Raw genomic sequence first — 56,680 nt, 5'->3', positions numbered from 1 at the left:
ATCCGATAAGGGGGCGCTGACCGGAGGCGTTTGACACGCTATGGTCCCTCACGGTTCTGCACCCTTCATCCCCGGAAGGAACGACCGTGACGGTTACGGAAGAGACGGCTCCCGCTTCGCACTACGACCGCATTGGCGGTGCCAGTTCGGTCAAGGCGGCGGTTGAGCTGTTCTACGACAAGGTGCTCGCGGACCCGGAGTTGGCGGGTTACTTCACTGATGTGGAGATGGCGGGTCAGCGGCGGCACCTGGCGTTGATGTTGACCGTGGTGCTGGGTGGCCCGAACGAGTACACGGGTCGTGGGTTGGCTGAGGCGCACCAGCCGTTGAACATCACTGTGGAGCACTACGCGAAGGTGGGCGAGCACCTGACGGCGACGCTGACCGAGTTGGGGGTGCCGGCGGACATCCTCGCTGACGTGCAGACAGTGCTGGGGCAGGTGCAGGGCCAGGTGGTGGCTGCCGGAAACAGGTCGGGCGTCTGAGCGTGGACGCGGCTCGCCTCAAGCAGAGCTGGTCGGTGGTCGCCGGTCACGGCGACCAGGTGCCGCTCTATTTCTATTCGACGTTGTTCCTCGCTCATCCTGAGACGCGGCAGATGTTCCCCACGAACATGGCCGGTCAGCGGGATCGCCTGGTGACCGCGTTGGGCCACATCGTGTCCAACGTGGACCAGGTGGATCGGCTGGTGGGTTTCCTGCAGGATCTCGGCGCGGATCACCGCAAGTTCGCGGTGCGCGCGGAGCACTATCCGGCGGTCGGTGAGGCGCTGGTGGCGACGTTGCAGCATTTCCTCGCCGAGCAGTGGACCGAGGAGTTGGCAGCGGACTGGACGGCCGCGTACGGGTTGGTCGCCCAGGTGATGATGGAGGCCGCGCAGGCCGCTGAGGCGGTCAATCCGCCGTGGTGGGTGGCGGAGATCGTGGCGCATGAGCGGCGGGCGTTCGACGTGGCGGTGTTGACGGTGCGCCCGCAGTACCTGTTGCCGTTCACCCCGGGTCAGTCGATCGGGGTGTCGCACCCGTCGGTGCGGTCGTGGCGGTACTACTCGCCGGCGAACGCTCCGCGGGCGGACGGCACCCTGGAGTTGCATGTGCGGGCCGCGCCGGGGGGCGCGGTGTCGTCGCGGCTGGTGTACGGGTCGGCGGTGGGGGATCGGATCCACCTGGCGGCGCCGGTGGGGGACCGGTTGGGGTTGTGGTCGGCGGGCTCCAGTGACCTGTTGCTGCTGGTGGCGGGTACGGGCTGGGCGCCGGTGAAGGCGTTGGTGGAGCAGGTCGCCGCGGAGGGTTCCCGCCGCCGAGTTGATCTGTACGTGGGGGCCCGGTCGCGTAGCGAGTTCTACGACAGCGACGCGATCGACAAGTTGGCGTCGTCGTATCCGTGGTTGACGGTGACGTACGTGGTGGGTACCGACGTGCACCGGCCGGGGGAGTTCGTGCAGGCGGTGGATCGGGCGCTGGCCGACGGTGACTGGCGTTCCCGGCACGTGTTCGTGTGTGGGTCGGACGAGATGGTGTCGCACGCGGTGCAAACGTTGGCGCAGGCGGGTTACCACGCGGGTCAGGTGCACCACGAGGGCCTGGGTGCGCAGTGGTACGGCCCGGCGTGGCGGACGGCTGCGGGTGACACTTCGGAAGGTGGGCACAGGTGAGCGCGAGGAGTGAGCTTGCGAGCCCCGCAGTCGTGAACGAAAGGGCGGGTGCGGTGAGCGCGAGGAGTGAGCTTGCGAGCCCCGCAGTCGCGAACGAAAGGGCGGGTGCGGTGAGCGCGAGGAGTGAGCTTGCGAGCCCCGCAGTCGCGAACGGAGGTCTGCACAGGTGAGCGCGACGCCGATCAGCCGGTATGACGGGGTGCAGGTTTCCGGTGGTGTGCAGGTGCGGATGACCGCCGATCGGGTTCGGCGGTGGGAGTTCGGTGCCGCGTCGTTCGCCCGGCGGGGTTATGACAATGCTGACGTGGACCGGTTCCGGGTGCAGGTCGCTGACGAGTTGGATCTGTTGGCGACGCAGATCGCGACGTTGCGGGCGGAGAACGAGCGGCTGAACGACCGGGTGGAGTTGCACCGGCACGGGGTGATTCCGAGTACGGGGGCGGCGGCGAAGGTTCCGGCGGCGCGGGAGGTGAATCTGCTGTCGGCGGCGCAGCGGGAGGCGGAGCAGATCATCGCGCAGGCGCATGACTATGCGCGTCGGGTCGCCGAGTACGCCCGGGTGCAGTACGAGAGTTACCTGCAGGCGGCGGAGGCGGAGGCGAAGCAGGAGGCGGAGCGGGCGGTGGCGGAGTACCGCAGCGCGGCCGGGCCGAGCTTCGACGACACGGTGGCGACCCGGGAGGCGTTGCGGATTTTCGGCGAGATGATGGTGTCGCACATGCAGGCGGCGGCGCGGCATCTTGATGACGGCAGTGAGCAGTTGGCGCGCACGATGGATCGGATCGCGGCGGAGACGCCGGGGGCGCCGTTCGTGGGTGGTGTGGTGGGGCAGTCGGCGTTGCCGCGGCACCAGCAGCGCTGATCGTGGAGCGTGCTCGGCGCGTTGGCGGCGGTGGCATAGTCGGAGGGGTCAGGCGGGGCTGATCGGTGGCCGCGCCCGGGAGAGAGGCTCCTTCGTGTCTGTATCACCGTCTCCGGCCGGCGGGTCGGTGGACCCGCTGGCCGCGTTGGAGGCTTCGGCGTGGGCTCTGGCGGCCGCGGTCGGCACCATGAGTGACGCCCTGTCGGCCCCGCTCGCCGAGGTCGTGGCGGCGTCGCCGCACCGCAGCGCGGTGCTGGAGGCCGCTGGTCTGCTGTCCTGGGATGGTGGGGTGCCGGTTGCGCACCCGTCGTTGGTGCCCGCCGATGGGCCGACGGGGAGCAGCGCGGTGCAGGCCCGGTTGAGTTCGCTGCGGCAGGCCGTCGCCGCGGCGGCGCAGGAGCCTTCCGGGCCGCGCGGGGCGGGTTGGGCGGAGTTGGACGACGAGGTGTTGCTGCACCAGGGTCGGGCGTCGGCGGCGACCGGCCGGGCGTTGGCGACCCGGGTGGTGCCCGAGTTGCCGGGGTTGGCGGAGCGCTTGGGCTCGGCGGACGGCCGGGTGCTGGACGTGGGCACCGGGGTGGCGGGGTTGGCGGTCGCGCTGGCTCGCGCGTTGCCTCGGGCGTCGGTGGTGGGTATCGACGTGCTGCAGCGGGCGTTGGACCTGGCCCGGGGTGAGTTGGCCGAGGCAGGCGAGGTCGCGGATCGGATCAGTCTGCGCCGTCAGGACGTGGCGGAGGTGACGGAGCCGGGCGGGTACGACCTGGTGTGGTTGCCGGCGCCGTTCCTGCCCGAGCAGACGTTGACGGTGGCGTTGCCCCGGCTGGTGCAGGCGTTGCGGCCTGGTGGTTGGCTGGTGGCGGGCACCAACCCGCCGGCGGGGGATCCGTTGCGGGCGGCCGTCGACCGGTGGAACGCGGTCCGCAACGGTGGTAACGCGTTCGACGCGGACCGGATGGCGCAGGTGCTGGCGGCGACGGGCTTGGCCGATGTTCGCCGTTTCCCGACCGTCCCCGGCGGGCCGGTGCTGGTCGCCGCGCACCGCCCGGGCGGCTGACGCCGACCGGCTGCGGGGCTGGCGGTCAGCTGAGCGGTTGTTCGGGGTGCGAGGCGGCCGCGCCGGGCACCGGGTCTTCCGCGTGCCCCGCCGCGAGGGCGAAACCCGCTGTCGGTTGCCGGGGCGGGGTGGTACAAAGCCGCGGTGGAAGAGACTCTGAAGTTCGCCGATCTGTTGCGGTTGATGGACGAACGGTCGGCTGCTTTCCGGGCGGCGGTCGCCGCGGCGCCCAGCCTCGACGTGCGGGTGCCGACGTGTCCTGAGTGGACGGTGTTCGACCTGGTGCGACACCTGGGCGAGGGACGCCGCCGGTGGGCCGCCATCGTGGCCGCGGGGCCCGCCGACGCCCCACCGGACATCGCCGCGCCGGCGCCGCCCCGCGAGCGCGAGGCCCTGCTGGCCTGGTTCGCCGCGGCGACGGCGCAGTTGCTGTCGGCGTTGCGGGAGGCCGGCCCGGATCGTGGTTGCTGGACGTGGTGGGGTGATTCGCAGTCGCCGCAGACCGCCGGCGCTGTTGCCCGCCACCAGCTTCAGCAGGTCGCCGTGCACACCTATGACGCCCAGGTCGCTGTGGGCGCGCCGGAGCCGTTGCCGGACGAGGTGGCCCTCGACGGTGTCGACGAGTTCCTGACCACCTGCGTCGCGACGACGATCGCGTGGCCGCACGAGCCCGCTGTCATCGACTACCACGCCACCGAGGGCCGTTCCTGGCGGCTGTGGTTCTCCGCCGACGGCGCACGGACCGCCCGGCTCTCGGCGCCGCTCGCCGCCGAGGACCCGGGGGTGGCGTATGTTTCCGCCCGGGGTACGGCCAATGAGCTGGTCATGTTCTTCTACGGCCGCATTCAGATGGACCTGCTGCAGCTCGAGGGCGACCGCCGCGTCCTGGACCAGCTGATCGCCTGGGAGCCGCAGGAGTAGGACGCGGCGCGGGCCGGCGTAGTCGGTCAGGTGGCGGCGGCGCGGACGGCGTCGGCGATCGGGGTGGGCCCGTCGACGAGTTCCAGTGTCGCGCCGGCGGTGCGTGGTTCGTCGAGCAGCGCGGCGAGGACGTGGGCGACGTCGGTGCGGCTGATCGCGCCACCCCCGGCGTGTGGGGTGAGGGTGACCCGTCCGGTGGGTGGGTCGTCGGTGAGCCGGCCGGGTCGCAGCACCGTCCAGGCCAGGTCGCGGCCGCGCAGGTCGTCCTCGGCGGCGCGTTTGGCGCGCAGGTACGCCGCCCACACGTCGTCGGTGCCGGGGGCGGGTGGCTTGTCCACGCCCATGGAGGAGACGAGCAGGTAGCGGTGGACGCCGGCGCGGGTGGCGGCGTCGGCGAGCAGCGCGGCGGCGGCCCGGTCGACGGTGTCCTTACGGGCGGCGCCGCTGCCGGGCCCGGCACCGGCGGCGAAGATCACCGCGTCGGCGCCGTCGAGGTGCGCGGCGAGCTGCGTGATGTCGGTGTGTTCCAGGTCGTTGACCACGGGGGTGGCGCCGGCGGCGCGCAGTGTCGCGGCCTGCTCGGGGTTGCGGATGAGGCCGACGGCGGTGTCGCCGCGCCCGACGAGGTGACGTTGCAGCAGCAGGGCGATCTTGCCGTGGCCTCCGGCGATGACGACGCGCATGCGCCCAACCTACCGGCCGCATCGGCTTGACCTTGACCTTCGGGTAACCCTGAGCCTGGTCGTGCCGGTCGCCGTGACCGGCACGAGGAGGATGTTCACGTGGGGCTGATGACCATCGGGGCGTTCGCTCGGGCGGCGAGGCTGACGCCGAAGGCGTTGCGCCTGTACGACCAGGTGGGGTTGCTGGTTCCGGCGGCGGTGGATCCGGAGTCCGGCTACCGGTTCTACGACCCGGCTCAGCTGCCGGTGGCGCGGCTGGTCGCCCAGTTGCGTCGGCTCGGGATGCCGCTGGCGACGATCCGGGTGGTGTGTGCCCTGGAGCCCGCGGCGGCCGCTGAGGCGATCAGCGCGTACTGGCGGCGGGTCAGCGCCGACACCGCGGCTCGCGCCCGGCTCGCCACCCTCCTCGTGGATCACCTTTCTGAAGGGGGTACCACGATGTCCGACCCGAATGGCACGGTTGCCGTACGCTGCGCGGCCGGTTGTGACACCGGCCTGGTGCGCGACAGCAACGAGGACGTCGCGTACGCCGGCGGACGGTTGCTGGCCGTGGCCGACGGTATGCGGGGGCCGGGCGGTGCGGCTGCCAGCGCGGCCGCCGTCGACGCCCTGAAGCCGTTGGAGTTCGCCGACCTGCCGTCCGCCGAGGTGTTGACGGTGCTGGCCGGGGCGGTCGCCGACGCCGACCGCGCTGTGCGCGGGTTGGCGTCCGACGCCGACCAGCCGGTCACCACGCTGACCGGGCTGCTGCTGCGCGGTTCCCGGCTGGCGTTGGTGCACGTCGGCGACACCCGGGCCTACCTGTTGCGTGACGGTGAGCTGTCGCTGCTCACGCAGGACCACACCTGGGTGCAGGCCCAGGTGGATCAGGGCCGGCTCGACCGGGAGCAGGCCGCGTCGCATCCGCAGCGGGCGGTGCTGGTGCGCGCCCTCGGTGGCGGTCGGCAGGTCGAGGCTGATCTCGCGGTGCGCACCGTGCAGGCCGGTGACCGGTACCTGCTGTGCTCCGACGGGTTGTCGGCGGTCGTCGACCGGGCCGAGCTGCGTTCGGCGTTGACCGGGGCCGGCGATCCGGATGCCACGGTGCGTGCGCTGACGGCGCTGGCGCGGGCCGAGGGGGCACCGGACAACATCGCCTGCGTGGTGGCCGACATCGTGGCGGTGTAGACGTCCCGGTGCCCGCGCCGGGTGGGGTTGCCCACCCGGCGCGGGGTTCGCCGGTGGCGCACGGGTTGAGGCAGCATGGAGAGGTGACGGAGAGCCTCGACGTGTTGACCTCGCTGGTGGCCGGCGGTGGGGTGGTGGTCCTCAGCGGCGCCGGCCTGTCCACCGAGTCGGGGATCCCGGACTACCGGGGGCCCAGCGGGGTGGCGCGGCGGCACACCCCGATGACCTTCCAGGCGTTCACCGGGGATCCGCTCGCCCGGCGGCGCTACTGGGCGCGTAGCCACCTGGGGTGGCGGTTGATCGCGGGCGCGGCGCCCAACGCCGGGCATCAGGCGGTGGCGCAGCTGCAACGCGCCGGTCTGGTCGACACCGTGATCACCCAGAACGTCGACGGTCTGCACGGTGCGGCCGGCAGCCCGTCGGTGATCGAGTTGCATGGTCGGCTCGACGAGGTGACCTGCCTGGACTGCGGCAACCTGACCTCGCGGGAGGAACTGGACCGGCGGCTGCGGGAGGCCAACCCGGATTTCGTGGCCCGCGTCGCCGGGGTCAACCCGGACGGTGATGTTGATCTCCCCGATGAGCAGGTGGCGGCGTTCCGGCCGGTGGACTGCGGGATCTGCGGCACCGGGATGGTGAAGCCGGACGTGGTGTTCTTCGGTGAGACGGTGCCGCCGCAGCGGGTGGCGCGGTGTTTCGCGGCCGTGGAGCAGGCCCGTTCGTTGCTGGTTCTCGGGTCGTCGTTGACGGTGATGTCGGGGCGCCGTTTCGTGATTCGGGCGGCGAAACGGGGCATCCCGGTCGCGATCGTCAACCAGGGGTCCACGCGAGGTGACGACCACGCCACCGTGTGCGTCGACGCGCCGCTGGGTGTGGTGTTGCCGCAGTTGGCCGCGCGGGTCGCCGCTGGAGTGCCGCTCAAGGTGTGATCGTGGGTCACTGGGCGCGGTGCCCGGCCCGGGGGTAGGACATCTGCGGGAAACACCGGCGCTGGTAGCGTTGACCACGCCGGTAACACCCACGTGGGAGAGACCGCCCGACAGCACGCAGGGCGGCGCCGAAGGGGCAAATCCTCCCCGGAACCTCTCAGGCAAAAGGACCTCGTGGGCAGGCACTGTGGAGTGCCCCTGTGGGTGCGACAGAGGGGGAGGCCGACACGTCGACCTCGCCCCGGGAGTGCCCCCATGACCGTAGAGCAGTTCGCCACCCGTCACATCGGTCCCGGCCCCGACGACGAGCGTCGGATGTTGGAGGTCGTCGGGCACGACTCGATCGACGAGCTGATGGACGCCGCGATCCCCGAGGTGATCCGCTGGCACGGCACCCTCGACCTGCCCGACCCGGCCACCGAGGCCGAGACGATCGCCGAGTTGCGGGCCCTCGCGGCGCGCAACACCATCGCCGTCTCCATGATCGGGTTGGGGTATCACGGCACGCACACCCCGGCGGTGATCCGCCGCAACGTCCTCGAGGACCCGGCCTGGTACACGGCGTACACCCCGTACCAGCCGGAGATCAGTCAGGGCCGCCTGGAGGCGCTGCTGAACTTCCAGACCATGGTCACCGACCTGACCGGGCTGGCCACCGCGAACGCCTCCATGCTCGACGAGGGCACCGCGGCGGCGGAGGCGATGACCCTCGCCCGCCGCGCGTCCAAGAGCAAGAGCCCGGTGTACGTGGTCGACGCCGACGCGTTGCCGCAGACCATCGCGGTGATCACCAGTCGGGCCGAGCCGCTCGGCATCGAGGTGCGGGTCCTCGACGTCGAGCGCGACGAGTTGCCGGCGGAGTTCTTCGGCCTGCACCTGCAGTACCCGGGGGCGTCCGGTGCGGTCCGCGACCACCAGGGTCTGGTCGAGGCGGCGCACGCCGTCGGCGCCCTGGTCACCGTCGCGGCGGACCTGCTGGCGTTGACTCTGCTGCGGGCGCCGGGGCAGATCGGCGCGGACATCGCCGCCGGCACCACCCAGCGCTTCGGCGTACCCATGGGCTTCGGTGGGCCGCACGCCGGTTACCTGGCGGTGCGCTCGGGCCTGGAGCGGATGCTGCCCGGACGCCTGGTCGGGGTGTCGCGCGACGCGGACGGCAACCCGGCGTACCGGTTGGCGTTGCAGACCCGTGAGCAGCACATCCGGCGGGAGAAGGCGACCAGCAACATCTGCACCGCGCAGGTGCTGCTCGCGGTGATGGCCGGCATGTACGCCGTCTACCACGGCCCGGACGGGCTGCGGGACATCGCGACGCGTACCCATCGGATGGCGGCGCGGCTCGCGGCCGGGTTGCGCGCCGGCGGCGTGGACGTCGCGGACGTCGCGTTCTTCGACACCGTCACCGCCCGGGTGCCGGGCCGGGCCGCCGAGGTCGTCGCGGCGGCCGCCGAGCGGGGGGTGAACCTGCGGCTGGTCGACGCCGACCAGGTGGGGATGTCCTGCGACGAGACGACCACCGACGCGCACCTTCAGGCGGTGTGGGCGGCGTTCGGGGTGGCCGCGTTCGACGGGGCCGTCGACACGGCAGTCCCGGCCGACCTGACGCGCACCACCGACTTCCTCACCCACCCGGTGTTCCGCAGCCACCACTCGGAGACGGCGATGCTGCGCTACCTGCGACGGCTGTCGGACTTCGACTACGCCCTGGACCGGGGCATGATCCCGCTCGGCTCGTGCACGATGAAGCTGAACGCGACCACCGAGATGGAGCCGATCAGCTGGGCGGAGTTCGCCAACATCCACCCGTTCGCGCCGGACGCGCAGACCGCCGGGTACCGGGAGATGATCGGCCAGTTGGAGTCGTGGCTGGCCGAGGTGACCGGCTACGACGCGGTCAGTGTGCAGCCCAACGCCGGTTCGCAGGGTGAGCTGGCCGGGTTGCTGGCGATCCGCTCGTACCACGCGTCGCGGGGGGAGACCCACCGCGACGTGTGCCTGATCCCCTCGTCGGCGCACGGCACGAACGCCGCGTCGGCGGTGATGGCCGGCATGCGGGTCGTCGTGGTGGCCTGCGACGACAACGGCAACGTCGACCTGGTCGACCTGGACGCGAAGATCGACAAGCACCGCGACGCGCTCGCCGCGATCATGGTGACGTACCCGTCGACGCACGGCGTGTACGAGACCGGCATCGCGTCGCTGTGCGCGAAGGTCCACGACGCCGGCGGGCAGGTGTACGTCGACGGGGCGAACCTCAACGCCCTGGTCGGTTTCGCCAAGCCCGGCACGTTCGGGGCGGACGTGTCGCACCTGAACCTGCACAAGACGTTCTGCATCCCGCACGGCGGCGGTGGCCCCGGCGTGGGCCCGGTGGCGGTCCGCGCGCACCTGGCGCCGTTCCTGCCCGGTGACCCGCTCGGCGCGCACGCCGACGCCACCCCGGCGATCTCGGCGGCGAAGTACGGGTCGGCGGGCATCCTGCCGATCCCGTGGGCGTACCTGCGGATGATGGGCGCCGAGGGGCTGACCCGGGCCACCGGTGTGGCGGTCCTCGCGGCGAACTACGTGGCGGCGCGGCTGCGCGGGCACTTCCCGGTGCTGTACGCCGGCAACAAGGGCCTGGTGGCGCACGAGTGCATCCTCGACCTGCGGCCGTTGACGAAGGCGACCGGGGTGAGCGTCGACGACGTGGCGAAGCGGTTGATCGACTACGGCTTCCACGCGCCCACGATGTCGTTCCCGGTGGCGGGGACGCTGATGGTGGAGCCGACCGAGAGCGAGGACCTGGCCGAGCTGGACCGGTTCTGCGACGCGATGATCGCGATCCGCGCGGAGATCGAGCAGGTGGCGTCGGGGCAGTGGCCGGCGGGGGACAACCCCCTGGCGAACGCGCCGCACACCGCGGCGATGGTCAGCGGTGACGAGTGGTCGCACGCGTACCCGCGGTCGGTGGGCGCGTACCCGGCCGGGGTGGACCGGGCCGGGAAGTACTGGCCGCCGGTGCGGCGCATCGACGGCGCGTACGGCGACCGGAACCTGGTCTGCTCGTGCCCGTCGCCGGAGGCGTTCGAAGACTGACAGCGCCCGCGGGCGCTCAAGGTTTGACAGCGCCGCCGGGCGTCGAAGGGCCGATGACGGCGCGCCGGGGCGGGCGGGTACGGCCTGCCCCGGCAGTCGCTGCGACCTGGGCGGGGACGTCCCTTACCGGGGGACTAGCCTGGGTCGACGGCGGCTATTCGGTGACGCTGAGTGGTCGGTCAGGCCACGAGGGCGTGGCGGGCGGGGCCGCGGTGCGGTGCGATGCTGCTCCCGTCGGGGAGCAGCTCGCCGGTGTCGTCGAAGACGATGACACCGTTGCAGAGCAGGCTCCAGCCCTGCTCACGGAAGCAGGCGAGGACCCGCGCGGCTTCCCGGTCGGTGGCTTCAGCGGAAGGGCAGGTCGGTTGGTGCTGGCACATCGGGTTCTCCGGACTGTGGGGGCACTGTGTCATGGTTCACATGACCAGTGACGCACAGTACCAAGCGAAAGTGTCCAGCATCGACCAGGTGTCCGCCTGGTGCGCGGGAAATCCACTGAACGGATGAGGAAGGTTGGACCGTACGGCGTGGAAACGCTCCCATACGTGTGCGACGCGGACCTCGGTCCGGCGACGTACGTCGATGTGCCGGCCGCGCCGGCCGGATGCCGGGGCGCGCTCACCGAACGCGCCCGCCTGCACTGGTCCCGCGCCGACGGCGGCGACCCGGCGGCCCTGGCCGAGGAGTTCCTCGCCGCGCACGGCCTGCCCCTGCACGACCTGACCCGACCCGTCACCGACCGCCACGGCGACGGGGTCTGCGGCGCGGCGCTGTACCTGTCCGCCGCCGCCGGGGCGCTCCTGACCGGCGCGCCCACCGGGGCGCCCGAACCCGCGCCGACCCTGCCCGACCTCGTTGTGGTCGTCTACCAGCACGGCCGCGTCCGGATCACGCCGCCCGGCCCGCCGAGGCGGTGGTGGCTCGGCGAGTGGACCGAGAGTTGGACCCCCCGCGAGCACGCCGCCGCCGTCGACGCGGTCCGCGCCGCCATCGGCCGTGGCGACGTCTACCAGAGCAACATCGTCGGCCACGCCGCCGCCCCCTACACCGGCGACCCGCTGCCCGCCCTGCGCCGCCTCGGCGCGCTCCCCGGCGCCCGCTACGGCGGTGTGCTCACCGGCGACGGCTGGGCCATCGGCTGCGCCTCCCCGGAAACCCTCGTCGAGGTCACCGACGGGCAGGTGATCACCCGACCGATCAAGGGCACCCGCCCGGCCACCGCCGCCGGGCGCGCCGAACTGCTCGCCAGCGCCAAGGAACGCGCCGAACACATCATGATCGTCGACCTGGAACGCAACGACCTGGCGCGCATCGCCCGTACCGGCAGCGTCACCGTCGACGACCTGTTCGCCGTCCGCCGCTGGTGCGACCTGTGGCAGGCCGAATCGACCGTCCGCGCCACCGTCGCCGACGGCCTCGGCCTGGCCGACCTGCTGCGCGCCACCTGCCCCGGCGGCTCGGTCACCGGCGCGCCGAAACTCGCCGCCCTGACCCAGATCAGCGCCCTCGAACCTGTCGGCCGCGGCGCCAGCATGGGCGCGCTCGGCTGGGTCGCGCCCGGTCGTGTCGACCTGGGTCTGACCATCCGCACCGCCGCCGCCGACGGCCAACGGCTGCACACCTGGGCCGGCGGCGGCATCACCTGGGACAGCGACCCGTACGCCGAGGTCGCCGAGGCCGCCGCGAAGACCACCCCGATCCGCGCCACCCTGGCCGGGCGCTGACGGCGCGCCCGGACGGCGATACGCTGACCCGCATGACCATGCGGCCCATCCGGATCATCGGCGACCCTGTCCTGCGCACCGGATGTGAACCGGTCACCACCTTCGACGCGGAGCTGCGTGCCCTCGTCACCGACCTGATGGACACCCTGCTCGGCGCCCCCGGCCGCGCCGGCGTCGCGGCACCACAGATCGGCGTCAGCGCCCAGGTGTTCGTCTACGACGCCGACGGGCACCGTGGCCACCTCATCAACCCGACCCTGGAGCTGTCCGACGAGCTCCAGGACGACGAGGAGGGCTGCCTGTCCATCCCCGGCCTGTACTTCCCGACCGTGCGGGCCATGCACGCCACCGCCCACGGTGTCGACCAGCACGGCGAGCCGTTGACCATCGCCGGCAGCGGGTTCCTGGCCCGCGCCCTGCAACACGAAACCGACCACCTGGGCGGGCGGCTCTACGTCGACACCCTGCGCGGCGACACCCGACGCAGGGCGCTGCGCGAGATCCGCGCCGGGCGGTTCGACTCACCCAGCCGGCGCGGCTAGGCCACCCACTGGTCGTGGCCCAGCTTCGCGATCAACGCGGCCACCACCACCACCAGCACCACCCGCACGAACCCGGAGCCGCGGCGCAACGCCATGCGCGCCCCGAGCACCGCGCCGGCGATGTTGCACACCGCCATGCCCGCGCCCAGCAGCCACCACACGTGCCCGGTCACCGCGAACACCACGAGCGCGCCCAGGTTCGTGCCCGCGTTGACGACCTTCGCCATCGCCGAGCCGTGCACGAAATCCGAGCCCAGCAGGGCGGTGAAAGCCAACACCAGGAACGTGCCGGTGCCCGGGCCGATCAACCCGTCGTACAGGGCGATGCCCACCCCGGCCACCGCGATCGCCGCCGCCACCCTCGCCGGGGTGCGCCGGTGCGGCGCCGGTAGCACCCCCAGCCGGGGTCGCAGCAGCACGAACGCCGCCACCGCCACCAGCACGACCAACACCACCGGCCGGTACGCCGCCGCCGGCACCGCCCCGGCGAGCACGGCGCCCACGCCGGAGCTGAGCACCGCCAACCCCGCCGCCGGCCCCACCACCCGCCAGTCGAGCGTGGTCCGCCGGGCGTACGTCGTCGCCGCCGTGGCCGTACCGAAGATCGCGGCCAACTTGTTCGTGCCCAGCGCGGTGGCCACCGGCAACCCCGGGGCGGCCACCAGCAACGCCGGCAGCAGCAACAACCCGCCGCCGCCGACCACGGCATCGACCCACCCGGCCAGCGCCGCGGCGGCCAGCAGGGTACTCAGCGATACGGCGTCCACGGGCGGCAATTCTTCCCACAGGGGACGGCCAGACCGGGCCTGACGTGGTCAGACTCACGTCAACGACCTCGCGTACGCCGCAGAAACACCCCCAACGCCCCGACCGCCACGAACACCAGCACCGAACACAGCAACACCTTCACCACCCGGCAACCATGCCACGGGCACGTAGGGTGCAGGAGTGCGCCTGGCCACCTTCAACGTGCTGCACGGACGGTCCCTCACCGACGGGCTCGTCGACTCCGACCGACTCGCCGCCGCCATCGGCGCCCTCGACGCCGACGTGCTCGCCCTGCAGGAGGTCGACCGCGACCAGCACCGCAGCGGCAACCTCGACCTCATCGCCATCGCCGCCCGCGCCCTCGACGCACCCCACCACCGCTTCGCCGCCGCCGTCGTCGGCACCCCCGGCGAACAGTTCCGCCCGCTGCGCCACGACGACGACGGGCACGGTGAACCCTGCTACGGCATCGGCCTGATCAGCCGACATCCCGTGCGCAGCTGGCAGGTCACCCGGCTCAAACCGGCGCCGGTGCGCTCACCGGTCTACGTGCCCGGCCCCCGCGGCGGCCTCATCCTCCTGCACGACGAACCCCGCGTGGTCCTCGCCGCCGTCCTGGACACCCCCCACGGCGCCCTCACCGTCGCCGCGACCCACCTGTCGTTCGTGCCCGGCTGGAACGCCCGCCAACTGCGCCAGACCGTGCGCGCCCTGCGCGCGCTACCGGCCCCCCGCGTCCTGCTCGGCGACCTCAACCTGCCCGCCGGGGCGGCCCGGCTCATTTCCGGCTGGCACCCCCTGGGCCGACGTCCCACCTACCCCTCCGGGCAGCCCCGGGTCCAACTCGACCACATCCTCGCCGACCGGCACGCCCTCGACCAGCTGCCGCCGGTACGCGCGGTCACCACCCCGCTGTCCACCATCTCCGACCACCGGCCGCTCCTGGTCGACCTGGGCTGACCCCACGGCTGTCACCCGTCGTCATCCCCGCCGGGTGGTCACACCGCCGCTGACGTAGCCGGCGACGGCGCGTCCGAGGTGGTCGATCGCGTCACGGGTGCCGACGGCGACCAGGGTGTCGCCGTAGCGCAGGTCCCGCCGGGCGTCGGGCCTGAGGTCGGGGTGGCCGTCGCGCAGGACCGCCACCACGACGGCGTCGGTGCGCAGACTGCCCAGCGGGCGACCGTCGTAGTCGCTGCCGGCGGGAACCGGCACCCGGGCCACCGTGACGGCGTCCACGTCCGCGCCGCCGTCGGGCACCAGGTCGATGACCGCTGTCGCCGCGAGCAGGTTGGCCAGGTGGTGGGCCGCCACCGGCGACAGCGTCGCCGCGGCACGGACGTCGGTCGGGTCGTCGCGGTCGTACAGGGCGATGTCACGGGCGCCGTTGGGGTGGCAGATCACGCCGAGTCGGGTGCCATCGCCGGTGACGAACGAGTACGAGACGCCGACGCCGGGGAGGGCGATTCGTTCGATTTCCATGACGGACTCCTCCTTGATGGTTCCGCACGCCGGTCGGGGTCGCCGTACTCGCCGTGCCAGTGGGCCAGCCGCCCGGCGCGGCTGACCGCCCGCAGTCGGCGTTCGGTGGCCTCACGCACCGTCGGGGTGGTGAGGACGAGCAGATCGTCGCCGGTGCGCAGCCGGGTGTCCGTCGCGGGAACGAACGCGACGCCGTCGCGCACCACCAGGGGGGCCACCGCGGGCGTGGGCAGCCGCAGCTCGTCCAGGTACGTGCCGTGCAGTTTCGAACCCGCGGTGATGGTGACGTTGATGAGGTCGGCGTCGATGTTGTCCAGCGGGGCGATCTCGACCTGCAGGTCCGGGCCGACGCGGTGGGGGGCCAGCCCGAGGCGTTGCGCGAGCCACGGCAGCGACGGCGCCTGGATCGCGGTGAACACCACGACGAGCACGAAGACGATGTTGAACACGACCATGGCACCGGGGGTGCCGGCCACCACCGGCACCGTGGCCAGCACGATCGGCACGGCGCCGCGCAGCCCCGCCCAGGACAGGAACACCTGCTCGCGCAGCGGGATGCGGAACGGCAACAGGGTCAGCAGCACCGAGACGGGCCGGGCGATGAGCAGCAGGGCGGCGCCGACCACCAGCGCCGGCACGATCGCCGCCGGCAGGTCGGACGGCGACACCAGCAGACCCAGCATGACGAACAGGCCGATCTGCGCGATCCAGCCGAGCCCTTCGGCCAGCGACTCGGTGGCGCGCCGGTGCGGCAGGCCGGCGTTGCCGAGCACCAGACCCGCCAGGTACGCGGCGATGAAGCCGCTGGCCTGCAGCAGGCCGGAGCCGGCGAACGCGAGCACCCCGCACGCGAACGTGGCGATCGGGTACAGCCCCGAGGTGGGCAGGGTGAGCCGGCGCAGCAGCCACACCGCCGCCATCCCCACCCCGACGCCGGCGAGCGCGCCGACCACCAGTTGGTAGCTCATCTGGGCGAGCATCCCGCCCGGGGACAGGGTGCTCAGACTCGTCGCGCTGAACGCCAGCACCAGGATGAACGTGGGCGCGTCGTTGAGCCCCGACTCCGCCTCCAGCAGGTTGCTCAGCCGACGGGGCAGCGGCACGGCGCGCAGCACCGAGAAGACGGCGGCCGCGTCGGTGGACGAGACGATCGCGCCGAGCAGCAGCGACAGCTGCCATCCCAGGCCGAGCAGGTAGTGCGCCGCCGCGGCGGTGACGGCGACGCTGATGAACACCGCAAGGGTGGCGAGCGCGGTCGCCGGGCGCAACACCCGCCGCACGTCGCTGACCCGGGTGGTCAGGCCGCCCTCGACGAGGATCACCGCGAGGGCGGCCAACCCGAGCGCCTGCGCCAACGCGGCGTCGTCGAACGGCAGCCCGAGCCCACCCTCGCCGAGCAGCAGCCCGACACCCAGGTACGCCAGCAGCACCGGCATCCCGGCCTTCGCGGCGATCTTCGCGGCGCCCACGCTGACCAGCGCCACCAGCGTCCCGGCTGCCAGCAGCAGATACAGCGACGGCAGCGTCACGGAGCGCCGCCCAGGACGAAGTAGCGCAGCCACACGTACACGCCGGCGAGCACGACGGTGACGACGGTCAGCAGCAGACCGTCGCGGGTGAACCGCCAGAACGAGATCGGCTCCCCGGCTCGCTGCGCCAGACCGACCATCACCACGTTCGAGGCGGCGGCGACCACTGTGGCGTTGCTGCCGAGCCCCGCGCCGAGCGCGAGCGACCACCACAGCATGCCGGCCTGTTCCATGCCGCCGTTCGCCGCGACGAGCTGCTCGATGATCGGGCTGATGGCGGTCACCGACGGGATGTTGTCCACCAACGCCGACATGAGCGCCCCGCCGCCGATCAGGGTCAACGACGCGCCGAGCAGGTTGTCGCCGACCGCGTCGGTGGCGAAGGTGCCGACCACCTGGATCACGCCGGTGTCGACCAGGGCCCCGACCATGATGAACAGGCCGGCGAAGAACGCCAGGGTGGGCCACTCCACGTCCCGGACGACGCTGGCCGTCTCCAGCCGTGACACCCCCAGCAGAACGACACCGCCGGTCAGCGCGATCACCGCCGGTTCCAGATGCAGGACGGTGTGCAGACCGAACCCGGCGAGGACGAAGGCGAGAACGATGCCGCTGTACACCAGCAGGCGCGGTTCGCGGATCGCGTCGCGTTCCCGCATCGCCAGCACCGGCCCGACCCGCTCCGGGTGGTACGTCAACGCCGACCGGAAGATCACCCGGCAGAACAGCAACAGAACACCCAGCAGCACGATGACCAACGGCGTCAGGTGCACCAGGAACGCGTTGAACGACAGCCCGGCCCGCGCCGCGATGATGATGTTCGGCGGATCACCGATCAGCGTCGCCGTGCCGCCGATGTTCGCCGCGAACACCTCCGCCAGCAGGAACGGCACCACCGGCACACCCAGCTGCCGACACACGGAGATGGTCACCGGGGCAACGAGCAGGACCGTGGTGACATTGTCCAGCAGCGCCGACGCGGCAGCCGTGATCAACACCAGGATGACCATGAGCCGGTACGGTCGCCCACGGGCCCGCTTCGCCGCCCAGATCGCCAGATACTCGAACACGCCGGTACGACCGAGCACCGACACGATGATCATCATGCCGATGAGCAGGAAAATAACCCGCCAGTCGATGCCCGTGTCGGTGGAGAAGAACGCCTCCTGCGTACCGGTCAACCCGACCGCGAGCATCAACACCGCGCCGCCCACCGACGCGGCCACCCGATCCACCCGGTCCGTCGCGATCAACGCGTACACGACAGTGAACACCGCCACCGCCAACCAGCCCGCCGTGGTCATCCACCGCCCCCCTCCCCACGGACCCCGAAGGCCCGCCCGCCGTCTGTCCCTTTACCGTTGCCAACCGGGGGCACTGCTGACATCGGGGCCAACACTCATTCCAGGGCGGTCAGCAGGGGACAACATGGGAGCCAGCCCCCATGGACACCCACTCGACGCCCACGAGATCCTGAGGTACCGGAGCGTCGACCCACCCGGGGGCAGCCGCGCCCGCGACGATGGAAGGGCGGAGACGACAGGGGGAGGTTCGACGCGGTGTCGCTGTTCTGGCGGATCTTCCTGATCAACGCCGCGGTCCTCACCGCGGCGACCGTCCTGGTCCTGCTGGGCCCCGTGACGGTGTCGACCCCGTTCGTCCTCACCGAGGCACTCATCCTCAGCGGCGGCCTGGTCGTCATGCTCGTCGCGAACGCGCTGCTGCTGCGCGTCGGCCTGGCACCCCTGCAACGCCTCACCCGGGCGATGACCACCATCGACCTGCTGCGCCCCGGCCCCCGCCCCGCGGTCACCGGACACGCCGGCATCGCCGCCCTGATCAGCACGTTCAACGCCATGCTCGACCGACTCGAAGCCGACCGCGCCGCCAGCAACGCCCGCGCGCTGTCCGCCCAGGAGAACGAGCGGCGGCGCATCGCCCAGGAACTGCACGACGAGATCGGCCAGACACTCACCGCCGTCCTGCTGCAGATCAGCCGCGTCGCCGACAACGCCCCACCCGAGCTACGACCCGAACTGCACCAGGTGCAGGAAACCACCCGCGACAGCCTCGACGAGATCCGCCGCATCGCCCGCCGCCTGCGACCCGGCGTCCTGGAAGAACTCGGACTGATCGCCGCCCTGCGCTCCCTGTTCGCGGAGATCTCCCACCACAGCGGCCTGCAGATCCGCCGAGACTTCGCACCCGATCTACCCGTACTCACCGAGGAAGTCGAATTGGTGCTCTACCGCGTGGCCCAGGAAGGCCTCACCAACGTCGCCCGGCACGCCAACGCCAGCCGCGTCGACATCACCCTCATCCCACACGGCAACGGGGTGCGGCTACGCATCCGCGACGACGGACGCGGCATCGCCGGCCAACCGGAAGGCGCCGGCATCCGCGGCATGCGCGAACGGGCGCTGCTCGTCGGCGCCCACCTCAGCATCGGCCCCGGCCCCGCCGGCGGCACCGAGGTCACCCTCGACGTACCCGACCCAGCAGGCCTGGCATGAGCGCGCCCATCCGCATCCTGCTCGCCGACGACCACGCACTGGTACGCCGCGGCGTACGCCTCATCCTCGACGGCGAACCCGACCTGACCGTCGTCGCCGAGGCCAGCGACGGCGCCGAAGCCCTCGAACAAGCCCGACTGCACCAACCGGACCTGGCCATCCTCGACATCGCCATGCCCCGGCTCACCGGCCTGCAGGCCACCCGTGAACTCGTCAGACAGCAACCGGGCCTGCGGGTACTGATCCTGACCATGTACGACAACGAACAGTTCTTCTTCGAAGGCCTCCGAGCCGGCGCCAACGGATACGTCCTCAAATCCGTCGCCGACCGCGACCTCGTCGAGGCGTGCCGGGCCGCCATGCGCGACGAACCGTTCCTCTACCCCGGCGCCGTCACCGCCCTGATCCGCAACTACCTCGACCGCGTCCGCAACGGCGAACCCGTACCCGAACGCGCCATCACCGGCCGCGAGGAGGAGATCCTCAAACTCGTCGCCGAAGGGCACTCCTCGAAGGAGATCGCCGAACTGCTGTTCATCAGCATCAAGACCGTCGAGCGGCACCGCAGCAACCTGCTGCAGAAACTGGGCCTCCGCGACCGGCTCGACCTCACCCGATACGCCATCCGCGCGGGCCTCATCGAACCCTGACCACCACCGACACCCGCCAGCGGCGGCCACCGGGGGAGCGGCCCGCCCAGCCGCAAGATTCCCTCAAGATCATTGCATAGACGATCTCCGACGACCATGCTGATCGAATCGCGCCACGATCAACTAGTCGGAGGCCACATGCGACACCAGCGACCCCTAGCGATCGCCGTAGCCACACTCCTCACCCTCACCCTCACCACCGCACCCACCCCCGCCAACGCCCAGAGCGCGGCAGCACCCAACCAGGTCACCAACCTCACCATCCGCCAAGCCGACGGGTACGCCACCCTCGCCTGGCAACCCGTCGACGGGGCAACCGACTACCAGATCGAACGCACCGCCGTCGACGCCACCGGCACCCCCACCGGCGCACCCACCATCGTCGGCATCTGGCGCCCCAACCGCCAGATCAACCAACAGGCACCCACCTTCGCCGACGCCGGATTCAACCCCGGCGACACCTTCCAGTGGCGGGTACGCGCCCGCGCCGGCACCACCGAACAGCCCTACTCCGACCCGGTCGTCGCCACCACCACCGCACCCTGGGGCAACCCCGACACCCCCGGCGAGCAACTGCGCACCCAGTGGGAAACCGCCCACGCCGCCCAGTACACCAGCGACACCGACGAGTACGCCTACACCGCCGCCATCGACGCCCTCAGCGACCGCGTCCGCGTCGTCGAACTCGGCCGCACCGTCCAGAACCGACCGATCAACATGCTGGTCATCGGTTACCCCACCCCCGCGACCACCCCAGAGGCCGTCGCCGCCACCGCACCCGTGGCCATCAACTGCAACGTGCACGGCAACGAACCGGGCGACCGCGAAGCCTGCCTCATCATGGCCCGGCAACTCGCCTTCAGCACCGACCCCCGCATCACCGACCTGCTCAGCCACACCACCGTCCTGATCGTCCCCACCATCAACGGCGACGGCCGCGCCAACAACACCCGCGGCAACTCCACCGGCCAGGACCTCAACCGCGACTACTCACTGATCCGCCAGCCGGAAACCGCCGCGTACATCAAGATGGTCCGCGACTACCGACCCGTCGCCGGCTACGACGGCCACGAGTTCGGCAACTCCCGCGCCGGCGACCTGCCGATGCTGCCACCCCGACACCAGAACGTCGCCCAACCCATCTTCGACCAGTCCCAGGACATGATCGAAGGCCACATGTACACCAAGGGCGCCGAAGCCGGCTGGTGGGCCTGCCCCTACGGCTGCGAAGGCGGCGGCAACGTCGGCCTCAGCGAGGAAACCATCCTGCGCAACACCCTCGGCCTCAAGAACGTCGCCAACTCCCTGCTGGAACTGCGCAGCTCCGGCGGACAGACCCGACCCGACGAGGGCAACACCGCCAACAACCGACGCCGCAAGACCTACTCGGCCCTGTGGACCTTCCACCAGTTCCTGGACTACCACCGCGCCGACCGCAACGACATCCTCACCTCCCGCGCCGAGTCCATCGAAATCCAGGCCGCCAACACCGGCCGCCTCGTCTTCCGCGGCTCCCGACCCATCCCCGCCCACCCCGCCCCGCACCCCGGCGACAGCCCGCCGCCGCTCGACGCCCCCCGCGCCGACCTCATCCTCGACAACGCCCCCTGCGCCTACAAGCTCACCGACGAGCAGTACAACGGCGCACGCACCGACGGACCAGGCGGCGTCGGCACCACCGTCGCCCAGCGCATCGCCGCACACGGCTGGCAGGTCATCAAGACCAACGACGGCTACTACGTCCCCCTCAACCAGCCCGAACGCGGCCTCATCCCGCTGCTGCTCGACACCCAGGGCGTCGAGAAGCTGACCGACGGCGAACGCGTCTACCCCACCCTCACCGGCCGACGCAACGGACCACTGACCGTCACCGGCTTCACCTGCGCCGCCGACGCCACCATCAACGGCCCCGTCACCGTCCAGCCCGGCGCGGCACTCGTCGCGACCGCAACGACAATCAGCGGACCCGTCAGCGCCAACCGCGCCGCCGGCGTCGTCCTCGCCGACAGCACCGTCAACGGCCCGCTGCAGATCACCACCACCAACGCGATCTCCATCATCGACGTCACCATCGCCGGCCCGGCCAGCCTGACCGGCAACACCACCGGCACCACCGCGGCACTGCTCGCCGGCAACACCATCCGCGGCCCGCTCAACTGCACCGCGAACAGCACCGCCCCGACCAACCTCGGCGTCGCCAACACCGTGCACGGCCCGCGCACCAACCAGTGCGCGGCACTGTGACCATCAGCTAGCCGAGCCGGCGTGCCGGCGGTGCGAGGCCACCACGCCCCGCACCGCCGGCACACCCCACCCCCCAACCCCGACCCGTGGAGCCCGCCGTGTCGAACCCGTCCCGCGCTCTGCACCTGGTTGCCGTGGTCCTGCTGCTGACCCCGGTCGCCTGCACCACCACAACGGACCCGAAGCCACCGCGCGACACCACCAGCGCCACCCAGGTCACCGGGCCGCTCTGCGCCGCCCTGCCCACCGGCACCGACCCCGGCAACCCGAGCTTCCTCGCCGACCAACCCGTCGACCAGGCACTGCGGTGGATCCCCACCCTCACCACGTTCGAAGCGGCCCTGCGCACCAGCGGCGCCCTCACCGACCTGCCCACCGGCACCGACGTCACCATCCTCGCCCCCTCCGACGACGCCTTCGCCGCCATGTTCTCCGAGGACAACTGGGACGACCTGATGACCCGCCACACCGACCAGCTCCGCACCCTGCTCAAGGCACACCTGATCACCGGAACCCACACCATCGACGACCTGGTGACCGCCGGCACCACCACCACCCTCGACGGCACCACCGTCACCGTCGCCCGCACCGGACCCACCGCCCGCCTCGCCGACCGGGCCGACGCCGTGTGCGCCGACTACCGGGCCACCAACGCCCGCATCCACATCATCAACGCGGTCCTCGGCGCACTGCCCAAAACCGCCGGCGACACCGACGAGCGGGCCCACTGACCGCGCTCACCGCTCCTCCCGCACCGGCACCAGCGCGGCCAACGCCCGGTTGGTGCGGTTGGCCCGCACCGCGTCGCGCTGCTGAACGGCCGTCACCTCGATGTACGTCTGCGACGACGCCAACGACGCGTGCCCCAGCAACCGCATGATCTCCGCCGCGCTCGCCCCGTCCTCGGCCAACCGGGTCGCGAAGGTGTGCCGCAACGCGTGCAACCGCGCTCCCCGCGGCACCCGGTCACCGACGCCCGCCCGCCGAAAACACGACTCCACCAGATACTGCAGCCCACCCCGGCGCAGCGGCTCACCACGCCGATCCACCAACAACGCCGAGTCCGGCCGCACCGACCGCGAACCGAAGCGCCGCACCCGACTGTCCAGGTAGTCCCGCAGCACCCGGTCCAGGTCCGCCTCGATCGGCACCACCCGGGGCCGCCCACCCTTGCCGAGCACCTCGATGCGCCGCTCACCAGGCCGACCCGCCAGCGAGCCGACCCGCAACGCCAGCAGCTCCGACAGGCGCAGCCCCGCGCACAGCGCCACCGCCAGCACCGCCACGTCCCGCTCCGGCCACGGGTCACGCTGCCGGCCGTCGTCGCGGGCGACCGCCGCGAGCAGCACCTCGGGGGTGTCCGCGCCGCGCAGCGGCTTCGGCTGGGGGAGGAGCGCCCGGGGCCGTCCGACCGCCGGCATCGGGTTGCCCGCCACCACCCCGTCGGCGACCAGGAAGGTGAAGAAACTGTTCCAGGTGGACCAGGCCCGGTGCACCGACGCGGGCGCCCGGGGAGCGGCGAAGCGGGCGAAGGCCGCCCGCATGACGCGGGGGGAGAGGTCGGTGATCAACAGCTCGTCGAGGGGGAGGGGAGTGGCGTCACCGTCGGCGACCAGGGCGGCCACCGCGTACAGGTCCCGACGATAGGCAGCCAGGGTGTGGGGGGAGGGCTTGCCGGTGGCGCGAGCGGTCAGGAACTCCTCGATCAGCACTCCGAGCGATTCGTCCTTTTTGTCATGCATAAGGGATATTATGCAGCATTTTCGCGTTCCCGGGAAGTGGCGGCGGACGACCGCCGGGCGAGGGGGAGCCGACCCACCCAGGGCAGGTGCCGACGCTGTAGAACCCTCGACAGCAGCCGACCGGCGTTACCCACCGCCGGCCGCTGCGGGCGAAACCGAGTGAAGTCGATCGAGGAGCCCGTATCCTGCGCGGCATGACGTCGCCCGTCACCACCTGCCCGCGCTGTGGTCGGCCCGGTACGGCCACCGCCTACCGGGAGCCGGGCGGCCTGATCTGCCCCGAAGGGCACCAGTGGCGGGCCGCCGGACGACCCGGGTGGGCTCGCTACGCGTCGCCGGGCCTCATCAGGCAGCCCGGCGCGGACGCATCGACCGTGACGCCACTCAAAGAGGTCGACAAGGACGGGCGCCGCTGGCGGATCGGCACCGCCGGCGACGTCGCCTGGTTCGCCGGGCAGACCACGCAGGGCCTCTCGATCACCGCCGCGATCCCGCCGGTGTTCGACGCGTACGCCACGTTCCATCCGCCCGACGGCGTCGGTTTCGCCGCCCACGAACGTGCCGTGGTGGACGAGTTGGTCGCGTGCACCCCGGACCAACCCTGGTGGCTGGGCTACCTCGACACCGGCGCCCACGACGTCGTCTTCCCGCGCGCCCCGAGGGTGTCGCTCTACTCGGACTATCCGTACGTGCTGGTCGAAGCCGGACCTGAACAGGCACTGACCTGGAGGGTCGGTCACATGCGCGGCGATGGCCCGCTGCCGGATCTGTTTTTTCCGGCGGATCGCTCCTGGCTCGTCTCCGCGCTGTGGGACGACACCTGGACCGACTTCGGCGCCAGCGCCGCTGTGGTTGCCCGCCTGCAGCGCAATCCGCTGGTCGCCGCGCGCCCCGTCAGCCTGGACGAGGACGCGTGCCCGCCCGGACTGACCCGCGAGTGACCACTGCCGAGGGGACCGTCAGATAACGGTACTTTACATAATGTGCATTATCGAATCGCGGTGGGAACGGCTGGACAGGGGACAGCCATGAATCCCCGCACGACGTAGCGTCATCAGTGGTCGCTGTCTCGTGAACTGTTGGCACGCGCACCAGTCAGACCTCACAGCAGACCAGGAGGAGACGCGGCGTGGGGATGGTCGAGACGGCGTTGCTGCGCCTGGCCGGCTCGGTGGTGACACCGGCAGTGAAACGGTGGCTGGGACGCCGCCGGGAACACCGGGAACGTGAGACGCCGCTCATCGAGCTGATCGGCTCCGGGATCACCGATGACCTCGGCCTGCGCCGGGCGGGCCGGCGGTTGGACGACATCGTCGACACCGTCTACGAACGCCTGCAGCCACTGGTTCGCCGCCGGGAGCCGGCGCTGCCCGACAACGAGATCGCCGCCGCCCTGAACGCGGTGGCCGACACGCTGCGCGACGCGGACCTGTCCGACGCCGCGGTGTTCGCCGACGACGTCGACCCCGCACTGATGGCCACCCGACTGCGCCGGCAACTGCCCGACGTTCCCGCGCGGGCGGGTCTGAGCGAGGCGGCAGCACACCTGTACGGACGGGTCCTCGACGAGTGCTGCACCTGCCTGACCCAGTTGGTGGTGCAACTCCCCCCGTTCCAGGGTCGCGCCACCGTGCAGACCCTGGAACGGCTGTCCGCGGTGGCCGACAGCCTGACCCAGGTCCTGGCCCGGCTGCCGGTGACCAGTCTGGACGCCCCGACCGGGACCAGTCATGACGCCCAGTTCCGGACCCGGTACCTGGCCCACCTGCTCACCGTGCTGGATCATCTGGAGCTGTTCGGCGTCGACGTGCACCGCTACCGGTTGCGTACCCCGTTGAGCATCGCGTACATCAGCCTGGCCGTCACCGGCGGCACCACCCGTGGCCTGCGCCGCAGTGGGTTCCGCTGGGGTCCCGGCCTGCTGCGCTCCGACGGCGGTGGTGGTGACAGCGCTTCGGTACGGGCCGAGCAGGCCCTTGGCGACGCGGCGCGGGTCCTGCTGCGTGGTGACGCCGGCTCCGGCAAGACCACTCTGATGCAGTGGATCGCGGTCACCGCGGCCCGGCACGGGTTCACCGGAGAACTCGACACCTGGAACGGGCGTACCCCGTTCCTGATCCGGCTGCGGGACCACGTCGCGCAGCCATTGCCTCCCCCGCAACGGTTCCTCGACCTGATCGCCGCCACGATCGCCGGGCTGATGCCTCCCGGCTGGGTGCACCGCCAACTCGGCACCGGGGCGATCCTGTTGGTCGACGGCGTCGACGAGGTGCCCGAGGGCCAACGGCGGACGGTCCGTGACTGGCTGCACGGCCTGCTGTCCGCCTACCCGGACCTGCGGGTCGTGGTCACCTCCCGGCCGGCTGCCGCGTCGGCCCGGTGGCTGAACACCGAAGGTTTCACCTCGGTGTTTCTGGAGCGGATGGGGCCGGCCGACGTCAAGGCGCTGATCCGGCACTGGCACGAGGCCGTCCGGCGCGCCGCCGACCTGCCCTGCGAACCCCATCTGCTGCCCGGCTACGAACAGCGGCTGCTCGCCCAGCTCGACGGCAGCGCCCACCTGCAGAACCTCGCCGGCAGCCCGCTGCTCTGCGCGATGCTGTGCGCGCTGAACCTGGACCGGGACAGCAACCTGCCCCGCAACCGGATGGACATCTACCAGGCTGCCATCGACATGCTGCTGCACCGCCGCGACTCCCAACGTGGAGTTCCCACCGCGCTGCCGGAACTGACCAGCCGCGACCAGGCGCAGCTGTTGCAGGAGGTCGCCTGGTGGATGACCCAGAACAGCCGCACCGAGCTCACCCGCGCCGAGGCGACGCAGCGCTTCGCGCATCGGTTGGCTGGGATCCGGCACATCACCGCCCCCGTCGCCGCCGTGCTCGAGCACATGATCCAACGCAGTGGGGTCCTGCGTGAGCCGGTGCCCGACCGCATCGACTTCGTCCATCGCACCTTTCAGGAATACCTGGCTGCCCGGGAGGCCGCCGACCAGGGGCACACCGGTGCCCTCCTTGAGCACGCCCATCTCGACACCTGGCGCGAAACCATCATTCTGGCCGCCGGTCACGCCAACGCGCCGGTCCGCAGGCAGCTCCTCGCCGGTCTGCTCGCGCTCGCCGACGAGCGACCGAAGCAGGCCCGAAGGTTGCGGCTGCTCGCCGCGGCGTGCCTGGAAACCGCGCCAGCGGTCGAGCCGGAAGTCCTTGGCCGGATCCGTTCCCACCTGCGTGAGCTGCTGCCCCGGTCCGTTGCCGAGGCCCGGTCCCTGGCGGCCGTGGGAGAACCGCTGCTCGCCGAGCTGCCGGCGGATCTCAGCACGTTGAGTGAGGCCCAGGCCGCCGCCACGGTCAGGGCTGTGGCGCTGGTCAACGGTCCCGATGCGCTCGCCACCCTCGCCCGCTACGGCACCGACCCGCGACCTCGCGTCCAGCAGCAGCTCATCACGGCGTGGGAGTACTTCGACCCCGCCGACTACGCCGACCGGGTCCTCGCTGACGCCCCTCTTGAGGGTGGCGAGGTGACGATCCGCAGCGCAGCCCTGCTCCCCGCGCTGCCCCGGCTGCGCCACCTCACCAAGACGGTCATCCGCAGCGACGAGAAGGTGGACCTGGCCCAGCTGTCTGCTGTGCCGCACCTGACCGAAGTTCACCTGACCGCGAGAGGGATCGTTGGCGACCTTGGGCAGCTAGCCAGGCACCTCGAGCTGGAGGTCATATGGTTGCGCGCCGATCAGCAACTGTTGAACCTCTCCTCGCTGCGAAAATTGCGCAAACTCGCCTACCTGTCCTTGTGGGGCCTCGCACCTCACCAGGACCTCACCGCCCTCACCTGTTTGAGGCAGCTGGAATGGCTCACTGTGAATGGCGTGGAGCTCAGCGCAGGTCATCTCGCTGAGCTCCACACGCTGAGATATCTGAATTTCAGTCCAGCCTCGCTGTGGGATCCGGCGATGCTCGATCCTCTGCAGAAGCTGACGCAGTTGGCGATCTACAGCGATGTGGGGCCTGTTGGTGGAGTTCGTGAGCTGGCGGTGAAACTCCGGCAGCTGAAAGTTGCGTATCTAGCGCTGAGCGCTTGCGCGTGGCTGTCTGACCTGGCCCCGCTGGCCGCAATCGACACCCTGACCGAGCTGGTGATTGACGGGACGCCCGTCACCGATCTGAGCCCCTTGGCCGGGCTGCCTCACCTGGGCTGGCTGAGCATCGGCAACAGCGAACACGTGTTCGACCTCGCTCCGCTCGTCGGTCTGCCAGCGCTCAAGAACCTCTGGATCGGGGACTCGGCGCCCGGACTCGATCTGACACCGCTACACGGAAAACGCCTGACCGTGCATCTCGCGCGACGCGTCACGCTCGCCGATACCGCGCCCCCGGACGGGGTGCGCATCAAACGCGTCGGTTGAGTGTTCCGAGGCTGAGCGAACCCCGTGGCCTCGTGGGCGGGGTCCGCTCCCCCACTGACGCGTCTCAGTCTCGGGTGCGGTGCAGCCAGTCCTGGGTGAGCGATCGCAGCAGGGCGGGTTGTTCGTACGGCAGGTAGTGCCCGGCTGTGTCGATCACGGTGTAGGTGCCGCGCGGGTAGTGGCGCATGGCGCGGAACTGGTCGGCGTAGCCGATGATGCGGTCCTGCCGGCCGGTGATCACGCTGACCGGGCCGTCGAAGACGACGTCGGCCTCCTCGTCGGGTAGCGCGTAGCCGGGCCCGGTCTGGAGTTTCTCTTGGAAGGCCGGGTCGCCGGGGCCGCCGGAGTTCAGTGCCGCCAGCACCGTCGCGACGACGGCCGGGGTGCGGTGGCCCAGTGCGGCGTCGAGGTGTTCGTGCAGGGCGGCGGGGGCGTCGTCGAGCCAGCCGGTGGGTGCGTCGAGTGGTGGGTCGGCGGGCAGGGTCCGGGTGTGGCGGGCGATGGTGACGCCGGGGCAGACGAGGAGCAGGCCGCGGACGAGGTCGGGTCGTTGGCGGGCGATGCCGGCGGCCAGGTACGCGCCGTAGGAGCTGCCGGCGAGCAGGGCTGGCGCGTCGAGGTGCTGGTCGAGCCAGGCGCAGACGGTGTCCAGCGTCGCCTGGGAGGTGGGTGGGCAGTGTGCGGGGGTGTCTCCGTGGCCGGGCAGGTCCAGGTAGATCTCGCGGAGGCCCGCGCCGGCGAGGGCGGGGCTGAGGGCGGCGGCCGTGGCGGCGCGGCTCATGCTGAACATCGGTAGGCACACCACCGCTGGTCCAGTGTCCGCTGATTGGTCGAACGCCAGGTTCATGGCGGGGTCCTTGCTGGAGTCGGCGGTGGTTGGCTGCTTCACCGTCTCATGGGCGGTGGCCGGCCCGCGCGCCGTCGAGGTCGAGGGGCCGGCTCTGGACCCCGGTGTTGGGCACCGTCTGTGGTCGCTGGTCGTTGGTGGGCACCGGCCGAAACGGCCGGTGCCCACCAACAGCGGCGCGGTACGGCTCAGCGCCAGGGCACCTGTGGGGACGGGTAGAAGTCGACCTGTTGCAGTCGCCAGCGGGGTGCCTGCTCCCCCAGCCGGGTTCGGAACGATTCCCAGTCGTGGCTGGCGGAGGTGGACCAGCCGAGTTCGGCGATCGCGGGTAGGCGGGGGAAGGCCATGTATTCGATGTCATCGAGGGTGCGCAGGGTTTCGGACCACAGGGGTGCCTCGACGCCGAGGATGGCGTTCTCGCCGACGCCGGTGACCCGGGTGGCGGGGTCCCAGCCGTACGCGTCGGACACCTCGATCAGGCCGGCCCAGCGGAGGCCGAGGCGGGTGTTGGCGTCGTACTTCATGTCCAGGTAGGCCTTGTTGGCCGGGGACATGATGATTTTGTTGCCGCGGGCGGCGGCCGCGGCGAGGCTGGCGTTGGTGGTGCCGGTGCCCCAGAACTGGGCGACAGCGTCGGTGGGCGGGTCGGCCTGGGTGATCTCGTTCCATCCGGAGGCGCGTTTGCCGTACTTGGCGACCAGGGGCAGGACCCGGTTCATGAAGGTGCGGTAGTCCTCGTCGGTGGTCGCGTGGGCTTCGTCGCCGCCAATGTGCAGGAACGGTCCGGGGGTGATGGCGGCGACCTCGCGGATGACGTCCTCGACGAATCGGTAGGTGAGTTCGTCGTTGATGCACAGGGAGCTGTAGCCGACCGCCATGTCGGTGCGCGGGGGCGGTGCGACGCCGTCGCAGTTGAGTTCGGGGTATGTCGACTGGGCGGCGTTGGTGTGCCCGGGCATGTCGATCTCGGGGATGATCGTGATGTGTCGCGCGGCGGCGTAGGCGACGACGGCCTGGTAGTCGGCCTTGGTGAGGTATCCGGGGCCGGCGCCGTCGACTCCGGTGCCGGGTCCGCCGCCGACGGTGGTGAGGCGGGGCCAGGAGTCGATCTGGATGCGCCAGCCCTGGTCGTCGGTCAGGTGCAGGTGCAGGTAGTTGATTTTGTACTGGCTGAGCAGGTCCACGTAGGCGGTGATGTCGTCCACTGTGTGGAAGTGCCGGGCGAGGTCGAGCATCGCACCCCGGTAGGCGAAGCGTGGGTAGTCGATGATTCGTCCGCCGGGGACTGTCCAGGTGATGCGCTGCCGGTCGGGTGCCTCGATCTGGGCGGGGAGCAGTTGGCGCAGTGTCTGGGTGCCGGCGAACAGGCCGGCGGGGGTGTTGGCGCGGATGGTGACGCCGCGGCGGGTGACGTCGAGTTGGTAGCCCTGCTGGCCGATGCGGTCGTCGGTGCCCTCGATGAGCAGGGCGATCTCGGGTAGCGGGGTGGAGCGTACGGGCAGGACGGGCAGGGGGTGGCCGGTGGCGGGGCGCAGGGTGGTGGCGAGTTGGTGGGCGATCTGCCGGGCGGCGGTGGAGCCGGGGGTGGTGCGGATGACGGTCAGCGGGGTGATCCGGAAGGCGTTGTGCGCGTCGGGTCGGGTTTCGACGGGTGCGGGGATAACGTCGCTGAGCTGCCGGGCTGGTGTGGTGGGTACCGCGGCGGGGGCGGGTGTGGCGGGCAGGGTGAGTGGGAGCGCGAGTGCGGCTATGGCCAGCAGCCGTGTGGTGTGTCGGCGACGCACGGTACCTCCAGGCCTCGTCATGATCGACCTTCGTCGATTAGAATCGCAGGCTACCGGCGCCCTGCCTGTACTGTAAACCTTCCTTAAGGTAAGGGCGTGTCGAGACAGCGTTGTCGCCGACCTCACGTGTGCCGCTCGCGGGGGAATTCCCGCGGCGGGTCGTGCCGTTGTCCGTTCGGAAGATCAGAAGCACATGATCGAATGGAAGTGCCATGCACATGCGCTCAGACGCGGTAGTGCTGTTCGGCGTCACGGGAGATCTCGTCTCGAAGAAGCTGTTCCCGGCGCTGTACGAGTTGACCCGGCGCGACCGCCTCGACGTCCCGGTGATCGGCGTGGCCCGCTCCCCCTGGGATGATCAGCAACTGGTCACCATGGCGCGCAAGTCGGTCACCGAGGCCAACGACGAGATCGACGACGAGACCTTCGACCGGCTCGCGGACAACCTCTCGATGATCTCCGGCAACTACGCCGACCCGGCGACGTACGAGCGGCTGGCGGAGCGGCTGCGCGACGCCGAGCGGCCGGTCTTCTACCTGGCGATCCCTCCGGCGGTGTTCGGCTCCGTCGTCGAGGGCCTGGCGGCCGTGGGTCTGGCCGACCGGGGCCGGGTGATCGTGGAGAAGCCGTTCGGGCGTGACCTGGAGTCCTCCCGCGAGCTGGATCGCACGCTGGGCGCGGCCTTCGCGCCGGAGCGGGTGTTCCGTATCGACCACTACCTCGGCAAGGAAGCCGTCGAGGGGCTCTACGCCTTCCGGTTCGCCAACCGGCTGTTCGAGCCGTTGTGGAACAACGAGCACATCGACAACATCCAGGTCACCCTCGCCGAGGGTTTCGGCACGCAGGGTCGGGCCGGCTTCTATGACACGGTGGGCGCGACCCGGGACGTGCTGCAGAACCACATCCTGCAGGTCGTCGCGCTCATCGCGATGGAGGCGCCGGCCAGCGAGGACACCGTGGCGTTCCGGGAGGCGGAGGCCGCGGTGCTGCGGCAGATCGCGCCGCTGTCGCCGCAGTCCACCGTCCGGGGGCAGTACGCCGGCTACCGCGACGAGCCGGGCGTGGCCCCGGATTCCAACACCGAGACGTTCGTGGCGACCCGGTTGACCGTCGACTCGCCCCGCTGGGCGGGTGTGCCGTTCTACCTGCGTACCGGCAAGTCCCTGCCGGGGACGGCGACGGAGGTCGTGGTCGAGTTCAAGCAGCCGCAGCGCTCGCTGATTCCGGCCGAGCGGGGCACGGCGACCGCGGCGAACCTGCTGCGCTTCCGGCTGGGGCGCGGTGACGGCATCACCATGTCGATCCAGGCGAAGAGCCCGGGCGCCGAGGTGGCGAGCCGACCGGTGGACCTGTCCGTCGACTTCGGCGCCGCTCTCGGTCGTCGCCAGGAGGCGTACGAGCGACTGCTCGACGACGCCATGGACGGGCAGCACCTGCGCTTCGCGCGGGCCGAGACGATCGAGCAGGAGTGGCGCATCGTCGAGCCGATCCTGGATCTGCCGACGCCCGTGCGGTCGTACGAGAAGGGCAGCTGGGGTCCGGCGGACGCCGACGCGCTGGCTGGCGGCTGGCATGTCCCGGACCTGCGCTAGCTGCCGACGCCGCGGCGCGCGGGTGGCTGACTGACCGCTCAGCTCAGCGGAGCGACCGTCCGGCGACGGTGAGGTTTGCCGCTCACGAGTGCGCTGGGCACGTTGGGGGCGACGTTTCTCGTCCTCACCGAGAGGAAGCAGCGCATGCTTTCCGCACTCGATCGTCGGCACACCGTCGCGCCGCCCGGCTACAGCCGCTGGCTCATCCCCCCGGCGGCGTTGGCCATCCACCTCTGCATCGGTCAGGTCTACGCCACCAGCGTCTACAAGAACTCCCTGATCGCCCACTTCGACACCAGCCAGACGGCGATCGGGGTGATCTTCAGCATCGCGATCGTGATGCTCGGGTTGTCCGCGGCCGTCGCCGGGACCTGGGTGGAGGCGAACGGGCCGCGCAAGGCCATGTTCGTCTCAGCCTGTTTCTGGGCGGCGGGTTTCCTGGTGGGTTCGCTGGGCATCGCCACGAAGCAACTGTGGTTGCTGTATCTGGGCTACGGGTTGCTCGGCGGCATCGGCCTGGGCATCGGCTACATCTCCCCCGTCTCCACCCTGATCAAGTGGTTCCCGGACCGGCCGGGCCTGGCCACCGGGCTGGCGATCATGGGGTTCGGTGGTGGGGCGATGGTCGCCTCTCCCCTGTCCCGGCAACTGCTGTCCTTCTACGACGCCGGCTACGACCCGGCCAACGCCGGGTCGACGGCCTCGGGCAGCGCCCTGGTGTGGCTGTTCGTGACGCTCGGCCTGGGCTACTTCGTGATCATGATGTTCGGGGTGGCGAACGTGCGGGTGCCGGCGCGGGACTGGCGTCCGGACGGTTTCGACCCGGCGAGCGTGGCGGCGAAGCCGCTGGTCACCACGGCGAACGTGTCGGCGGCCAACGCGGTGAAGACCCGCTCGTTCTGGCTGCTGTGGGTGGTGCTGTTCTGCAACGTGACAGCCGGCATCGGAATCCTGGAACAGGCCAGCCCGATGATCCAGGACTTCTTCCGCGACAACGGCACCTCGGCGGTGACCGTCGCGGCGGCCGGCGGGTTCGTGGGCCTGCTGTCGCTGTTCAACATGGCCGGCCGGTTCGTGTGGTCGTCCACCTCGGACGTCATCGGCCGCAAACCCATCTACCTGGTGTACCTGGGTGTCGGCATGGTGCTGTACGCGCTGCTGGCGCTCGTCGGGCAGACCTCGACGGCGCTGTTCGTGCTGTTGGCGTGCGTGATCCTGTCGTTCTACGGCGGTGGGTTCGCGACGGTGCCGGCGTACCTGCGTGACCTGTTCGGCACCTTCCAGGTCGGCGCGATCCACGGGCGGCTGCTGACCGCCTGGTCGGCGGCGGGCATCGCGGGTCCGCTGATCGTCAACGGGTTCCTCGACGCGCAGGGCGAGCCGGGCTCGCTGACGGCCGCGGCGTACCGGCCGGCGCTGTTCACGATGGTCGGGGTGCTGGCGGTGGGCTTTGCGGCGAACCTGCTGGTCCGGCCGGTGCCGCAGCGCTACCACGAACCACCGGCGGATCAGCGCGCCGACGAGACGGCGCACCGGGACGAGGACACGACGAGGCAGAGGAGTGGTACGCGATGAGTGAGGACAGCCGTCCCGGGCAGCAGGCCCGGTTGTGGATCTCCTGGTTGGTGGTGGCGGCGCTGCTCGGCTACGGGGTCGCGCAGACCGTCATCACCGCGGCGAAGCTGTTCACCCACTGAGGTGCGTGCGGGGTGCCGTGCGACGGCACCCCGCAGCGCGGTCAGAGGCCGCCGGAGACGCGCAGCACGGTCCCGGTGGCGTACGAGGCGTCCGGGCCGAGCAGCCAGGCGATGGCGGCGGCGATCTCGTCGGGTTCGCCGGCGCGGCCCAGTGGGATACGGCCGACGGCCGAGTCGGCGCGGTCGGGCACCCCGGAGTCGGCGTGGATGTCGGTGCGCACGATGCCGGGGGCGACGGCGTTGACCCGGATGCCCCTGGGCGCGAGTTCCTTGGCCAGGCCGACGGTGAGGGTGTCGGTGGCGGCCTTCACGGCGGCGTAGTGCACGTACTCCCCCGGGCTGCCGAGGGTCGCCGCCGCCGAAGAGACGTTGACGATCGCCCCACCGTCGCTGAGCCGCCGGGCGGCCTGCTGGGCGCAGAGGACGTAGCCGACGAGGTTGACGTCGACGACCCGGCGCAGGTCCTCGACGCGCAGCTCGGTGAAGGGCCCGATGAGGCTGGTGACGCCGGCGTTGTTGACCAGGCCGGTGAGCGGGCCCAGCTCGGCGGCCGCGTCGAACAGGGCGCGTACCTGCTCGGGGTCGGTGGTGTCGGCCCGTACCGCGATGGCCTGTGCGCCGGCGGCCCGCAGGTCGGCCAGGACGGCGTCGGCGGCGTTGTGGTCGCGGCGGTAGCACAGGGCGATGTGGTGACCGGCGTGGGCGAGACGGCGGGCGGTGGCCGCGCCGATGCCCCGGCCGCCGCCGGTGATGACGGTGACGGATGCCACGGTGCCTCCAGGGCTGTCGGTGGGATGGGCCGACGCTACCGTGACCAGCCCGGGTCAGTCGTCGAGAGGAGAGTCACACGCAGCGGGCGCCGGTCTCCGCGCCGACGTCGGCGGCGCCGGCCGGGCGGGCCCAGGCCGACGAGATGGCGGCGCTCTGGGGGTGATCGCTTACGCTCACCGCGCGGTCGATCGGGCAGCGGTCGATCCGACGATGGAGGTGCGCGGTGGCGGGTGTGGGTGTCGGCGACGTGGTGCAGGATTTCGAGCTGCCGGATGAGACGGGCACGCCGCGGCGACTGTCGGAGTTCCTGGCGACCGGGCCGGTGGTGCTGTTCTTCTACCCGGGCGCGATGACCCGCGGGTGCACTGCGGAGAGCTGCCACTTCCGCGACCTCGCGGCGGAGTTCACGGCGGTGGGCGCGTCGCGGGTGGGCATCAGCCGGGACCCGGTGGCGAAGCAGGCCGAGTTCTCGACGCTGCACGGGTTCGACTATCCGCTGCTCTCGGATGCGGACGGGACGGTGGCGCAGCAGTTCGGTGTGAAGCGGCGGCTGCCGTTGGGGGCGTTGAGCACGAAGCGGATGACGTTCGTGATCGGCACCGACCGGCGGGTCATCGAGGTGATCCACAGTGAGGTGAGCATGAACGACCACGCGGACCGGGCGCTGCGGGCGCTGGGCGGCTGAGCGGGCGTGAGCCCCGTGCGGCGGGTGTCGCAGCCGGCTGATATCAAGACAGCAATCAAACAGGTGTACGGAAGAGGGTTGTGATGGATGCCGGCCAGGGTTTGTCCACTAGCGAGGTGCAGAGCATCCGGGAGGCGTTGGCGGCCGGGCGTAAGCCACGGGTGGTGTTCACCGCGGCGGCGGGGCAGATCGCCGGTCAGGTCGGCCAGGTGATCGAGCTGACCGACCCGGAGGTGTCCGACGAGTTCGTGGTGGTGCGCTTCGGCCGCGACGAGTTGCCGTTCTCCCCCGCCGACCTGGCCGTGGCGCCCAAGGGGGCCGGCCGTCGGGTGGTGGAGCCGAAGCCGGAGCCCGAGCCGGAGACGCCGCCCGCGGTGGCCGCGCCGGAGTTCGTGTTGGACACGCCGCGGGTGCCCGCGCAGCGACAGGAGGAGCCGAAGGTGGAGCAGACGGAGAAGCCGCCGGCGCGGCGGGCGGTCAAGGCCGTCAAGCCGAAGGGCCCCGCGGGTCTCACCGTGACCCTGGCGTACGCCGACGGTGAGTGGACCGTCGCGGCGCAGCAGGGCAGCAAGGCCCTGGCGAAGCCGTACGTGGTGAAGCCGGCCGAGGCGTTGAAGATGGTGGCCCTGGTCGACGTGCCGGGGGTGCAGGAGGCGGTGGAGCAGATCCTCGGCACCGAGCGGGCCGAGGCGGAGCAGCAGGCCGAGAAGCTGCGCGCCGAGTTGGCCGAGATCGAGGCCCGGCTGGCGGAGCTGCGCGAGGCCCGCTGAGGCGGGTCAGTGCCGGCTGTGGTGCCGCAGCAGCCGGGTGAGCAGTCGGGTCAGCTGTTCGCGCTCGTGGGTGGACAGTGGGGCGAGCAGGTCGGCCTGCACGCGCTCGACTGTCGCGCCCATCCGGCGCGCCTCGTCGGCGCCGGCGTCGGTGACGCTGATGACGTTGCGGCGGCGATCGGCCGGGTCGGGGGCGCGCACCACGAGCCCTCGGCCGGCCAGGTCGTTGATGGTGGCCACCACGTCGCTGCGGTCGATGCCGCAGCGCCGGCCGAGGTCGGCCTGGCTCGCGGGCCCGTCCTCGGTCAGGGTGGCGAGCAGCCGGTAGTGGTAGCCGCGCAGGTCGTGCGCGGCGAAGCCCTCGCTGAGCAGCCGGGCGGCGTGGCTGGCGGTCTGGTTGAGCAGCCAGCTCGGGGTGGTGCTGAGCCCGGCGGGTGACTGCGGGGCCGCGTGATCCATGGGGCGCAGCCTACCAGGAATCGTTGGCGCGACCCACGATCGAGTGTTACGTTGGCTGCACCAACGTTGGCGTGGCCAACGTATTGAAGGAGGCGTCATGTCCACCGTCCCCACCCTCAACGGCCAGGTCATCGGCCAGGCCCACTACGCCACCCGCGCGCTGCTCGAACGGACCGTCGCTCCCCTCGGCGTCGAGTTCCACCAGCTGCTCGTCCTCAACGTCCTCGCCAACGGCCCGGTCGAGCAGGCCCAGCTCACCCAACGGATCACCAGCACCCTCAAGGTCGACGAGCGGGAGGTGCGGCGGGTGCTCACCACCCTCGTCGACGCGGACCTCGCCCAGAGCGACCCGGACGACGCGACCCGGCTACGGCTCACCGACGCCGGTCGCGCCGTGCAGGCCCGCATCGCCGACGCCGTCGCGGGCATCAGCGCCCGCCTGTACGCGGACATCGCACCCGCCGACGCCAGCGCCGCCGCCCAGGTGCTCACAGTGGTCACCCAGCGCGCGAACGCCGAACTGGCAGCGATCCCGACCTGACCGGGAACGAGTCCACCACCGTCGACCAGTGGGTAGCGCAGCGACCAGGGGGCGTGCCGGTTCCGGTGACCGGCCCCCGCGCGGGGGCCGGCGCGTCAGCGTGAAACGCCGGCCAGCGACCCGCGCGTCAGCGTGACGCCGGCCAGCGACCCGCCTGCCGGGCCCGGTCGGTCAGAAGTAGTCGAGTAGCTGCGCCGGGCCGCCCGCCCCCAGCAGGTCCAGGGCGGCCGGGTCGGCGTCACCGGCGCTGTGCAGCAGCCCGGCCTGCGCCACCGACCGGGCGTGCGCCGCCCCGGCGTACAACAGCGCGAAACCGCGCACGTCCAAGCGCAGGTCCGCCTCGGTGTCGACGCGGGTCAGCTCGGCGGCGCCGTCGGCGACAGCCAATCGCCAGGTGCCGGTGTTCCACTCGGCGAGCGGGTCGATGAGGTGGAAGTCGACAACGCCCCGGGCGTGAACGGGCCACCCCCGCGCGCCCACCGCGCGGGCCACCTCCACCGGTCGGTGCATCCACAGATCCCGCTCGTGCTCGCGGGCCGACTCCAGCGGCAGCTGAACGCTGACCGCGTCCCCGTCGAGCGGGCACAGCCGCACCGTCGGCGCGACGCTGGCCCAACTGCCGAGGACCCCGACGAGTTCCCGGGCCGCCTCGGCGGTGGTGGCCAGCGCCTCGTCGACGGTGAGCACCGAGTCGGCCCCGTAGCCCCGGCCCCGCTGCCAGGTGGCGTAACCGACCAGCTCGCCGTCGGCCTCGACGAGGGTCAGCCCGTCGCCGGGCAGGCCCCCGTCGGCGGCGAAGAAGTCGTACAGCGTCCCCCGGCGCGTGAGCATGCCGTTGCGGTGTCGGGCGACCTGCTCGTAGAGGTCGGCGACGGCGGCCAGGTCGGCGGGTGTACCGGCCCGCACGCTCAGGTGCGCGGCGGGCCGGTGCCGGGGCAGCGCGGCGGTGGCCAGGTTGAGCGTGCGCAGCACCCCGGCTGCCTCCCACCCGCAGGCCCGGTACGGGGCGGCCACGGTCGGGTACAGGGCGCTGACCGCAGCTCCCCGCTCGCGGGCGCCGCGCAGCAGAGTGGTGAGCAGCGCTCGGGCCACACCCCGGCCCCGGGCCTCGGGCGCGACCGCCACCCCGGCCACGTCGGCCGCCGGCACCGCCCGGCCCGACCACCACTGGTCGTGGTGCAGGTCGACGGCCTTACCGACGAGCCGACCGGCGTCGTCGAACGCGCCGTAGCGGGTCAGGCCGGGCACGTCGACGCTCGTGCTGGCGGGGCGCTGCGGGTCGGAGCCGAACGCGAACCGACCCAACTCCCAGGCGGCGTCGAGGTCATCGGTGGTGAGTTCACGTACGTGCACAGTCGCGGGCATCGGGACAACCTAACCGGACGGCTCCGCAGCCACCGCTGATTTACCGCCGCCATGATCACCCCGGCCCGCGATCTTGCACTTCCTGTCCCGGCAAAGGGGCCATGTCCCGCATATCGTCCACCGAAAGTGCAAGATCGGCGCGGGCCCGTGCGCGGGCCCGCCGGACCAGTCAGTGCTGCGGGATGTTGGCCACGCCGATGCGCTTGCGGAACACCCAGTACGTCCAGCCCTGGTAGGCCAGCACGACCGGGGTGAAGATCACCGCCACCCAGGTCATGATCTTCAGGGTGTACGGGGTGGACGCGGCGTTGGTGGCCGTCAGCGTGCCGGCCGCGTCCAGGGTGGAGGGCAGCACGTTCGGGAACAACGCCGCGAACAGGGTCGCCACGGCCAGGCCGATCGCCACGGCGGTGCCGGTGAACGCCCAACCCTCACGGCGTACCTTGGCGGCGGCCAAACCACCGAGCAGGGCGAGGGCCGCGCCGACGGCGAGCACGACGGCGGCCGCGCTGGAGCGGATGGTCAACGTCCAGGTGAGGAAGCCGACCGCGAGCACGGCGGCGCCGACGCCCAGGCGCACGGCGAGCGCGCCGGCGCGCTCGCGGATGTCGCCGGTGGTCTTCAGGGCGAGGAACACCGCGCCGTGGGTGAGGAACAACGCGAGGGTGGTCGCGCCGCCCAGCAGGGCGTACGGGTTGAGCAGGTCCAGCAGGCCGCCGACGTACTCGTGGTCGGCGTCCAGTGGCACACCGCGCAGGATGTTGGCGAAGGCGACGCCCCACAGGATCGCCGGCAACAGTGACCCGACGACGATCGCGGTGTCCCAGCGGCGCTTCCAGGACGCCTCGGGGCGCTTGTGCCGGTACTCGAAGGCGACGCCCCGGGCGATCAGGGCCAGCAGGATCAGCAGCAGCGGCAGGTAGAAGCCGGAGAAGAGGGTGGCGTACCACTCGGGGAACGCGGCGAACATGGCGCCACCGGCGGTGATCAGCCAGACCTCGTTGCCGTCCCAGACCGGGCCGATGGTGTTGATCAGGACGCGGCGTTCCCGGTCGTCGCGGCCGAGCACGGGCAGCAGCATGCCGACGCCGAAGTCGAAGCCCTCCAGGATGAAGTACCCGGTGAAGAGGACGGCGATGAGGAGAAACCAGATGGTGGTGAGGTCCACGGCGGGCTCCGGTGATCAGTAGGCGAAGGCGAGCGGGCGCTCGGCGTCGTCGTGGGTGTCGTCGATGGGGTGCTCTTCGCTGACGTCGGGCACACCCGCCTTGGCGTAGCGCAGCAGCAGCTTGACCTCGATCACCGCGAGGGTGGCGTAGATCAGCGTGAACGCGGTGAACGAGGTGAGCACCTCGGTCAGCGAGACGCTGCGGGAGACGCCGTTGCGGGTGAGCATCTCGCCGAAGACGATCCACGGCTGGCGGCCCATCTCGGTGAAGATCCAGCCGAAGGAGTTGGCCAGCAACGGCAGCACCGGCATGGCCAGCCCGGCGCGCAGCAGCCACTTGCTGCTCGGGGTGCGGCCCTTGCGCTGGCTCCAGAGGACCAGCAGGGCGATCGCGCCGGCCGCCATCCCGAAGGCGATCATGAAGCGGAAGCTCCAGTAGGTGACCGGGATGATCGGGGTGTAGCTGCCCGCGCCGTACTGCGTGGCGTACTGGGCCTGCAGGTCGTTGATGCCGTGCACGGTGCCGTTGGGGTCGCCGGTGCCCAGGTACGACAGCAGGTACGGGATCTTGAGGGCGAACACCTCACGGCTGCCGTCGAGGCTGCCGATGGTGAGCACGGAGAACGAGGCGGGGCTCTCGGTGGTGTAGAGGCCCTCGGCGGCGGCCATCTTCATCGGCTGCACATCCGTCATGATCTTGCCCTGGATGTCGCCGGTGAACAGCACGGCGGCGGAGGCGACCAGGACCACCCAGGAGCCGAACTTGGTGGCGAAGCGGTACGCGCCGGTGTCGGCCGAGTCGCGGTTGCGGATCACGTGGTAAAGGCCGACCGCGACGACCAGCGACCCGGCGACCAGGAACGAGCCGGCCAGGGTGTGCGGGAAGGTGATCAGGGCGACCTTGTTGGTCAGCACGGCCACGAAGTCGGTCAGCTCGGCGCGCCCGCTGTCGGGGTTGATCCGGTAGCCGACCGGGTTCTGCATGAACGAGTTCGCCGCGAGGATGAAGTACGCCGACAGGTTGGTGCCGATCGCGGCGGCCCAGATGCTGGCCAGGTGGGCCCGCTTGGGCAGCCGGTCCCACCCGAAGATCCACAGGCCGATGAAGGTGGATTCGAGGAAGAACGCGACGAGCGCCTCGATGGCCAGCGGTGCGCCGAAGATGTCGCCGACGAAGCGGGAGTAGTCGCTCCAGTTCATGCCGAACTGGAACTCCTGCACGATGCCGGTGACCACGCCCATGGCAAAGTTGATCAGGAACAGCTTGCCGTAGAACTTGGTGAGCTTGAGGTAGCGCTCGTTGCCGGTGCGGTGCCACATCGTCTGCAGGATGGCCACCAGCACGGACAGGCCGATGGTCAGTGGCACGAAGAGAAAGTGGTAGACGGTGGTGACACCGAACTGCCAGCGGGCAACGTCCAACGCGTCCACCTGAAAACCCCCAGCCATCCGTACTACGAGACGTAGTAAATACTACTGCTCGTCGTAGAGAAAAGAGCAGGGCCAGGCGGCCCGAAACGGCCCGGGACCAATGACCCTGATCACCCGGGCAACCCGCCGACCCGCCCTCGCGGCCCGGCCACCACGTGCGACGATGTCGCGCTGATGAACACCTCCACCTGGCAGCCGCCGCTGACCTGGCGCGCCGCCCTGCTGCTGGCCCGGGGCCTGGTCGGCCTGCTCGCCCGCCTCGAGGTCACCGGCGACGTCCCGGCGCACCTGCGTCGCGGCCCGCTGGTGCTGGCCGCCAACCACATCAGCCCGTTCGACCCGTTGGTCATGGCCGCCGCCTGCCAGACCCGCGGCATCGCCCCGCGGATCATGGCGACCGCCGGACTGTTCCGCGTCCCGCTCTTCGGCGCCGCCATGCGCCACGCCGGGCATATCCGGGTCGACCGGGGCACCAGCGCCGTGCACCGGGCCCTCGACGACGCCGCCACGGCCGTGGCCCGCGGCTCGGTGATCCTCATCTACCCCGAAGGGCGCATCGGCCTGGACCCGGGCCTGTGGCCCGAACGCGGCAAGACCGGCGCCGCCCGACTCGCCCTGGCCTGCGGCGCCCCCGTCATCCCGGTCGCCCAATGGGGCTCGCACGAGGTGCTGCCCTACCAGGCGCCCCGGGGGATGCTGCGGGGCATCGCCCGCTCCCTGCGCCGTCGACCGGTGATCAGGGTGCACTTCGGCACCCCCGTCGACCTGGGCGAGACAACGGCAACCAACCCCGGCGCGGCCCGCCGGGCCACCGACCGGATCATCGACGCGCTCACCGACACCCTCGCCCCGCTGCGCCCCGACGAGCCGGACCTGCCCCGCCACGTGGACCCGGGCCGCCCCGTCGACCCCAGTCGCGCCCACCGCCGCCGCTGACCCGGTCGGCCTGCTGCCGCGATCTTGCTCGGCCTCCTGCCGCGATCTTGCACTTACTGTCCCCGCATAAGGGGCATTCAACGTGTTTCGGCAGCAGGAACTACAAGATCGCCTACCACCTGCGTCGGCGCGGTGCCTGCCGACACTGCGGTCAAGGCCCCCGACCCGGCCCGGAACCGCGGAACCCGGTCGACCAACGCCAGGTGCGCGACGAGCCCGTCAGCGCACCGGGATCACGGGCGTGATCTTCGCCGGCAGGCCACCCACGCGCCACCGGCGGCGGGCATACTGCGTCGCGTGTTGACCCGATTCGGCTACCTCGACGCACCCGCGCCGCTGGCGTTCGCCCACCGTGGCGGCGCCGCCGAGGGCGACGAGAACACCACCGAGGCGTTCGCCCGGGCCATCGGGCTGGGTTACCGGTACGTGGAGACCGACGTGCACGCCACCGCCGACGGCGTGGCGGTGATCTTCCACGATCCGACGCTGCGGCGGGTCACCGGTGAGCCGGGGCGCATCGCCGAGATGAGCTGGGCGGATCTCGCCTCGGTACGCGTCGGCGGCGCCGCCGTCGTACCCCGGCTCGACGAGGTGTTGGCCGCCTGGCCGCAGGTCCGCTTCAACATCGACGTGAAGGCCGACGGCGGCGTCGAGCCGACGGTGGCGACGGTGTCCCGGGCCGGCGCCGGGGACCGGGTGCTGCTCGCCTCGTTCAGCGACGCCCGGTTGACCCGGCTGCGGGCGCTCACCCAGGGGCGGGTCGCCACCAGCCTGGGCATGCGCGGCGTCGCCCGGCTGCGGCTGGCCTCCCTGCACGGGCGGCCGTTGCGGCTGCCGCCGTCGGTGGTCGCCGCGCAGGTGCCGCCGCGCTACGGGCGGGTGCCGGTGGTGGACCGCCGGTTCCTCGACTACTGCCACCGCATCGGCCTGCAGGTGCACGTCTGGACGATCGACGAACCAGCCCAGATGCACGAGTTACTGGATCGTGGCGTGGATGGCATCATGACCGATCACGTCGGCGTGCTGCGCGACGTCTACCGCAGCCGCGGCCACTGGGCCGCCTGAGCGTCGAAGGACCACCGATGGCCGAGACCGTGACCCCCACGGTGGACGACACTCCGCCCCCGGCGAGTACTCGCCGGGAGCGGCGCGGCTGGTACATCTACGACTGGGCCAACTCCGCGTTCCAGACCACCGTCATCACGGTGTTCCTGGGACCGTTCATCACCACCGTCGCCGAGCTGGCCGCCGGTTGCGAGTTGGGCGCGGACACCTGCGACGGGTACGTGTACCCGCTGGGCATCCGGGTGGCGGCCGGGTCCTACTACCCGTACCTGATCTCGCTGTCGGTCTTTCTCACCGTGTTCGTGCTGCCGGTGATCGGGGCGATCGCCGACCGGTCGGCGCACAAGAAGCGGCTGCTCGGCGGCGCCGCGTTCACCGGCGCCGGCGCCACCGTCGCGATGATCTTCGTGACCGGCGACCGTTACCTGCTTGGCGGGGCGCTCTTCCTGGTCGCGAACATCTCCTTCGGCGCGGCCCTGGTGGTCTACAACTCGTTCCTGCCGCAGCTCGGCGGCCCGGACGAACGCGACGGCATCTCCAGCCGGGGTTGGGCGCTGGGTTACCTGGGCGGTGGTCTGCTGCTGGCGTTCAACCTGGTGGCGGTCACCCTTTTCAGCGAGGACGACAACCCGCAGCGCACCCTGGACCTGGCCCGCTGGTCGATCGTCTCCGCCGGGGTGTGGTGGGCGGTGTTCACCCTCGTGCCGCTGCGCTGGCTGCGGGAACGCCCCGGCGCGGCGGCGGCGCTGGCCCGGCAGGGCAACGTGCTCACCGACGGGTTCCGGCAGCTGGGCCGCACCCTGCGGGAGATCAAGGCGTACCCGTTGACGCTGTTCTTCCTGCTGGCGTTTCTGGTCTACAACGACGGCATCCAGACCGTCATCACCCTGGCCAGCCAGTACGGCACCGAGGAGTTGCGCCTGGAGCAGAGCACCCTGATCATCACGATCCTGCTGGTGCAGTTCCTCGCCTTCGGCGGCGCGTTGAGCCTCGGCGCGTTGGCCCGGCGCATCGGCGCCTGGAAGACGGTGCTGCTCAGCCTGATCCTCTGGATCGGTGTGATCATCGGCGCGTTCCGGCTGCCGGCCGAGGCGCCGGTGCCGTTCATGATCCTCGGCGCGGCCATCGGCCTGGTGCTCGGCGGCAGCCAGGCGCTGAGCCGGTCGCTGTTCAGCCAGCTCATCCCGGCCGGTAAGGAAGGCGAGTACTACGGCTTCTACGAGATCAGCGACAAGGGCACCAGTTGGCTCGGCCCGCTCGCCTTCGGGCTGGTGTTCCAGCTCACCGCCTCGTACCGGGTGGGCCTGGTCTCACTGCTGATCTTCTTCGTGGTCGGTTTCCTGCTCCTGGCCGCCGTGCCGATCCGCCGTGCCATCGTGGCCGTGGGCAACACCCCACCCCGGGTGCTCTGAGCACGCGTCCCGGACCAGGCAGATCAGGGGCGGTCGATCGGCTAGGCTGCCCGACCGTGACTGACGACGCCGCCACCGTCCCGACCTGCCTGGCCCACCCGTTCCCCGGGCAGCCGCACGCCCCGGCCGGGTGTGCGGCCGCGCGTGGGCTCGACGGGCGTCCGGTGCACGCGGCGGCGTTGAAGTTCTTCTGGGGGCCGATGGACTGCGGCAAGTCCACGATGGCGTTGCAGATGAACTACAACCACGCCCGGCAGGGCCGGCGCGGGCTGGTCACCACCCGCATCGACCGGTCGCTGGGACCGCAGGTCACCACCCGTATCGGCCTGGCCCACGAGGCCATCGAGGTCACCGACGACCTGGACCTGCGGGCCCTGGTGCGCGGCCGGTGGGCCGACGGGGTACGCGTCGACTACCTGATCTGCGACGAGGCGTGCTTCTACACCGTCGAGCACGTCGAGCAGATGGCCGAACTGGTGGACAGCTACGACGTCGACGTCTTCGCGTTCGGCCTGGCCACCGACTTCCGGTCCTGCCTGTTCCCCGCCGCGCAACGCCTGTTCGAGCTGGCCGACGAGGTGGCCCGCATCCAGGTCGAGGTGCTCTGCTGGTGCGGCCGCGAAGGGCTGCTCAACGCCCGGGTCGTCGACGGGCAGGTCGTCCGCGAGGGCGCCCAGGTCGTCATCGGCGACACCGTCGACACCGCCGAGGTGCGCTACCAGGTGCTCTGCCGCCGCCACTACCGCAGCGGCGACCTCGGTCCCCGAGACTGAACCACCGGCCGGCTCAGAACGCGGTCACCGCGCGAGCGCCAGGGAACGGCGCCGGTCGGTCAGGATCACCGCCACCGTCACCACCAACGCCGCCGCGGCGCACCCCGCGACCGGCGCACCCAGCGCCACACCCACCGGCATCAACGCCAACAGCACCACCACCGCCGTGACCCGGCTGATCGGCAGGGCCCGCCACAGCAGCGCCTTGTAGGCGGCGTGCCCGGCCAGGAACAGGGCCGGTCCGCCGAGGGTGAGCAGCACGTCGACCGTGGCAGCCGGGGCGCCGGGTTCCCGCAGCAACCGCTCGTCGGCCGCCGACGCCACGACGACACCGGCGACGATCACCGGGTGCAGAAAGTTGAACGCGACCCGGCTCAACGCGCCGGTGCGCTCTCCGGCGTGGGCGATGACCTCCGTGGCGGCCGGCGCCGAGCGGGCGAAGTACACCCACCACAGCGCCACCGAACCGCCGAACGCCAACAGGAACGCCCCGGACGTCACCAGGTTCACGTGTGACGTGAGGGTGCTGCCGGTGACCAGGATCGACTCCCCCAGCGCGATCAGGACGAACGCCGCGCACCGTTCGGCCAGGTGCCCACCCTCCACCATCCACCGCTCGGGTCGGCTGCGTCCCCGCTTCGGCAGCGGGTAGCCGAGCGAGAGGCCGACCACCTCGATCACGATCACCGCCGCCCACACCGCGTCCCGGGCGGCCCCGCCGACCAGGCCGCCGAGGACCACGAGCACCGACGTCCCGGTGATCCACGGCAGCGACTGCTGAAATCCGGCCACCAGCCACGGACTGCCCTGCACCGCCCACAACGCGAACAGTGTGCGGCCCACCTGCATGATCACGTAGACCAGCGCGAAGAGTGGACCGGTCGAGCCGAACGCGTCCGGGATCGCCGCCGACAACAGCAGGCTGCCCAGCGCCATTCCGATCAGCATCGTCCGCACCGGCCCCTGGTCCGGTTGCAACCAGTTGGTCAGCCAGGTGGTGTAGACCCAGACGAACCACACCAGCGCCAGCAACAGGCCGGTACGGGCGGCGCCCCGCCAGTCCAGGTGCGCGAGCAGGTAGTGCGACAGCTGGGTGATGGTGAAGATGAAGACGAGGTCGAAGAAGAGTTCCGTGGAGGTGGTCGGCTGCACCCCCTCACGTGGTCGCAGCAGTTGCGGGCGTACCGGGGTGGCGACCGGGGGCTCAGAACGGGTCACCGCACACCCGCCAGCCGCCGTCCTCGCGGACCACCGGCAGGCGACGTTCCTCGCTGAGCCCACCGTCGCGGGTCACCTTCACGGTCACCGTGCCCTGCGGTCGCCCGCTGCGGGTGGCGACGGACACGTCGGTGATCTCGTAGTCGGTGACCATCGGTGGAGTCCGCACCCAGCTGGTGAAACCGATCGCGCTCCACCGGCTGCGGGCGTCCGCGCAGAGCCGCTCGTACGCCCGGTCGCTGTCGCCCAGGGTCACCTCGTTGAGGAAGCCGTCGGCGGTCTCCCGGATCGGGCCGGCGGCCTGCCGGACGGTCTGCAGGTTCCAGGCGCCCAGCCCGGCCACCCCCACACAGCACAACGCCACGCCGAACCCGGCGAACGCCAACCCGGTGCGCATCGGGCGGTGACGCCGGGCCGGTCGACTCCACTGTTGGCCGGCACCCACGACTACCGACCGTAGAGAACACGGTCGCACCGGGGTACGACAAGCCGAAAAATCGGGTCCGGGGCTCACCCTGTTCGCGGCGGCCCCGCATCGTCTACCGTCGGCGCACACCCCCGAGCAGTGCCAGGAGCCGATCGATGAGCCGCTTCGTGCAGCCGGTACCACCCCCCGTCGACCCGTACGCCGGCGATGGCCTGCTGCGCTCCTGGCTGGAGCGTCACCTCGGCCCGGGCGGGCACGCCGCCGCGAAGGGCCGCCTCGCGGACCTGGCCGCCGACGTCACCGGGCCGCTGCGCGCGGCGCACGCCGACGCCGAGGCGCACCCGCCGACGCTGGTCCGCTACGACCCGTGGGGCGCCCGCGTCGACCGCATCGACACCTCCGCCGGCTGGCAGGAGCAGCGCGCCGCCGCCGCCCGCCACGCCGTGGTCGCGCTGCCGTACCTGCCGGACGCCCGGGGCACCTGGGGTGCCGCCGCGCGGGTCGTGCAACACGCCCTGCTGCACCTGTACGGGCCGGAGTCGGCGACGTTCTCGTGCCCGGTGGCGATGGCCGACGGGGCGGCGGCGCTGCTCAGCATGCCCGACGTCGACGCCACGGTCCGTGCCGCGTGGCTGCCCCGGCTGATCTCGACGGACCCGGCCACGGCGATCACCAGCGGGCAGTGGATGACCGAGTCGCAGGGCGGCTCCGACCTGGGCCGCTCCAGCACGCTCGGTCGACCGGCGGCGGACGGTTCGTGGCGGCTGACCGGGGAGAAGTGGTTCTGCTCCGCGGCCGACGCGGCGATGGCGGTGGCGCTGGCCCGACCGGAGGGCGCCGGGCGGGGCAGCCGGGTGCTCGCCCCGTTCCTCGTTCCCCGGTACGCGGTCGACTCCCCGTTGGCCGACGGCGCGGCACCGGGCGCACCCGCACCGGGCGTCACGGTGCACCGGCTCAAGGACAAGCTCGGCACCCGGGCGCTGCCCACCGCCGAGATCGGTCTGCGCGACGCGTACGCCCTCCCGCTGGGTGACCCGGCGGTGCCCGGTCTGGTCCGGGCGATGACCCTGGTCGTGGTGACCCGGGTGCACAACGCGGCGGCGGCGGCCGGCGGGATGCGACGTGGCCTCGACTACGCCCGCGCGTACGCCGAGGTGCGGCACGTCGCCGGCGGCCCGCTGGTGTCCTCGCCGCTGCACCGGGCCACGCTGGGCACCCTCGCGGTCGACGCCGCGGGCGCGTTCGCCCTGGCCGGGCACGCCTTCGCCCTGCTGGGGCGGGTGGAGGTCGGCGCCGACCCGGAGGCCGCGGCGGAGCTGCGCATCGTGGCGCCGCTGGCGAAGCTGGCCACCGGCCGGCTCGCCGTCAGCTCCGCCAGCGAGTACGTGGAGAGCTTCGGCGGGGCCGGTTACGTGGAGGACACCGGGGTGCCCCGGCTGCTGCGCGACGCCCAGGTGCTGCCGATCTGGGAGGGCACCACCAACGTGCTGGCCCTGGACGTGCTGCGCGCGCTGACCCGGGAGGACGCCGGGGTGCCGCTGCTGAGCCGGCTCGCCGCCGCCGTCGACCTGGCGCGGCCGTTGTCGCCGGTGCTGGCCGACACGCTGGCCACCGCCGCCGCGCAGCTGACGGAAACCATCAGCGCGGTGACCGTCGACCCGGGTGCGTCGGCGGTGCTCGCGGGCGCCCGTGGTCTGGCGTTGCGCCTGGCGTACGCGCTGACCACCGCGTTGCTCGTCGAGCACGCCGCGTGGGGGGACGAGCAGGCGGAGCTGGCAGCCCGGTTGTGGGCGCGCCGCTGGCTGCGCCACGAGGAGATCGCCGAGGACGCCCACCACCACCTGGACCTGCTCTGCTGATCGGCCGGCGCGAGCGGACGGGTGGGCCCGCATGTCGGTGCTGATCGAGCTGGGCGACGACCGGGGCGCGCCGCTGGACGAGCGCCGGCCGCCGCCGCAGGTGTCGCGCCGGTGGCGGGTGGCGGCGCTGGTGGCGATCTGTGCCCTGCTGGGCGGTGCCGCCCCGGCCGGGCGCCTGTCGCCGCAGGTAGGACCGGTGGTGCCCGCCGGGGCGACAGTGCTGGGCGCGGGGCCGCTGCTGCTGGTCGTCGGCCCCGACCAGAGCCCGCCGACGCTGAGCGCCTACGACTCGGCCGCGCCGGGCGGCCCGCCGCGGTGGCGGGTCACCGTGCCACCCGCCGCCGGGTGGTCCGCCGAGGTCGTCGGTGACCTGCTGCTGCTGGTGGAACGGGATCAGACGCGCGGGGCGCGGGTGACCACCGCGCGGTCGATGCGTACCGGACAGCCGGTCTGGCGGCGACCCGAGCGGGTGTACGCGGCCGGGGACGCGGCGGTCGCGGTGAGCGAGGTACGCAGCGCCTCCGATCCGGGGCGGCGGGTCGAGGGCACGGTGCACGGCGTCGACCCGGCCACCGGTGCGACCCGGTGGTCGGTTCCGCTGCCCTCCACGGCGGTGCTGCGGGCGCTGCCCGGGCGGGTGCTGCTGGTGCAGGACAACGGGTTGGTCCGGTTTCTCGACGCCCGCGACGGTGTCGAGCGCGGGCGGGGCCAGCTTCCGCCGGCCGACTACGGCCCGGACAACCCCCAGGTCGTCGGCGCGCACCTGGTGCTGCGCCACCCGGTCGCCGGCGCGGTGGCGCTGACCGGGTACGACCTACCGGGGCTGGCGCCGCGCTGGCGGGTGCCGGTGCCGTCGGGTGAGTTGACCCTGCGGCCCTGCCAGGGCCTGATCTGCGGGCAGGACGAGCAGGGCCGCTGGGCGATCGACGCGGGCACCGGGGCGCGGGTGTGGTCGTGGCCGGACGGCGCGCGCTGGCGCACGGTGGCGGGCCCCCGGGTGCCGGCGGAGCCGCTGGTGGTGCTGGGGTTGGCGGCGGACGGCAGGCGTGCGCTGGTGGCGACCGTGGGACGCGACGGTCATCGGGTGTCGGTGGTGCTTCCGGAGGGTCTGACCGACTGTCGACGGGTGGGCGCCGGGCTGATCTGCCGTGACAGCACCGCCCGGGTGACGTTCTGGCCGCTCGAGGCCCTCTGATGGGCGGTGGGTGTCGCAGGCCCGGAGTTTGTCGGACCCCGTCGGCATACTGCCGGCGTGACAGTTTCTGCCGACCTCGCGATGGTCAACCTCGACAGTTCCGATCCTGCCGGCCATGCCGCGTTCTACCACCAGGCGCTGGGCTGGGAGGTCACCCACAGCCAACCGGAGTACGCGATGATCAGCTCCGGTGGCGTCTCCATCGGCTTCGGTCTGGTCGAGGGTTACCGACCGCCCTCCTGGCCGGATCCGACCGGCGACAAGCGCTACCACCTGGATCTCTACGTCGACGACCTGGCGGCGGCGGAGGAGAAGTTCGTGGCGGCGGGCGCGTCCAAGCCGGATTTCCAGCCCGGCGGCGACAAGTGGGTCGTGCTCCTCGACCCGATCGGTCAGCCGTTCTGCATCTGCCCCCGCCCGCAGGGCTGACGCCGCACAGCCTGCTCAGCCGCGCCAACGTCTCCTGACTCATGCGTGTCTGACACGATCGTCTGGTGGAACGAAACACCGCTCTGCGTGACTTCCTTCGCTCACGACGGGCGCAGGTAAGCCCGGCGCAAGCCGGTTTGATCGACGGCTCGGGACGCCGGGTGCCCGGGCTGCGGCGCGAAGAGGTGGCGGCCCTGGCCGGTGTGAGCGTCGACTACTACATGCGCCTGGAACAGGGCCGTAACGTCTCGCCGTCCGATTCAGTTCTCGATTCTCTGGCCACGGCGTTGCGCCTTTCGCCGGCGCAACGGGCACAGCTGTATCTGCTGGTTCGGGGCCGTTCGAAACACGAGGCAGACCGTGTTCCGGACGATCATCCGAATATCACCGGGCTTCTGCGCGCCGTCGCTGTTCCGGCGATTGTGGTGGGGCGCGGTAGCGAGGTGATCGGCGCGAACGCACTGCATCGAGAACTGACGACGGACTTCGACACGTTCCCCCGTGAGCGCCGCTACTACGCGTACTGGCTGTTCGCCGATGCGGGTGCTCGTGAGGTGATGGTGACGTGGGAGCATTCCGCCCGCGAGACCGTCGGTGTCCTCCGGGCCGCCGTCACCCGGTTCCCGGAGGACCTCCGTCTCCACCGCCTGGTCGAGAATCTGAACGCGGGGAGTCCCGAGTTCCGCGAGCTATGGGACGAGCACGACGTCGCGACCCCGGCGCCCGGTGTCAAGGTGTACCGTCATCCGCTGATCGGTTTGCTGGCACTGCGGCAGGTGGCTGCGCAACTGGCCGACGACGTCTGGCTTTACCTTTACTGGGCCGATCCGGGTACCGACGCCGAGGCGGCCCTGCAGCGGCTGCGAGACGTGGTCGCCGATGCGCTCAGCCGGCCATCGGCACCGCATCGGTGATCTCGATGATGGTGCCGATGTTGTCCCGGATGAAGGCGAAACGCTGACCGCTCTTCTCGACCGTCATGGGGCCGGCGAACAGGGCCACACCGCGCCGGTCGAGTTCGGCGATGGCCGCGTCCAGGTCGGGAACCCGGAGGCAGATGTGGTGCAGACGCTCGACGTCGTGGCTGGCCGGTAGGCTTTCGGCGGCCGGGGCCGGGTTCGCGGCGGCGCCAGCCGAGATGATCTCGATCTTGGTGTTGTCGGTGCCGATGAAGGTGAATACCGATTCGCCGACTTCGAATTGCTGGATCACCAAGAAGTCGAGGTGGTCGCGATACCACGCGATGGTCTGGTCGAGGTGCGCTGCAGAGGTAGTGATGCCGACGTGGTCGAACTGGAATCCGAAGGTCATGTCACAAGTACAGCAATGTGCGATGCTGCCGAAAAGCGGCCGGTTTCACCCTAGGTCTGCCGGTCCTAGGCCCGACGCGGCGGGCGCTGTTCAGCCGCGGCGGCGCGACCGGGCGGCCCACACCGCGTAGGCCGGGTCGCGGTCGAGGTTGTGCCGGTCCCGGTCGTAGCGGCGGGTGGTGCGCGGGTCGGCGTGCCCCATGGCGTCCTGCACGTCCTCCAACGGCACGCCCTCGGAGCGGGCGGTGGTGGCGAACGCGTGTCGCAGCGAGTGTGGCGACAGCTTCGCCCAGGCCGGGATGCCGGCGGCGCGGGCGAGCCGACGGACCATCCGGAACACCGAGTGCCGGTCCAGCCGGGCACCGCTGGCGGTGACCAGCAGTGGACCGGTCAGCTGCGCCACCGGCACGCCGGTGGCGGCGGCCCGCTGGGCCAGGTAGGCGTCCAGAGCGTGCCCGGCGCTGGGCGTGAGGGCGCGGCGGCGTTGTTTGCCGCCCTTGCCGACGAAGCGCACGCTGCGGTGGCCGCGTTCGGTGCCGAGGTCGGTCAGGTCCAGTGAGATCAGCTCCCCGACCCGCAGACCCAGATCGGCCAGCAGCGCGAGCGCTGCCCGGTTGCGGACGGCTGTCGCGCCGGTGTCGGCCTCGGCGGCGTTGAGGAGGGCGTCCACCTCCTCGGGGGTGAGCCCGACGGTGGCGGAGTGGTCCCGGTCGACGCGGGGGCGGTCGGCGCCGGCGACCGGGTTGGCCGGCACCGCGCCGAGTTTGGCGAGGAAGTCGTACCAACTGGACAGCGCCGAGAGCCGGCGTGCGACGGTCGCCGGGGTCAGTGGGCGGCCGCTGCGGGCGCCGACGCTGTTCTCCAGGGCGCGGGCGTATTCGTTGACGTGCAGGAACGTGGCCCGCAGCGGGTCGAGGTCACGCTCGGCGCACCAGCGCAGCCAGCCGGTGACGTCACGTCGGTAGGCGTCGCGGGTGTGTTCGGACAGCCGCCGGTTACGCAGCCACGCCTCGGTGACCTCGATCGGTCCGCTCGGCAGCGCCGGTGGTGTGGACGGACGGGCGAGCACCGGAGCGTCGGAGAACACCATGTGAAAAAGACTCTCAGCCTCGGGTGGGATCGGCGCGCAGGCGCGCCGGTCCCACCCGTCACCGTGGCGGATCAGGCGTTGATCTCCCGGCGGGCGTTGCCGTTGGCCTGGATGGTCACCCGGCGGGGCTTGGCGCGCTCGGCGACCGGGATGCGCAGTGTCAGCACCCCGTTCTCGTAGCCGGCCTCCAGCTTGTCGGTGTCCAGGGTGTCGCCGAGGAACAGTTGCCGGGTGAAGGTGCCCATCGGGCGTTCGGCGGCGACCAGTTCGACGCCGTCACCGGCCGGTCGGCGACGCTCGGCGCGGACGGTGAGCACGTTGCGTTCGACGGTGCAGTCGATGCTGTCCGGGTCGACGCCAGGCAGGTCGAACGCCGCGTAGAAGTGGTCGCCGTCGCGGTAGGCGTCAAGGTGCATCATCGCGGGGCGGGCCGCCGTACCGAAGAACTGCTCGGCGAGCCGGTCGATCTCGCGGAACGGGTCGGTACGCATCAACATGGTCATGCCTCCTCGGTTCTCCTGGCCGAAGGTGATGAGTTGAGTCGGGGTGACTCAACTTCCTCTTCTTATTTAGCGCGTCCGGATGCGAGCGTCAACTGCTCAGGACAGCCGTTTTTCAAACCAGTGATCGGCGTAGGGCCCCTGCGAGTACGCCGGGATCTCCGCGTAGCCGTGCCGGGCGTACAGGGCGCGGGCCTCAACCAGATCGTGGCGGGTGTCGAGCCGAATCCGGTCCGCCCCGGCCGCGCGGGCCCGTTCCTCGACGGCGGCCAGCAGCGCGGCGCCCCCGCCGGCGCCGCGATGGTCGGGCCGGACGAACACCCGGGTCAGCTCGGCCCAGCCCCGCTGCCACCGCAGCCCGGCGCAGCCGGCCAGCTGGTCGCCGTGGCGGGCGAGCAGGAGCAGTCCGCTCGGCGCGGTCAGGTCGTCGCTGGGCATTTCGGCCAGGGCCGCGTCGACCTCGCCGGGCAGGGCCGGTCGACGGTGGTAGCGAACCACCATCTCGGTCATGTACTCGCGCAGCAGCAGCGCGGCGTCAGGTCGATCAGGTCGGGCGGCGGTGGTCGTCCACGTTGGTCGGGCGGTAGTGGTCACCTGTTGATCATCATCGCCCGGTCAACGGGATTATCCGGACGATCAGAGCCGCTGGTAGATGCCGTGCTCGCGGGTGAGCAGCTGTTCGTCGATCAGGTAGCGGCGCAGTGTCACGTGATCGGACCCGCCCGCGGCGCACCACGGTTTGAGGGCGTCGTCGACGGCCCGCTCCGGATAGCGGGTGCCCGGCTCGAACGACCGCTCGGCGATGTGTGTGAGCAGGACCCGCCGCCGGCTCGGCTGCGCCGGCAGGCTCACCAGGACGCCCGCGCGGAGAAAGGTCCGCAGCACCGGGTCGGCGGCGGGTTCGGCGGCGTCGGGTGACCGGTTGTCGCGTACCACCGCCCGTAGCGACGCCTCGTCGACAGCGAGCGCGCCGTCGGCACCGGTGACCAGGCCCGCGTCGGTGAGCCGACGAACCCCGGTGAGCACCACCCGCGCCGGCAGGTCGACCCGCTGTGCGACAGCGGTCGCGCTGGTCGCACCCAGCACGATCGCCGCGAAGATCCGTCGCCGTGCGTCGTCGGCCAGGGCGCCAGCCAGGGCATGCGCAGTCATGCCGGTCACCCTCGCATCAGCGGTACGCGGGCCGCCAGGCGATTTTCCGGCCCGCTCAGTCGGTCCCCGGCGCGCTCGGCGGCTGCTCGGCGACCAGGAGCACCCGACGCAGCAGGTCGGAGAGGTGTCGGCGCTCGGTCGCGGTGAGCGCGCCGAGCAAGCGGTGCTCCTCCGCGCCCTGGACCTGCATCGCCCCCTGCCACGCCGCCCGGCCTGCCTCGGTGAGCTCCACGTCGACCCGCCGTCGGTCCACGGTGGACGGCATTCGGCGCACGAAGCCCCGCCGCAACAGAGTGTCCACCCGCGCGGTGATCGAGGCGGGGGCCATCGCGAGGTCCGCGGCGAGATCCGAGGGCGCTGCCCGTCCACCACGACCGGCCAGGGCGTGCAGGGTGTCGTACTCGTGGGCCGGCAGGTCGAGGTCGACCAGGACCCGCTCCTTGACCGCCCGCAGGTGCCGGGTCAGTCGGATCATCCTGGTCACCGCCCCCTCGACGTCCGCGTCGAGGTCGGGCACCACGGGCCGCCAGCGCTCGATGTGCTGGTCGACGGTGTCCGGGGTGGTGGTCACCGCGCCAGCTTACCTCAGCGACAAAATATTCGTTGCCGAAATATTCGATGTTGAACTATGCTCCGGGTCATGGCTCACCCCCTGCGCAACCACTCCTTCCGGCTGCTGTTCCTGGGTCGCAGCATCTCCGCCATCGGCGACGCGGTGGTGCCCGCCGCGCTGGCGCTGGCCGTGCTGCGCGCCACCGGCTCCACCGGCGCGCTGGCCGTCGTCCTCGCCGCCGCCGTTGTCCCCCGGCTGCTCCTGCTGCCGTTCGGTGGTGTCGTGGCCGACCGGTTCGACGCCCGCCGGGTCGCCCTGCTGGCCGACCTGGTCCGCTGCGCTGCCCAGATCGCGGTCGGCGTCGAGCTGCTCGGCGGCGACCCGTCGCTGAGCACCGTCGTGGTGGCGTCGGCGCTGGGCGGCGTCGCCTCGGCCTTCGCCATTCCGACAGCGTCTCCGCTGGTCGCCGGCACCATCGAACCGGCCGACCGGCAGCGGGCCAATGCCCTGATGGGGATCACCGCCAACACCAGTCGCCTCGCCGGGCCGGCGCTGGCCGGCGCGCTGATCTGGGCCGCCGGGCCCGGCTGGGCATTCATCCTCGACGGTGCGTCGTTCGCGCTCAGCGCCGCGCTGCTCGCGCTGGTGCGGGTCCGCCACGTGCCGGTGCCCCGCCGTTCCGTCCTCGCCGACCTGCGGCACGGCTTCGGCGAGGTACGCGCCCGCGACTGGTTCTGGACCAGCCTGCTCGGGCACGGCGTGTGGAACGGCGCCGCCGCCGTGCTGATGACCCTCGGCCCGGCCGTCGCCATCGACCGACTCGGCGGCGAGGCGACCTGGTTGCTGCTGTTGCAGGCCGGCGCGATCGGCATGCTCACCGGGTCGCTGCTGGCCGGGCGGGTACGGCTGCACCGGCCGGTGCTGCTGGCCAACCTCGGCCTGGCCTGCTACGCCGCGCCGCTGTTCCTGCTCGCCGTCGCCGCGCCCGCCCCCGTGGTGATCGCCGCCTACGCGGTGGCGCTGACCGCCCTCGGTTACCTCAACCCGGTGTGGGAGACCGTCGTGCAGCACCACTTCCCGCCGGAGGTGCTGGCCCGGGTCACCTCGTACGACTGGCTGGTGTCGCTGGCCGCCATGCCGCTGGGCTACGCGCTGGCGCCGGTGGCCGCCGACGCGTTCGGCGCACCCGTCCCGCTGGCCGTCGCCGGCCTGCTGGTCCTCGCCTCCTGCGCGGGCACCGCGCTCGTCCCCGGCGTACGCCGCCTCACCTGGCCGGCGACCCCGAAACCGCAACCGGCCGAACCCGCCGGCGTGCGCTAGCGAGGTCAGCCGGCGTGGCGGGCCTGCGCGACGAAGCGCCGCCACGACTCGGGGCGGAACGCCAGCGTCGCGCCGTCGCGATCCTTCGTGTCCCGAACGAGCACCACACCCGGCAGGTTGTCGGCCACCTCGACGCAGTTGCCGCCGTTGCCGCCGCTCCTCGTGCTCTTCCGCCACCGCGCGCCGGTCATGTCCATGCTGCTGCCGCTTCCCTGAGGAGTGCCAGGGAACGCCCGCGCGGCAGTGCCTCGCCGCGGATCCGCTCCCACCGTCGCTCCAGATTAACAAGGTCCGATGGCTGATCCAGGATCTGCGCCTGGGCCGCGCTGTCGACGTGGGCGACCCGGGAACCGTCCGGCATGTCCGCGATGGTGAACGGCCCGT

The 56,680-nt window shown here is 71.7% G+C and carries 56 protein-coding genes and 1 riboswitch (1 of these 57 cut by a window edge); of the genes, 32 read left to right on the top strand and 24 right to left on the bottom strand.

The features are described 5' to 3' along the window. Positions 1-86: 86 nt before the first annotated feature. The 5 genes from ACX27O_RS10045 (at position 87) to ACX27O_RS10025 (ending at position 4,491) form a co-directional block, all read left to right on the top strand. Positions 87-485 carry a group I truncated hemoglobin gene (locus tag ACX27O_RS10045; RefSeq protein ID WP_210858049.1) on the top strand — a complete coding sequence of 133 codons (399 nt, stop codon included), beginning with the start codon at positions 87-89 and terminating at the stop codon, positions 483-485. A 2-nt stretch (positions 486-487) separates the two neighbouring features. Beyond that, positions 488-1,654 carry a globin domain-containing protein gene (locus ACX27O_RS10040; protein ID WP_030327703.1) on the top strand — a complete coding sequence of 389 codons (1,167 nt, stop codon included), beginning with the start codon at positions 488-490 and terminating at the stop codon, positions 1,652-1,654. 166 nt (positions 1,655-1,820) lie between these two features. Further along, positions 1,821-2,516 (top strand): DivIVA domain-containing protein, encoded by a 696-nt coding sequence (locus ACX27O_RS10035; protein ID WP_030327702.1) that lies wholly within the window; start codon positions 1,821-1,823, stop codon positions 2,514-2,516. A gap of 94 nt (positions 2,517-2,610) precedes the next feature. Further along, positions 2,611-3,570 (top strand): methyltransferase domain-containing protein, encoded by a 960-nt coding sequence (locus ACX27O_RS10030; protein ID WP_358136693.1) that lies wholly within the window; start codon positions 2,611-2,613, stop codon positions 3,568-3,570. A gap of 144 nt (positions 3,571-3,714) precedes the next feature. Beyond that, positions 3,715-4,491 (top strand): maleylpyruvate isomerase family mycothiol-dependent enzyme, encoded by a 777-nt coding sequence (locus ACX27O_RS10025; protein ID WP_210865845.1) that lies wholly within the window; start codon positions 3,715-3,717, stop codon positions 4,489-4,491. 26 nt (positions 4,492-4,517) lie between these two features. On the opposite strand, the gene ACX27O_RS10020 is transcribed toward ACX27O_RS10025, so the two are convergent. Next, a complete protein-coding gene (locus tag ACX27O_RS10020; RefSeq protein WP_030327699.1) occupies positions 4,518-5,174 on the bottom strand; it encodes an NAD(P)H-binding protein in 657 nt (218 codons plus the stop codon). Positions 5,175-5,273: 99 nt separating this feature from the next. Between ACX27O_RS10020 and ACX27O_RS10015 the strand changes: the two genes are divergently transcribed. The 3 genes from ACX27O_RS10015 (at position 5,274) to gcvP (ending at position 10,348) form a co-directional block, all read left to right on the top strand. After that, positions 5,274-6,341 (top strand): MerR family transcriptional regulator, encoded by a 1,068-nt coding sequence (locus ACX27O_RS10015; protein WP_210858052.1) that lies wholly within the window; start codon positions 5,274-5,276, stop codon positions 6,339-6,341. Between the two features lie 83 nt (positions 6,342-6,424). Further along, a complete protein-coding gene (locus ACX27O_RS10010) occupies positions 6,425-7,270 on the top strand; it encodes an NAD-dependent protein deacetylase (protein WP_210865844.1) in 846 nt (281 codons plus the stop codon). Between the two features lie 84 nt (positions 7,271-7,354). After that, positions 7,355-7,453: riboswitch (glycine riboswitch) on the top strand. A gap of 72 nt (positions 7,454-7,525) precedes the next feature. Continuing rightward, positions 7,526-10,348 carry an aminomethyl-transferring glycine dehydrogenase gene (gene gcvP / locus ACX27O_RS10005; RefSeq protein ID WP_458939322.1) on the top strand — a complete coding sequence of 941 codons (2,823 nt, stop codon included), beginning with the start codon at positions 7,526-7,528 and terminating at the stop codon, positions 10,346-10,348. Positions 10,349-10,527: 179 nt separating this feature from the next. Here the strand turns inward: gcvP and ACX27O_RS10000 are convergent, their stop codons facing one another. After that, complete coding sequence (locus ACX27O_RS10000; RefSeq protein ID WP_030327695.1) at positions 10,528-10,728, bottom strand: DUF5999 family protein; 201 nt, start codon at positions 10,726-10,728, stop codon at positions 10,528-10,530. A gap of 123 nt (positions 10,729-10,851) precedes the next feature. Between ACX27O_RS10000 and ACX27O_RS09995 the strand changes: the two genes are divergently transcribed. Both ACX27O_RS09995 and def read left to right on the top strand, forming a co-directional pair. Then, entirely contained in the window at positions 10,852-12,072 is a 1,221-nt protein-coding gene (locus tag ACX27O_RS09995; protein WP_374224301.1) for a chorismate-binding protein, read from the top strand. Between the two features lie 32 nt (positions 12,073-12,104). Continuing rightward, a complete protein-coding gene (gene def, locus ACX27O_RS09990; RefSeq protein WP_030327693.1) occupies positions 12,105-12,614 on the top strand; it encodes a peptide deformylase in 510 nt (169 codons plus the stop codon). Here the strand turns inward: def and ACX27O_RS09985 are convergent. Next, on the bottom strand, positions 12,611-13,381 hold the full coding sequence (locus tag ACX27O_RS09985) for a sulfite exporter TauE/SafE family protein (protein ID WP_030327692.1): 771 nt from the start codon (positions 13,379-13,381) through the stop codon (positions 12,611-12,613). The genes def and ACX27O_RS09985 overlap by 4 nt on opposite strands. Positions 13,382-13,562: 181 nt before the next feature. On the opposite strand from ACX27O_RS09985, the gene ACX27O_RS09980 reads away from it, so the two are divergent. Then, positions 13,563-14,342: an endonuclease/exonuclease/phosphatase family protein gene (locus tag ACX27O_RS09980; protein WP_210858745.1), complete on the top strand. Its 780-nt coding sequence runs from the start codon at positions 13,563-13,565 to the stop codon at positions 14,340-14,342. 21 nt (positions 14,343-14,363) lie between these two features. Here the strand turns inward: ACX27O_RS09980 and ACX27O_RS09975 are convergent, their stop codons facing one another. From ACX27O_RS09975 to ACX27O_RS09965, 3 genes are read right to left on the bottom strand one after another with little or no spacing between them, the layout of a single operon-like run. After that, positions 14,364-14,864: a cation:proton antiporter regulatory subunit gene (locus ACX27O_RS09975; protein ID WP_458939321.1), complete on the bottom strand. Its 501-nt coding sequence runs from the start codon at positions 14,862-14,864 to the stop codon at positions 14,364-14,366. Next, a complete protein-coding gene (locus tag ACX27O_RS09970; RefSeq protein WP_358126266.1) occupies positions 14,783-16,393 on the bottom strand; it encodes a potassium/proton antiporter in 1,611 nt (536 codons plus the stop codon). Before ACX27O_RS09970 ends, ACX27O_RS09975 begins: the two co-directional genes overlap by 82 nt. After that, positions 16,390-17,697: an ArsB/NhaD family transporter gene (locus ACX27O_RS09965; RefSeq protein ID WP_458939320.1), complete on the bottom strand. Its 1,308-nt coding sequence runs from the start codon at positions 17,695-17,697 to the stop codon at positions 16,390-16,392. Before ACX27O_RS09965 ends, ACX27O_RS09970 begins: the two co-directional genes overlap by 4 nt. A gap of 255 nt (positions 17,698-17,952) precedes the next feature. On the opposite strand from ACX27O_RS09965, the gene ACX27O_RS09960 reads away from it, so the two are divergent. From ACX27O_RS09960 to ACX27O_RS09945, 4 genes are all read left to right on the top strand, one after another. Beyond that, positions 17,953-18,906 (top strand): HAMP domain-containing sensor histidine kinase, encoded by a 954-nt coding sequence (locus ACX27O_RS09960; RefSeq protein WP_210858751.1) that lies wholly within the window; start codon positions 17,953-17,955, stop codon positions 18,904-18,906. Next, on the top strand, positions 18,903-19,556 hold the full coding sequence (locus ACX27O_RS09955; protein WP_030327686.1) for a response regulator: 654 nt from the start codon (positions 18,903-18,905) through the stop codon (positions 19,554-19,556). The genes ACX27O_RS09960 and ACX27O_RS09955 overlap by 4 nt, the downstream gene beginning before the upstream one ends. A 138-nt stretch (positions 19,557-19,694) precedes the next feature. After that, the gene (locus ACX27O_RS09950; RefSeq protein WP_387221239.1) at positions 19,695-21,800 is read left to right on the top strand and encodes a M14 family zinc carboxypeptidase; all 2,106 of its coding nucleotides are present in this window, start codon (positions 19,695-19,697) and stop codon (positions 21,798-21,800) included. 98 nt (positions 21,801-21,898) lie between these two features. Beyond that, on the top strand, positions 21,899-22,531 hold the full coding sequence (locus ACX27O_RS09945; RefSeq protein WP_210861647.1) for a fasciclin domain-containing protein: 633 nt from the start codon (positions 21,899-21,901) through the stop codon (positions 22,529-22,531). 6 nt (positions 22,532-22,537) lie between these two features. On the opposite strand, the gene ACX27O_RS09940 is transcribed toward ACX27O_RS09945, so the two are convergent. Further along, complete coding sequence (locus tag ACX27O_RS09940) at positions 22,538-23,542, bottom strand: tyrosine-type recombinase/integrase (RefSeq protein ID WP_210861650.1); 1,005 nt, start codon at positions 23,540-23,542, stop codon at positions 22,538-22,540. A 194-nt stretch (positions 23,543-23,736) separates the two neighbouring features. On the opposite strand from ACX27O_RS09940, the gene ACX27O_RS09935 reads away from it, so the two are divergent. Then, entirely contained in the window at positions 23,737-24,483 is a 747-nt protein-coding gene (locus tag ACX27O_RS09935) for a hypothetical protein (protein ID WP_458939319.1), read from the top strand. 194 nt (positions 24,484-24,677) lie between these two features. Continuing rightward, entirely contained in the window at positions 24,678-27,947 is a 3,270-nt protein-coding gene (locus tag ACX27O_RS09930) for an NACHT domain-containing protein (RefSeq protein WP_458939469.1), read from the top strand. A gap of 64 nt (positions 27,948-28,011) precedes the next feature. Here the strand turns inward: ACX27O_RS09930 and ACX27O_RS09925 are convergent, their stop codons facing one another. Beyond that, on the bottom strand, positions 28,012-28,836 hold the full coding sequence (locus tag ACX27O_RS09925) for an alpha/beta fold hydrolase (RefSeq protein WP_309140755.1): 825 nt from the start codon (positions 28,834-28,836) through the stop codon (positions 28,012-28,014). Positions 28,837-28,982: 146 nt separating this feature from the next. After that, positions 28,983-30,578, bottom strand: coding sequence for a beta-N-acetylhexosaminidase (locus ACX27O_RS09920; protein WP_458939318.1), 1,596 nt, complete (start codon positions 30,576-30,578; stop codon positions 28,983-28,985). A gap of 212 nt (positions 30,579-30,790) precedes the next feature. Here ACX27O_RS09920 and zwf point away from each other — a divergent pair, with 212 nt between their 5' ends. From zwf to ACX27O_RS09905, 3 genes are all read left to right on the top strand, one after another. Further along, the gene (gene zwf / locus ACX27O_RS09915; RefSeq protein WP_210859141.1) at positions 30,791-32,170 is read left to right on the top strand and encodes a glucose-6-phosphate dehydrogenase; all 1,380 of its coding nucleotides are present in this window, start codon (positions 30,791-30,793) and stop codon (positions 32,168-32,170) included. 144 nt (positions 32,171-32,314) lie between these two features. Then, entirely contained in the window at positions 32,315-33,745 is a 1,431-nt protein-coding gene (locus ACX27O_RS09910; RefSeq protein ID WP_358126240.1) for an OFA family MFS transporter, read from the top strand. Further along, complete coding sequence (locus ACX27O_RS09905) at positions 33,742-33,867, top strand: MFS transporter small subunit (RefSeq protein WP_256443348.1); 126 nt, start codon at positions 33,742-33,744, stop codon at positions 33,865-33,867. Before ACX27O_RS09910 ends, ACX27O_RS09905 begins: the two co-directional genes overlap by 4 nt. A gap of 41 nt (positions 33,868-33,908) precedes the next feature. On the opposite strand, the gene ACX27O_RS09900 is transcribed toward ACX27O_RS09905, so the two are convergent. After that, positions 33,909-34,637, bottom strand: a complete 729-nt coding sequence (locus tag ACX27O_RS09900) for an SDR family NAD(P)-dependent oxidoreductase (protein WP_458939317.1) — start codon at positions 34,635-34,637, stop codon at positions 33,909-33,911. A 224-nt stretch (positions 34,638-34,861) separates the two neighbouring features. Here ACX27O_RS09900 and ACX27O_RS09895 point away from each other — a divergent pair, with 224 nt between their 5' ends. Together ACX27O_RS09895 and ACX27O_RS09890 are read left to right on the top strand one after the other, a co-directional pair. Next, positions 34,862-35,323, top strand: a complete 462-nt coding sequence (locus ACX27O_RS09895; RefSeq protein WP_030327675.1) for a peroxiredoxin — start codon at positions 34,862-34,864, stop codon at positions 35,321-35,323. Positions 35,324-35,406: 83 nt separating this feature from the next. Further along, a complete protein-coding gene (locus ACX27O_RS09890) occupies positions 35,407-36,093 on the top strand; it encodes a hypothetical protein (protein WP_210858943.1) in 687 nt (228 codons plus the stop codon). Positions 36,094-36,099: 6 nt separating this feature from the next. Here ACX27O_RS09890 and ACX27O_RS09885 read toward each other — a convergent pair whose 3' ends face one another. After that, positions 36,100-36,552, bottom strand: coding sequence for a MarR family winged helix-turn-helix transcriptional regulator (locus ACX27O_RS09885; RefSeq protein ID WP_210865831.1), 453 nt, complete (start codon positions 36,550-36,552; stop codon positions 36,100-36,102). A gap of 97 nt (positions 36,553-36,649) precedes the next feature. Between ACX27O_RS09885 and ACX27O_RS09880 the strand changes: the two genes are divergently transcribed. Further along, positions 36,650-37,093, top strand: coding sequence for a hypothetical protein (locus tag ACX27O_RS09880; protein WP_400446090.1), 444 nt, complete (start codon positions 36,650-36,652; stop codon positions 37,091-37,093). Positions 37,094-37,264: 171 nt separating this feature from the next. Here ACX27O_RS09880 and ACX27O_RS09875 read toward each other — a convergent pair whose 3' ends face one another. The 3 genes from ACX27O_RS09875 to ACX27O_RS09865 all read right to left on the bottom strand — a co-directional run bounded on the left by ACX27O_RS09875 (position 37,265) and on the right by ACX27O_RS09865 (position 41,057). Continuing rightward, entirely contained in the window at positions 37,265-38,458 is a 1,194-nt protein-coding gene (locus tag ACX27O_RS09875) for a GNAT family N-acetyltransferase (RefSeq protein ID WP_458939316.1), read from the bottom strand. A 169-nt stretch (positions 38,459-38,627) separates the two neighbouring features. After that, complete coding sequence (cydB, locus tag ACX27O_RS09870; RefSeq protein ID WP_030327670.1) at positions 38,628-39,626, bottom strand: cytochrome d ubiquinol oxidase subunit II; 999 nt, start codon at positions 39,624-39,626, stop codon at positions 38,628-38,630. A gap of 15 nt (positions 39,627-39,641) precedes the next feature. After that, positions 39,642-41,057: a cytochrome ubiquinol oxidase subunit I gene (locus tag ACX27O_RS09865; RefSeq protein WP_030327669.1), complete on the bottom strand. Its 1,416-nt coding sequence runs from the start codon at positions 41,055-41,057 to the stop codon at positions 39,642-39,644. 174 nt (positions 41,058-41,231) lie between these two features. On the opposite strand from ACX27O_RS09865, the gene ACX27O_RS09860 reads away from it, so the two are divergent. The 4 genes from ACX27O_RS09860 (at position 41,232) to ACX27O_RS09845 (ending at position 45,243) form a co-directional block, all read left to right on the top strand. Continuing rightward, entirely contained in the window at positions 41,232-41,993 is a 762-nt protein-coding gene (locus ACX27O_RS09860) for a lysophospholipid acyltransferase family protein (RefSeq protein ID WP_210858950.1), read from the top strand. A gap of 297 nt (positions 41,994-42,290) precedes the next feature. Continuing rightward, positions 42,291-43,058, top strand: coding sequence for a glycerophosphodiester phosphodiesterase (locus ACX27O_RS09855; protein WP_030327667.1), 768 nt, complete (start codon positions 42,291-42,293; stop codon positions 43,056-43,058). Between the two features lie 17 nt (positions 43,059-43,075). Further along, positions 43,076-44,470 (top strand): MFS transporter, encoded by a 1,395-nt coding sequence (locus tag ACX27O_RS09850; protein WP_210865827.1) that lies wholly within the window; start codon positions 43,076-43,078, stop codon positions 44,468-44,470. A gap of 56 nt (positions 44,471-44,526) precedes the next feature. After that, complete coding sequence (locus ACX27O_RS09845) at positions 44,527-45,243, top strand: thymidine kinase (protein WP_036410478.1); 717 nt, start codon at positions 44,527-44,529, stop codon at positions 45,241-45,243. Positions 45,244-45,267: 24 nt separating this feature from the next. Here ACX27O_RS09845 and ACX27O_RS09840 read toward each other — a convergent pair whose 3' ends face one another. Further along, entirely contained in the window at positions 45,268-46,461 is a 1,194-nt protein-coding gene (locus ACX27O_RS09840; protein WP_210862156.1) for a low temperature requirement protein A, read from the bottom strand. Continuing rightward, positions 46,448-46,906 (bottom strand): Rv0361 family membrane protein, encoded by a 459-nt coding sequence (locus ACX27O_RS09835; protein WP_030327664.1) that lies wholly within the window; start codon positions 46,904-46,906, stop codon positions 46,448-46,450. The genes ACX27O_RS09840 and ACX27O_RS09835 overlap by 14 nt, the downstream gene beginning before the upstream one ends. 137 nt (positions 46,907-47,043) lie before the next feature. Here ACX27O_RS09835 and ACX27O_RS09830 point away from each other — a divergent pair, with 137 nt between their 5' ends. The 4 genes from ACX27O_RS09830 (at position 47,044) to ACX27O_RS09815 (ending at position 51,285) form a co-directional block, all read left to right on the top strand. Then, positions 47,044-48,747: an acyl-CoA dehydrogenase family protein gene (locus tag ACX27O_RS09830; protein ID WP_030327663.1), complete on the top strand. Its 1,704-nt coding sequence runs from the start codon at positions 47,044-47,046 to the stop codon at positions 48,745-48,747. A gap of 31 nt (positions 48,748-48,778) precedes the next feature. Further along, positions 48,779-49,942, top strand: a complete 1,164-nt coding sequence (locus ACX27O_RS09825) for an outer membrane protein assembly factor BamB family protein (protein WP_358126226.1) — start codon at positions 48,779-48,781, stop codon at positions 49,940-49,942. Positions 49,943-49,999: 57 nt separating this feature from the next. Further along, a complete protein-coding gene (locus tag ACX27O_RS09820; protein WP_036410475.1) occupies positions 50,000-50,371 on the top strand; it encodes a VOC family protein in 372 nt (123 codons plus the stop codon). A 65-nt stretch (positions 50,372-50,436) separates the two neighbouring features. Next, positions 50,437-51,285: a helix-turn-helix domain-containing protein gene (locus tag ACX27O_RS09815; protein WP_210865825.1), complete on the top strand. Its 849-nt coding sequence runs from the start codon at positions 50,437-50,439 to the stop codon at positions 51,283-51,285. Here the strand turns inward: ACX27O_RS09815 and ACX27O_RS09810 are convergent. The 6 genes from ACX27O_RS09810 to ACX27O_RS09785 all read right to left on the bottom strand — a co-directional run bounded on the left by ACX27O_RS09810 (position 51,257) and on the right by ACX27O_RS09785 (position 54,994). Next, positions 51,257-51,682 (bottom strand): VOC family protein, encoded by a 426-nt coding sequence (locus tag ACX27O_RS09810; RefSeq protein WP_210862472.1) that lies wholly within the window; start codon positions 51,680-51,682, stop codon positions 51,257-51,259. The genes ACX27O_RS09815 and ACX27O_RS09810 overlap by 29 nt on opposite strands. A gap of 90 nt (positions 51,683-51,772) precedes the next feature. Beyond that, positions 51,773-52,771, bottom strand: a complete 999-nt coding sequence (locus ACX27O_RS09805; RefSeq protein ID WP_458939315.1) for a tyrosine-type recombinase/integrase — start codon at positions 52,769-52,771, stop codon at positions 51,773-51,775. A 71-nt stretch (positions 52,772-52,842) separates the two neighbouring features. Then, a complete protein-coding gene (locus tag ACX27O_RS09800) occupies positions 52,843-53,268 on the bottom strand; it encodes an Hsp20/alpha crystallin family protein (RefSeq protein ID WP_030327658.1) in 426 nt (141 codons plus the stop codon). Between the two features lie 102 nt (positions 53,269-53,370). Next, positions 53,371-53,865, bottom strand: a complete 495-nt coding sequence (locus ACX27O_RS09795) for a GNAT family N-acetyltransferase (RefSeq protein ID WP_309140890.1) — start codon at positions 53,863-53,865, stop codon at positions 53,371-53,373. A gap of 42 nt (positions 53,866-53,907) precedes the next feature. Then, the gene (locus ACX27O_RS09790; protein ID WP_210865823.1) at positions 53,908-54,423 is read right to left on the bottom strand and encodes a DUF2087 domain-containing protein; all 516 of its coding nucleotides are present in this window, start codon (positions 54,421-54,423) and stop codon (positions 53,908-53,910) included. Positions 54,424-54,478: 55 nt separating this feature from the next. Further along, positions 54,479-54,994 (bottom strand): MarR family winged helix-turn-helix transcriptional regulator, encoded by a 516-nt coding sequence (locus ACX27O_RS09785; protein WP_210865822.1) that lies wholly within the window; start codon positions 54,992-54,994, stop codon positions 54,479-54,481. A gap of 69 nt (positions 54,995-55,063) precedes the next feature. On the opposite strand from ACX27O_RS09785, the gene ACX27O_RS09780 reads away from it, so the two are divergent. Beyond that, positions 55,064-56,296 carry an MFS transporter gene (locus ACX27O_RS09780; protein WP_458939314.1) on the top strand — a complete coding sequence of 411 codons (1,233 nt, stop codon included), beginning with the start codon at positions 55,064-55,066 and terminating at the stop codon, positions 56,294-56,296. Between the two features lie 5 nt (positions 56,297-56,301). Here ACX27O_RS09780 and ACX27O_RS09775 read toward each other — a convergent pair whose 3' ends face one another. Together ACX27O_RS09775 and ACX27O_RS09770 are read right to left on the bottom strand one after the other, a co-directional pair. Next, positions 56,302-56,493, bottom strand: coding sequence for a DUF397 domain-containing protein (locus ACX27O_RS09775; RefSeq protein WP_130401096.1), 192 nt, complete (start codon positions 56,491-56,493; stop codon positions 56,302-56,304). Further along, on the bottom strand, positions 56,484-56,680 hold the 3' end of the coding sequence (locus ACX27O_RS09770; RefSeq protein WP_210865894.1) for a DUF5753 domain-containing protein. 433 nt of this gene lie beyond the right edge of the window; only the last 197 of its 630 coding nucleotides appear in the window; its start codon lies off the right edge, out of view; the stop codon is at positions 56,484-56,486. The genes ACX27O_RS09775 and ACX27O_RS09770 overlap by 10 nt, the downstream gene beginning before the upstream one ends.

Source organism: Micromonospora sp. SD19 (assembly GCF_054462275.1).
This window is presented reverse-complemented; position numbering and strand designations above follow the sequence as displayed.

Bases quoted from the DNA above. Each gene is read 5' to 3' on its own strand.
- ACX27O_RS09780 (WP_458939314.1), top strand. From the start codon at position 55,064: ATGGCTCACCCCCTGCGCAACCACTCCTTCCGGCTGCTGTTCCTGGGT.
- ACX27O_RS09800 (WP_030327658.1), bottom strand. From the start codon at position 53,268: ATGTTGATGCGTACCGACCCGTTCCGCGAGATCGACCGGCTCGCCGAG.
- ACX27O_RS09880 (WP_400446090.1), top strand. From the start codon at position 36,650: ATGTCCACCGTCCCCACCCTCAACGGCCAGGTCATCGGCCAGGCCCAC.
- ACX27O_RS09825 (WP_358126226.1), top strand. From the start codon at position 48,779: ATGTCGGTGCTGATCGAGCTGGGCGACGACCGGGGCGCGCCGCTGGAC.
- ACX27O_RS09830 (WP_030327663.1), top strand. From the start codon at position 47,044: ATGAGCCGCTTCGTGCAGCCGGTACCACCCCCCGTCGACCCGTACGCC.
- ACX27O_RS09875 (WP_458939316.1), bottom strand. From the start codon at position 38,458: ATGCCCGCGACTGTGCACGTACGTGAACTCACCACCGATGACCTCGAC.
- ACX27O_RS09810 (WP_210862472.1), bottom strand. From the start codon at position 51,682: ATGACCTTCGGATTCCAGTTCGACCACGTCGGCATCACTACCTCTGCA.
- ACX27O_RS09965 (WP_458939320.1), bottom strand. From the start codon at position 17,697: ATGACCACGGCGGGCTGGTTGGCGGTGGCGGTGTTCACTGTCGTGTAC.
- ACX27O_RS09905 (WP_256443348.1), top strand. From the start codon at position 33,742: ATGAGTGAGGACAGCCGTCCCGGGCAGCAGGCCCGGTTGTGGATCTCC.
- ACX27O_RS09950 (WP_387221239.1), top strand. From the start codon at position 19,695: ATGCGACACCAGCGACCCCTAGCGATCGCCGTAGCCACACTCCTCACC.
- ACX27O_RS09995 (WP_374224301.1), top strand. From the start codon at position 10,852: ATGAGGAAGGTTGGACCGTACGGCGTGGAAACGCTCCCATACGTGTGC.
- def (WP_030327693.1), top strand. From the start codon at position 12,105: ATGACCATGCGGCCCATCCGGATCATCGGCGACCCTGTCCTGCGCACC.
- ACX27O_RS10000 (WP_030327695.1), bottom strand. From the start codon at position 10,728: ATGTGCCAGCACCAACCGACCTGCCCTTCCGCTGAAGCCACCGACCGG.
- ACX27O_RS09935 (WP_458939319.1), top strand. From the start codon at position 23,737: ATGACGTCGCCCGTCACCACCTGCCCGCGCTGTGGTCGGCCCGGTACG.
- ACX27O_RS09930 (WP_458939469.1), top strand. From the start codon at position 24,678: ATGGTCGAGACGGCGTTGCTGCGCCTGGCCGGCTCGGTGGTGACACCG.
- ACX27O_RS09940 (WP_210861650.1), bottom strand. From the start codon at position 23,542: ATGCATGACAAAAAGGACGAATCGCTCGGAGTGCTGATCGAGGAGTTC.
- ACX27O_RS09955 (WP_030327686.1), top strand. From the start codon at position 18,903: ATGAGCGCGCCCATCCGCATCCTGCTCGCCGACGACCACGCACTGGTA.
- ACX27O_RS09805 (WP_458939315.1), bottom strand. From the start codon at position 52,771: ATGGTGTTCTCCGACGCTCCGGTGCTCGCCCGTCCGTCCACACCACCG.
- ACX27O_RS09790 (WP_210865823.1), bottom strand. From the start codon at position 54,423: ATGACTGCGCATGCCCTGGCTGGCGCCCTGGCCGACGACGCACGGCGA.
- ACX27O_RS09850 (WP_210865827.1), top strand. From the start codon at position 43,076: ATGGCCGAGACCGTGACCCCCACGGTGGACGACACTCCGCCCCCGGCG.
- zwf (WP_210859141.1), top strand. From the start codon at position 30,791: ATGCACATGCGCTCAGACGCGGTAGTGCTGTTCGGCGTCACGGGAGAT.
- ACX27O_RS10020 (WP_030327699.1), bottom strand. From the start codon at position 5,174: ATGCGCGTCGTCATCGCCGGAGGCCACGGCAAGATCGCCCTGCTGCTG.
- ACX27O_RS09860 (WP_210858950.1), top strand. From the start codon at position 41,232: ATGAACACCTCCACCTGGCAGCCGCCGCTGACCTGGCGCGCCGCCCTG.
- ACX27O_RS09975 (WP_458939321.1), bottom strand. From the start codon at position 14,864: ATGGAAATCGAACGAATCGCCCTCCCCGGCGTCGGCGTCTCGTACTCG.
- ACX27O_RS09910 (WP_358126240.1), top strand. From the start codon at position 32,315: ATGCTTTCCGCACTCGATCGTCGGCACACCGTCGCGCCGCCCGGCTAC.
- ACX27O_RS09775 (WP_130401096.1), bottom strand. From the start codon at position 56,493: ATGGACATGACCGGCGCGCGGTGGCGGAAGAGCACGAGGAGCGGCGGC.
- ACX27O_RS09890 (WP_210858943.1), top strand. From the start codon at position 35,407: ATGGATGCCGGCCAGGGTTTGTCCACTAGCGAGGTGCAGAGCATCCGG.
- ACX27O_RS09885 (WP_210865831.1), bottom strand. From the start codon at position 36,552: ATGGATCACGCGGCCCCGCAGTCACCCGCCGGGCTCAGCACCACCCCG.
- gcvP (WP_458939322.1), top strand. From the start codon at position 7,526: ATGACCGTAGAGCAGTTCGCCACCCGTCACATCGGTCCCGGCCCCGAC.